The sequence below is a fragment of the Alkalimonas cellulosilytica genome, from assembly GCF_036325985.1.
GTDB classification, from domain to species: Bacteria; Pseudomonadota; Gammaproteobacteria; order Enterobacterales; family Alteromonadaceae; genus Alkalimonas; species Alkalimonas cellulosilytica.
In genome coordinates this window covers 114,588-163,026 of the sequence record NZ_JAUHLI010000012.1, presented here as the reverse complement: position 1 = coordinate 163,026, position 48,439 = coordinate 114,588, and the positions used below count along the sequence as shown (strand labels likewise).

Genomic DNA, 48,439 nt, shown 5'->3' with positions numbered 1-48,439 from the left:
TTTTTTAGCCGGGGTTTGTTTTTTCTGGGTAGCGATCCTGGTTGTACGCTCGTTTGCACCCTTGGTCGTTAAATTGCCAACTCACCACCATGGACAGGTTGAACTTGCCTAATCAGCCTCTTAAACATGAATACGGCGTTTTTATAGCCGTAAAAATGCGATAAAAAGGCCAGCAAGGCCATTTTCTTGATGTTCTGCGCGGCTGCCGCCAGCAGACATTGCATCTGCACCTTAAACAGGCCTCTAAAGCGTGCATAGCGATGGCCATGCTGCTGTTTTGCATCTGCGAAGCTGCGCTCTACCGTCTCTTTTCGTCGATGGTAAATCTTTTTACCCCAACTGGTCAGGCGTATCTCCTGCACGTGCTCCTTATCCTCTTCCCACACATGCCGCGTGATGATTTTAAGTGCCTTCTTACTGCTGGTGCATTGACTGCGTAGCGGGCAATGCAGGCAGATTTTCGGGTTGGAGTGATAATGCCGGTAGCCTTCCCGGTTGGTTGTCCGGTAGGTCAGGAGCTCTCCGTTTGGGCAACGGTACGTATCGCTTTGTTTGTCGTAGATGAAGTGCTTTTTCTTAAAATCATTTTTGCTGAAGTTCGGCCTACGATACGCGATGACCGGCGCGATTTGCCGCTCGCGAACAAGGTGGCACACCGGTGCGGTAAAGTATCCTGCATCCAACCCAACGGCTATCGGGTCGAGTTTGAATCGCTCAAGCTGCCGGTCGAGGCGTGCGATGTAAGGCTGACTATCATGCACATTGCCTGCGGTCACGAAGGTGTCGGTGATGAGGCCATGACGGCCATCGACAGTGCGATGGTCGAGGTAGAAGAAGCCTTGTGGTTTGCCTTCGCGTGTCATAAAGCCACTGTCCGGGTCTGTGGTGCTGACTTTCTGGTCTTTTGTGGTGGCTTTTGATTCGGCTGTTTTCAGTGGCTTTTTATCGTGGGCGAGCCGGTCTTCTTCAATGGCTTTGTTCAGTTCGTCGATGTAGGCCGAGGTACTGGCATGCACTTGCTTGTTGATGGATTTGCGCTTGTTAGCGCTGGCTTTTAAATGCGTGCTGTCGGTGTACAGGGTGGTGCCACCTATCAGGCGTTTCTCGATGGCCTGCTCCACAATACGGTCGAAGATACGTTGGAACACATCGGTACCATTAAAGCGATGGATCCGATTTTGGCTCAGGGTAGATGCGTCTGGTACCTTTTCAGTCAGGCCCATGCGTAAGAACCAGCGGTAGGCAACATTGACCTGAATTTCCTGCATCAAGCGGCGTTCACTGGGCACACCAAACAAATAGCCAAGGATCATGATTTTAAATAAGCGAACTGGGTCAATCGGCGGACGGCCGTTGTCTTTGCAGTACAGATGTTCGACTTCTTCACGAATGAATTCGAAATCAATGGCGGCATCGACTTTACGGACGAGGTGGTCTTTGGGGACAAGCTCTTCGAGCGTGACCATTTCTAATTGGTACTGTTGAGGTGAGGGAGTTTTGAGCATAGAAGGTAGCCTCTAAATCAACTACCCCTATTAGATCAAAGTCCTGGATCTACGTCCAGGACTTTGTCATCAGTCTGATGCAGCCTAATGGCTGCTTTTTTGCTTTAAACCTTTAGTTCAGAAGCTGAAAACCAACTCCACCAGCCAGTAGCAAAACAATGTAATTACGGCGATGGCCATGATGTTGAGCGCAAAGCCTGCTTTGACCATATCGATAATTTTGAGTTTGCCGGAGGCAAAGACAATGGCGTTGGGTGGGGTGGCCACCGGCATCATAAAGGCGCAGCTGGCAGCGAGAGCGGCCGGCACGACCAGCATGGCGACACTGGTATCCAGTGCCAGCGCGACCGGGCCGAGCAAGGGCAAAAAGCCCGCTGCGGTAGCGGTATTGCTGGTTACTTCAGTCAGAAACACGATAATGCTGGTGACCAAAAGCACCAACAGCAGAATACTGATGCCATCCAGGCCACCAACCTGCAGGGCGATAAAATCGGCCAGGCCGGATTTCTGAATTTGCCCGGCCAGCGCCAGGCCGCCGCCAAACAGCAGCAGAATGCCCCAGGGCAGTTTTTTCGTATCTTCCCATTGCAGAATACGTTGGCCGCTGCGCCAGTTCACCGGCACAATAAACAACAGGCAGGCTGCCATGATGGCGATAATGGTATCGTCCAGTGGCCAGCCGGTTTGGCCTTGTACAAACTCCCGCGAGATCCAGCCGACGGCTGCGAATAAAAAGATCGCCAGCACCCGCTTTTCGCCATCGCTCATTCGGCCCAACTGTTGCAGTTCATCGCGGTATAAATCTTTGGTATCGCTAAGCGTGACCTTATCCAGCTGAAAAGACAGCTTTGTGAGCCAAAACCAGCACAGCACCAGCAAGAGCGAAGCAATAGGTACACCTATCAGCATCCAGCGGGCAAAGCCAATCTGAATATCGTAATTGCTTTGCAGGTAAGCCGCGAGCAGCGCGTTGGGTGGAGTACCAATCAGGGTAGCGACACCACCAATGCTGGCAGAATAGGCGATGGCCAGCATCACAGCCGTATCAAACCCCTGATTCTCAGTGCTTTGGTTTTGCTGCAGCGCCAGAATGGACAAGGCAATCGGCAGCATCATCACCGAGGTGGCGGTATTGGACATCCACATGGATAAAAAGGCCGTGACAAACATCAGGCCCGCCACTTGCTGGCTGGGCTTGCTGCCGACAATCAACATCACATGCAGCGCAATACGTTTATGCAGCTGCCAGCGCTCCATGGCAATAGAAAGTAAAAAACCACCCAAAAATAAGAAGATCAGTGGGTGAGCGTAGGGGGCAGTAACAGCGCCTAAAGAGTCCAGTCCAAGCAAAGGCACCAGAATAATGGGCAACAAAGATGTAACCGGGATCGGAACAGCCTCACTGATCCACCAAATCGCCATCCAGAGTGTTAAAGCCGCCATCAGCCAGGCATGCTGGCTCATACCGCTAAAAGGGACATCCAGGCTGCTAAGCAGCAAAAAACTGAGTGGGCCTGCCAGCAAGGAAAACAGATAGGTTGGTTTTTTCGAGGTCATGCAATGTCTATGGTTGTTATATGCTTTTGCTTTAGTCTAAGTCTATGCCAGGGTTCCTGCAATAATGCTATAGTGGCAAACAAGTTTTCTGCTGCAGTAAGGTGCAATCTATGGACTTTCCTTTACAGGCGATTTTCCCAGCAGCCAGCAAGTTGGTGTATGGCTGTATGCAGTTGGGAGGGGATTGGGATAACCATGCCCTCAGCCGTGAACAACGTCAGCGTGCATTTGCGGCACTGGATGCTTCCATCGATGGTGGCATCACTTGCTTTGATCATGCCGATATCTATACGCTGGGTAAATCAGAGCAGGTGTTTGGTGAGTATTTACGTCAATCCAATACCCCGCGCGAGCAACTCTTTATTCAAAGCAAGTGCGGGATCCGGCTGGCAACCGGGACCCAGCCCGGTTACTACGATTTCTCGGCCGGGCATATCCGCCAAAGTGTCGAGGCGTCATTGCAGCGCCTTGGCTGCGAGTATCTGGACTTACTGCTGTTGCACCGGCCAGATCCCCTGATGCAACCTGCGGAAGTTGCGGCCATATTTTCTGAGTTACACCAACAAGGCAAAGTGCGGGCTTTTGGGGTTTCCAATATGGCCTGGCCACAGCTGAAGCTGCTGCAAAAAGCTCTGGATAGGCCGCTGGTTGCCAATCAACTCGAAATGAGCCTGGCCAACTACCATTGGCTTGAAGAAGGGATATTGACCGGTATGCCGGCAGGCAGCGAGTGTCATTTCTCGGCGGGCACTGTCGAGTACTGTCAACTGAACAACATTCAACTGCAAGCCTGGGGTAGTCTGGCGCAGGGTGTATTCAGCGGGGGGCGCTTTCCACGTAACGATGCTGAGCAAGCGACAGCCCGCCTGGTGCAGCAGCTGGCGGGTGAGTATCAAAAGCCGCCGGAGGCCATTGTACTGGCCTGGTTGATGCGTCATCCTGCAGCCATACAACCGGTGATCGGTTCATGCTCGGTCAGGCGGATCCAGGCTTGCCAGCAAGCCATGGCTGTTGAGCTAACGCGGGAGCATTGGTATTCACTCTATAGCTCGATTCGGGCTGCTGCATTGCCCTAGTGGTTTTATCCACCAATGCTACAGTGGTTTTGCTGGATGAAAGAGTGCTAATGACACCGGCTGGTTTTGGAAATTGTGCCATACTTGCACTAAAGACAACAACACCAACGAATGTTGATACCCGGATCTGTTGCTAAGGGAGAGCTGCCTAGATGCTGACACGCTGGTTGTTCGTGCTCCAGGGCTTGTTACTGCTGCCACAGATGGTGTTATTGGCTTATGCCTCGCCTCAGCAAACTGTTCAGACTCCCATTCTCTATAGTCAGTATCATCAACGACAGTGGAATACGGTGGATGGGATGCCACAGGTTTCAGCGCTAAGTATGGTCCAGGACGCAGATGGTTATCTCTGGGTTGCTACAGAAGGTGGCTTGGCCCGCTTTGATGGGTATCGCTTTACCGTGTTTGATGGTCAGAGTTCACCGCTGTTTTTAAACCCATTGTTGCGAACCTTGTATCACAGCAGTGATGGTACCTTGTGGGTTGGTAGTTCCAGTCGTCTTATCCAGCGAAAAGGTGATGAATTTCAGGAGTTTTTTCATCAGCAGCAATCAATTGGCAGCGTTGAAGCTATCGCAGAGTTTGATGGCATGCTGTATGTTGGTGGTGACTCGCTGCATCAAATTACTTTGCCTGAGCATCAGGCAACTGCAATCACCCATGAGTCCGGTCCAATCACGGCGATGTTAACTACCCCGGAGCGTTTGTGGGTTGCTCACACCGACTCACTGGCGTATATCGAACAGGGTGTGTACCACCATTATCCTGTCTCGGATCTGCTACCGCAGCAACAATTGTTGCATTTAGCCTGGCATGATGGTCGTCTGCTGATTGGCACCAGCAAAGGCCTGTATCAATTGGCGGCCACCGGGCGAATTAGTCCCTATCTGGTGAATGGCGAACCCATTACTGAGCCGGTACAGATGCTCTACCAGGATCGTCACCAGGTGCTCTGGTTGGCTATAACGCAGCAGTTGTGGCAAATCCAGCGTGGACAGTTGCTTGAACAGATTAGTCAGCTTGAGAACACTACCAGGCCCTGGTTTGTTGCAGCTTTTGAAGACAGGGTCGGCGATCTCTGGTTGGGGAGCCGAACTCATGGTTTGCAGCGACTGCGCTACGATGGTAGTCGAAATTATGGTGTGACAGCGGGTTTGAAAGAGCCTTATATCTGGGCGTTACTGGCTAGCGATTCAGGCTTGTTGGTGGGGGGGAACAGTGGTTTGTATCACTGGGATGGTCAAGTGTTTAGTCGTATGGATCTGGAGGATTTGCTACCAAACCCAGTGGTGTATACCCTGATGCAGGATGCTGAGCATAACCTGTGGCTTGGTACCCGACGAGGCATGGTGACGGTGGAGCCGCAGGGGCAGTTGCTTCGGCAGTATCCGTCACTGGATCATCTGCAAATCAATGGCATGTTGCAAGCTGCTAATGGTGATGTTTGGGTGGCAACCTTTGCCGGCCTGTTTCGTTGGGATGGTAAGCAGTTGCACGATGAAACCAGCACCTTAGGCATTCAGAGCCCCCGCATCCGGATGATTTTTATCGACCGGCAACAGCGACTGTGGATCGCCACTGCCGAGGGGCTCTATCGATACAGTGAGGGTCGCACTGAGAATTTTGCCGATGATGCACTACTTAGCAGCACTTACGTTTCTTATGTCGGGCAGTTAGACGATGATCGCATTGTTATCGGGACCTTCCAGACCGGGATTGCGGTAGAAGCTGCTGAGGGATGGCACTGGCTGAGCGCAGCTCAGTTGCCAGCACCCTCGGTATTATTTATTGGCCAGCAACAGCAGCAGCTTTATGTGTCAAGCTTTAACGGGGTTTATCAGTTGTCACTTGACTCCTTATTGCCAGGCAATGAAGTGCAGGCCAGGGTGTTGATTGATGATTTTGGCCTGGAGTCCAATGTGGATGGTGTGCGTTGTTGCAATGGGGCCGGTAATAATAAAGGTGTATTGCGGGGACAGCAGCTTTTCTTACCAAGCCTGAATGGCTTGGTGGTACTGGAGGTGCAGGCTGATGCTGAGGGTGTCAAGTTACCACTACCAAGGGTAGAAGGCATTGATATCGAGGGTCAGTGGTTCAGCCAGCCTCCGGCTAAATTACCGCTTGGTAGCCGTAATCTGCGTATTCAATACACGGCGCCCTGGTTTTACCGCAACAGTGCTTTGCGTTTTCGTTACCGCCTGCAGGGTTATGACAGCAGTTGGACTGAGGTGATTGAGCGACGGGAAGCCTTTTACACCAACCTGCCTGCGGGCCGTTATCATTTTGAGGTTCAAACCAGATTGAGTGACAGCAACCAATGGAGTGAGTCTGCGCGGCTTAGTCTGGAAGTTCCGGCTTTTTGGTACGAGCAGTGGTGGGCGCGTCTGTTGACCGGGCTGCTGTTGCTCAGCCTGGTATGGCTTATCTACCGCTATCGGTTACGTACTCTGGAGCATGCCAGGCTGGAGCTAAGACGAAAGGTCGCTGAACGAACTGCAGAGCTTAACCGGGCGAATGAGCAGCTCGCAGCAGCCAATCAGCGTTTGCAGCAAGTCAGTGTCACCGATGCACTGACCGGGCTGCATAACCGGCGTTATCTGAATGAGGTCATTGATCATTTACTGGCACGCAGTGTCCGAAAACAAGAGGGGTTTTATTGCCTGTTAGTGGATATTGACAACTTCAAGCTACTGAATGATCAGCTCGGCCATGCTGCTGGCGATGACATTCTGGTGGCTATGGGGCAGTTGTTAAGCCAGCAGGTGCGAAGCTCGGATCATTTGGTAAGGTGGGGCGGTGAGGAGTTTCTTATTGTGCTGGATTTGACCGATCCGGTGCACGACTTTATGCAGCGTTTAATGCAAGCTATTGCCGATCATTCCTGGCCGCATCAGGCAGAATTACCTGCAGCCATTAGTTGCTCTGTCGGTGTGTTTTTTCATCCACCAGAGGGTTTTCAATGGAATTGGAGTAGCAGCCTGATCTTAGCAGATAAAGCCATGTTCATAGTGAAACAGCATGGCAAGTCTGGCTGGTTGCAGCTTGAACCCAACCCGAAGGCTCCGGCTGAGCTTGCGGCTTTGGTTGTCAAACTTACCCCTGAGCAATTGCTGCAAAGTGGTTGGTTTGATTGCCAGGGATCAACCGATACCCTGGCACGTATTCAACCCGGTTTAAGCAGCAACACCATCGAAAGCTAATGAGGGTGTTCAGCTCAGGTTGAGTCTTTCTGCTTCTCTTTTTTTGTGCTTTGCTGGTTAAGTGAAATAACCCGGGTTTTGCTGATTTTATGCCGGTATATTTCCCGCAGGTATTTAATGGCTTTTTTCACACTATCACGTGATAAACGAATATCGTTGATGGAGATAAACTTATCCTTGCTGTGGATCAGCTCACGGTACTTTTTCTCATACATCGGCTTAATGGCGTACCAGTTGGTGTCGAGAATTTTTGCCGGGTTCTCAAACTCATTCAGCATGCTATCGACTTTGGCTTCATCGAAGTCCTCACTGCGGATAAATTCCAGCATGGCCTCATCCAGTTGCTCATCAAAGCGGTAGCTATCTTTGGCGAAGCAGCGCTTGATATAGGCCACAATCAGGGTCAGGAAATCATCGCTCAAACACGGGCTTTTCACAATCAGAGTGGTCAGTGAAATATTGGCCGAAGCTCCAATCACCAGGGCATAGCGTTTTAAGGTGGTGTTGGGGAATAGGTTGTTCAGATGCGACTTCAGCTTGTTCAAATCCATGTAAGACAATTTGTAGTCTTTAGGCAGCGATACGATAGAAACCACGGAGGAACAGTTTTTAAAAAAGTGCAGGTCTTTCAGCTCTGTCGCATCGTAGCCATTTTTCTGGTAGCTGGCCAGAGTCGCGCGGTAGCGATCCGACTCAATGGGCAGCAAGCTAATACCCTCAATGGCTTGCGTCACTTTATTAAAGTGCGGCAGGTCAATGGAGCGGAAGAATAAATCATCGATATTCAACCCACTGGCCTGCTGTTTGTCGAATAGCTTCAGTTTTTCCTGACCAGCGCCTTCGGTTGGGATCACCGACTCGGCATAAGCAACAGCAACCGGGCCTGCCAGGCTCATAAAGAGATCATTGGCATCCAGCCGGATGGTTTCACCGATATCGATGCCGGCCCGGCGGAAATAGTTTTCGTCGTAATCGGTGGTGACTGCCTGGGCGGTTAGAATATTAAAAATTTGCTGCGAAATGTATTGATTGGCGTACTTCTCCATGGCATTGACATCGATATGCTGGATATCGCCATCGTCAGTTTCCTCAGCATAGCGCATAATGTCGTTCGAAATCAGCATCATGGCATTCCAGGGGCGGATCCGGTGCATTACACTGGCATCGCTGCTGTCTTCCTGATCGAAGTTGTAGGAAAAATCCCATTCTTCAGCCAGGTATTTGCACAGCAGACGGCCGGCGTTGATGTGCAGTGCCTCGGACATTTCCACGCCATGGTCGGAGATATTCGGCAGGATACAAATACCGCTGGTAAAGATAGGCTCAAACACAAAAGAGTGACCGCGGTTTTCTTCGTTTTCCGGCAGGGTGCGGGTGTCGAAGGTTTTGCTCATGTAGGCGTATTGCTGGGCCAGACCAAATTCGGAGGCCATGCCGGAGCCGGTACCACCGCCTGCGCTGAAAATATAGAAATACAGCCTGGACTGATTGGCTTTGATGCCACAGGAGTCAATCAAATACGAGTGAATAAACTTCCAGTCGGCATTGGAAAAGCGCTGAGTATCTTTGTTCAGAATGATTTTCGCCAGGTATTGTCCGAGAATAGGAGCGTTACCGGCACCACCAGCATGCACTTCAGACAAGTCCATAATTTTCATTTTGGTGTAGTCGTGTAAAAAACCACTGGACTCGCCTTTATTGGAAAAACGAATGCGTCCTTCAATGTCTTTGTCCAGATCGCCCAGCATTACCAGGGGTTCAATCAAAAAAACCGGCTTCAAAGCATTGGATTGCTTTAAATGCAGGCTGCGCTTAATCCAGCGCATAGGCCGGTATTCCTGTTCCCGGTTTTGTTTTTCTTCGTTGTTAAATTCGCTCAGGTAAAAATTCCGGGCGTTGTAGACCAGTGAAGCCACATCCAATGCGATATTCGAACCACAGCGGCCCAAGCCTATCAGGCACACGGATGGAAAGTGTTGCTGCTTTGGGGCACTGATTTCATGTTCAACGCCGCTGGTTGGGAACACCGTTTGGCGTAATGCATCCAGATTGGCCAGGATACGATTCAGGTCGCGCTCGGTGAAGTACATGTATCGCTCACCGCCAAAGGCAACGCCAGGTGGCTGCACCTTGTTGCTTGGGGCTGGTCGTACTGCAATCACCTCATCATGCAGGTCGTCCTGGTTTTTTTCCGGTTGAGTGATCGGTGTTTTCGTGGCCATAGCGCATCTTCCTGCATCGGTTTTTTAATACAACTGTGCACTAAAAGTAGACGCTTTTTCAGTTGAATACAATGCTTAACCTGCCCTGAACTGGCTGAAAAAATAACATAAAACGGATCTGAGCGGTTTTGGTGAGTTTTGCTGCATCTGGTCTTTGGCGTGTTGGGATCGGGCCGCCTGAAACGGTTAGCAACAAAAAAGGGAGCGCAAGGCTCCCTCTGTAATGTGATCATTACATGTTGGGGTAGTTTGGGCCACCCGGGCCCTCTGGGGTCACCCAGGTGATGTTTTGTGCCGGATCTTTGATGTCGCAGGTTTTGCAGTGGATGCAATTTTGCGCATTGATTTGAAACCGCGCTTCGCCGTCGGCTTCCTCAATGACCTCGTAGACCCCTGCCGGGCAATAACGCTGCGCAGGTTCAGCAAAGCGGGGCAGGTTTTGGCTGATTGGGATGCTGGCATCTTTGAGCTTCAGATGACAGGGCTGCTTTTCCTCATGGTTGGTGTTGGATAAATACACCGACGATAAGCGATCAAAGCTCAGCATATTGTCCGGTTTAGGATAAGTGATCACCGGGCACTCACTGGCAGGCTTGAGCTGCGCATGATCCAGTGATTCATCTTTAAGGGTCCAGGGCAGCTTACCGGCAAACCAATTTTGCTCGATGGTGTTATAGGCACCACCCCAGAAAGTGCCAAACTTGTGCATAGCCGGGCCAAAGTTACGCGAGCGGTACAGCTCATCATAAAGCCAGCTTTGCTCAAAGCGTTGCTGATGGCTGGTTAAATCCTGCCCGCCTGCATCGCCGCTTTGCAGGGCTTCAAAAATGGTTTCAGCCGCCAGCATACCGGATTTCATGGCAGTATGGTTGCCTTTGATTTTGGCAAAATTCAGTGTGCCGGCCTCGCAACCCGCTAACAGACCACCTGGGAAACTCATTTTGGGTAAGCTGTTTAGGCCTCCTTTGGCGATGGCGCGGGCGCCATAACTGACCCGCTTACCGCCTTCGAGGTACTGCTTCATGATTGGATGTTGCTTAAAGCGCTGAAACTCTTCAAATGGGCTTAAGTGCGGGTTGCTGTAATTCAAATCAACAATCAGACCGACCAGGACTTGTTGATTCTCGGCATGGTACAAGTAACCACCACCACTGGTGTCTTTATCCAGCGGCCAGCCGGCGCTGTGAACCACCAGGCCAGGGTGGTGTTTGGATGCATCCACATCCCAGATTTCTTTAAAGCCAATGGCGTAATGCTGTGGCGAGCAGTCTTTATCCAGTGCGTAGTGTGCCAGCAATTGCTTACCCAAATGGCCGCGGCAACCCTCGGCAAAGATGGTGTACTTGGCGCGAAGCTCCATACCGGGTTCAAAACTGTCTTTTGGACTGCCATCCACATCCAGTCCCATATCGCCGGTGATAATGCCTTTAACTACACCTTCTTCAATGATGAGTTCTGCTGCCGGGAAGCCGGGAAATATCTCTACGCCCAATTGCTCGGCCTGTTCTGCCAGCCAGCGGCAGACATTACCCATAGAAACGATGTAATTGCCGCTGTTGTGCATGGTTCTTGGTACGGCAAAGCCCGGTAGTTTTTTGGCCTGTGTCTCAGATTGCAGCAGATAAATGTCGTCGTGGACCACCGGCGTATTCAGTGGTGCGCCTGAGGATTGCCAGTCTGGCAGTAACTCTTGCAAAGCTCTGGGTTCAAACACCGCGCCGGATAGAATATGTGCGCCCACTTCCGAGCCTTTTTCCACCACACAAACCATCAGCTCCTGATTGGCTTGCTGCGCCTGTTGCATCAATCGGATAGCGGCCGCTAAACCCGCCGGGCCTGCACCTACTATGACTACGTCAAATTCCATCGATTCTCTTTGCACGTCCACAGCTAACCTCTTTTGTCGTTGTCTTTGTTGTTGTCTTTGTCCTGCAGGGAAATAAAGGAATACCCTGTTGCTGGCAGTGTTACCCTGATCTTTATCAAATTCCCACTGGTTTCATGATGCCTGCTACTCGTCTGCAAGTGAAGTGGATGTTATTATTTACAGCGAATCCAGTACCAATCAACACGAAACAGACTGTAAAGCCTATTGCAGGTTGACGTTAACGTCAACAGGAAGTAGATTGTGAGCCTGTTCTGCTGGATAAGTTTACCTTCACGTCAACCAAGCTGCCAGTAGCAGTTGGCTGTTTCCCCTGTGTAATGTGAGGAATCTATGAAAATATTAGTGCCGGTCAAACGGGTTATCGATTACAACGTCAAAGTGCGGGTTAAAGCCGACCAGAGTGGTGTGGACTTAACCAACGTAAAAATGGCACTGAATCCGTTTTGTGAAATTGCCGTGGAAGAAGCTGTGCGGCTAAAAGAAGCGGGCAAAGCAACCGAAGTGGTGGTAGTTTCTATTGGCAGCAAAGCTGTACAAGAGCAACTACGAACTGCGCTGGCACTGGGCGCTGATCGCGCCATTCATCTGGAAACTGAAGTGGATTTGGACTCACTGCAAGTGGCCAAGCTGCTTCACAAGCTGATGGATAAAGAGCAGCCGGAATTGATTATTATCGGCAAGCAAGCGATTGACTCCGACAACAACCAGACCGGCCAGATGCTGGCGGCCTTAGCTGGCATTGGCCAGGGCACTTTCGCCTCCAAAGTAGAGCTTACTGCCGACAACAAAGTACAGGTCACCCGGGAGGTCGATGGCGGCTTGCAAACCGTGGAATTGAGCTTACCGGCTGTGGTCAGTACCGATTTGCGCCTGAATGAACCGCGTTATGCCTCTTTACCAAACATTATGAAAGCCAAGCGCAAGCCGTTGGATGTGATCCCGGCCGCCGAGCTGGGCGTGGATCTGGTTTCCAAGGTCAAAGTGCTGAAGGTTGCAGCACCGGCCGGTCGCAGTGGTGGCATCACGGTTGAATCGGTGGCGGAGCTGGTAGACAAATTAAAGAATGAAGCAAAGGTGATCCAATGAGCATCCTGATTATTGCAGAGCATAACAATCAACAGTTAAAGCCAGAAACCCATAAAACGGTGCAGGCTGCGCAGCAAATGGGCGGTGATATTCATCTGCTGGTGGGGGGTGCCGATTGTCAGGCGGTTGCTGAACAAGCTGCAAAACTGTCCGGTGTCAGCAAGGTGTTGGTGGCTGATCATCAAGCTTATGCTCATCAGTTGGCTGAAAATATGGCTGCGTTGGTGCTGGAGCTGGCTTCTGGCTATAGTCACATTCTGGCCGCCGCTACCACCACGGGTAAGAATTTCCTGCCGCGTGTGGCTGCTTTGCTGGATGTCGCGCAAATTTCCGACATCATTGCGGTTGAGTCGGCCGATACCTTTGTCCGGCCAATTTATGCTGGTAATGCTATTGCGACCGTGCAATCAGGCGATGCTATTAAAGTGATTACGGTGCGTAGTTCTGCCTTTGATGCCGTGGCAGAAGATGGTTCGGCCAGCATTGAGACGGTGAGCTTGGCGAAGGATCTGGCGGTTTCTGCTTTTGTCAAAGACGAACTGACCGTATCCGAGCGTCCTGAGCTGACCGCTGCTAAAGTGGTGATCTCCGGTGGCCGTGGCATGCAAAATGGCGAAAACTTCAAGTTGTTGGAAGGCATCGCCGACAAACTGGGTGCTGCGATCGGTGCATCCCGAGCGGCGGTTGATGCTGGCTTTGTGCCAAATGATATGCAGGTTGGCCAGACCGGTAAGATAGTAGCACCTGACTTGTATATTGCTGTTGGGATCTCCGGTGCGATTCAGCATTTGGCCGGGATGAAAGACTCCAAGGTCATTGTGGCCATCAACAAAGACGCCGAAGCCCCAATCTTCCAGATTGCGGATTATGGTTTGGTGGCAGATCTCTTTACCGTTCTCCCTGAGCTCGAAGCTCAACTCTAAGATCAATTCTAAGCTTAAACAGGCAGGTACAAATCCACTTGTACCTGCCGCTATACCTCTTTATTCTTAGCGTACTCACTGCTGCATGATGCCTGCTTGCATTTGTGCTGGCTCCCAGCCTGCTGCGCTGCATGCGAAATGATCATGTGTTAATACTCTGATACATTTTTTTACAGAAGGATGTGTTTATGCCGGTTATAATCCGACATGCTGAGCTGGCTGATGCCAAGGCTTTGCAGCAAATTTACCAACAGCCCAGTGTGTATGCCAATACACTGCAGCTGCCACTGCAAGCGGTTGAACACTGGCAGCAACTGTGTCAACGCCAGCCAGGTTTTTACAATCTGGTGGCAGAGTTGGATGGTGAGTTGGTTGGCCAACTGGGCTTGCAGCAGTTTCAGAACCAGCGCCGCCGGCATGCAGCCGACATCGGCATGGCCGTTTCTGAACCGTTTCAAGGGCAGGGCATAGGCTCTGCATTGCTGCGCACCGCTTTGGAAATGGCAGATAATTGGTTGGCTATTCGTCGACTTGAACTGCAGGTTTACAGTAGCAATGAGGCAGCTGTGGCTTTGTATGAGCGCTTTGGCTTTGAAGTGGAAGCCGAACTAACCGATTATGCCTTTCAGTACGGCCAGTATGTTTCAGTGCTGCAAATGGCGCGCATTATGACCAACCGATAATCCACTTTCCTGGAGTGTCGGTAGCACAACAGGAGTTGGGAATGGTACAGCTTAGATGGCAAGTATTCACAGTCGCTCTGGCGGTTTCGCTACTGGCTGGTTGTGTGCAGTTAAGCGAAGAGCAGCAGCGGGCAGCTCTGCTGAATGAATTGGATGGTTCGCTGGCACAGTTGCAGGTGAATCTGCGTCAGTTGGAACGGCGGATGGATCAGCTGACCGAAGACAAAAGCTGCCAGCAGGATAACCAGTGCAAAGTGCTGGCAAAAGGCGTGCGACCTTGCGGTGGGCCCGAACAGTTTCTGACGTATTCGGTGCTGACGACTGATGAAACCATGTTGTTGCATACCAGTGAGCAATTTAGTCAGCTGCGTCAGCGTCAGCATCAGCGCCTCGGCACTGTTGGCACTTGTGAACTGCTGCTGGTGCCGGTAGCCAGTTGCCAGCAGCAGATCTGTACCTTACAAAGCCAGGATTACGCCAGGCGCTAGCTTCATTTAAGGCCGGGGATCGTCCTTTAGGCGGGGAATTTTCCGGCCTAACTCCTGCCCCCGGAAGCGGGCATAGTAAGTGCAGCCAAAAAACATCAGTAAAGCCAGCATCAACTCCACTACCGACAGCCAGAAGTAAAGCCCGGATGCGACCCAGAGGTTGGTCAGGCTATGCACAAAATAGATCATCACAATAAAGTTGGCCCAGGCAAAAGTGTAGGGCTCGCCTTTTAAAATACCGGGCAGTGGAAACCACAGTGGCAGCCACAGCATCAGCAATAAAATGTATGGGTTGCCAAGGCTGGGTGGTGCCAGCCACAGCAGCCACAGTGGGATCAAGGCAAAGAGACCAAAGTAACCAATTCGCCCCATCAGCAGAAATTGTTTGGTTTTATCCGCCATCAACACGGTCTGGTGTGACTGGTTGTCTGCCAGTTGCTCCGGTTTACCTGCATTCATTTAATGGGATGCTCCTGTTGTAAGCTGTTGCGTGATCCGGGCGATGCGCTGGCCAAATGCCAGGCAAAGAGTCTGTTCATCCCGGCTAAAGGCTTTGTCTCCGGTCATGCCGCTGACATGACTGGGGCCATAAGGCGTGCCGCCCTGGTTGGTCTGGTTTAGTGCTGGCTCGCTGTAGGGCAGGCCGCATAGCAGCATACCGTGGTGAAGTAAAGGCAACATCATGCCAAGTAAGGTGCTTTCGTTGCCGCCGTGCATACTACCCGACGAAGTAAACACGCCGGCTGGTTTATCAATCAGACTGCCGCGGATCCAGGCCTGGCTGGTCTGATCCCAAAAGGCTTTCAGCGGTGCGGCCATCACGCCAAAGCGTACCGGGCTGCCAACAATCAAAGCGTCGCACTCGATTAGTTCTTGCTCGTTAATCACCGGATGTTGTGGTTGCTCGGCCGGATCCAGCGGTTGTACTGAACGCAGGATGGCTTCGGCACCGGCTTGCTGTACACCAATGGCAATTTTATCGGCCAACTTCGCCACCGAGCCATGCTTCGAGTAATACAAAATCAGTACTTTTACCTTCATGCCAGCAAGTCCAGTACCTGCTCGGGTGGGCGGCCAATCACAGCACGAGTGTTGTCAAATACCACCGGGCGTTCCATCAGCTTCGGATGGCTTAGCATCGCTTCCATCAGCACATCGTCGCTGAGCGTTGGGTTATCCAGCTGCAACTCCTTGTAGTCGTCTTCTTTAGTGCGAAGCAGGGCCCTGGCCGGGATCCCAAGCTTGGCCAATACACTGGCCAGCTCCGCTTTGCTTAGTGGGTGCTTTTGGTAGTCAATCACGGTAAGCTCAACCTGACGTTGCTGCAACAGCTCTAAGGCTTGCCGGCTTTTCGAACAGCGGGGGTTATGAAGAATAGTCAGCATAAATGCTCCGGTTCTGTAAATCCGGCTATTGTAGAGAAAGTCAGGCACAGGTGCAAAGTTCGGTGCACCATGGCCTGAGGTTAGCTTGGTATGTTTTACATCCGGCGTAAACGGTCAAACTCGGCTTGCATTTGTCGCCGCTTGGACTCCAGCCGTCGATTTTCCAGCTTGTCGCTGCTGGATAAATGATTCAAAGCTTCCTGCAAATCATCGATCGCTCTGGGATAGTTCGCCAGTTGATAATGAAAGTCTGCCCGCGCCTCGTAAAAGCGGGCGTAATCTTCCAGGTTCTGGTAAGCCTTGGCAATTAAATCATAGGCCAGAATATTGTCTTCTTTGTAGAATAACATATTTTTCAGTAAATGAATGGCCAGCCGGTTGCCACCGGCTTTGATGGCTGCATTAGCGTAGTTGAGAGTGACCACCTGATTGTTTGGCCGGATCCGGTAATGATGCTCCAACATTTCCAGGGCTTCATTGGCACGGTTTAAACCCAGCAGTACATCGGTATACACATCCAGGTAGTACAGGTTGTACTCGTCTTTTTCCAGCAACTCTACAATCAGTTTTTCAGCTTCGGCGTAGCGTTTGGCGTCCAGGTAGGCAATGGCAAGACCATATTGATTGGCACGGGTGTTGCCACCAGGTTGCTGCAAACGTTGTGTGAATATGGTAACCACATCCTCGTTTTTATGCTGATAACGGGCCAATACCCGGGCCTTGGCCAGGGTGTAATCCTGACTGTCTGGTACATAACGCTTTGGAAAGCGCTCGGCACGCAATCGGGTATCGGTGACCCGGGCTTGTGACAAGGGGTGGGTTTGTAAAAAGGCCAGTTGTTGGTTCATAAAACGGCTACGCTCACTGAGGCGGCGAAAAAAGTCTGGCACGGCATGGGGATCAAAACCGGCATCGGCTAAAATTTGCATACCAATACGATCAGCTTCCTGCTCATTGCTACGGGTAAAGTTGATGGATGCTTGTGCCTGAGCACCCTGAGTAGCCATCATCGCAGCCATACCGGCTTCCGGGTTGACGGTCGCCAGCACAATGGCACCTAACAGACCGGCCAGCGTGAGCGGTGCGCGCTGGCTTTGTGCCTCGACAAAGCGGGCAATATGGCGCTGGGTGACGTGGGCAATTTCGTGCGCCATCACCGAGGCAAACTCGCTTTCACTTTCAGAAATAGCCAGGGTGCCGGTATGGGATGCGACATGGCCACCCAAGGTCGCAAAGGCGTTGATGTTGCGATCATCTATCCAGTAAAAACGAAATGGAAAACGGACATCGTTGGCATTGGCTACCAGCCGGTTACCGAGGGCATTGATGTATTCATCCAACAAAGGGTCGAATACCATCGGCAGCGAGCCTTTGGCCTGGCGCATCAGCACATCACCGAGGATTTTTTCTTTTTCCGGGGTTAACGTCGAAAAGCCGCTCCCACCCAGATCAGGCAGGTTCGGGCTGGCATAAGCGCTGATATGAATACAACCAAGCAGTACCAGCAAACAACCGGTGACCAGGTGTTTACGCAAGCTTAGCAGCAGGGGAAAGCGGCAGGAGTTAAATATCATTGGTAATACAGCCCGTATCGTTGAGACAGCCAATCGCAGCATTAGGCAGCCAAACTGGTTTGAAGTTCAGCGCAAAATCAGCAATTATCTTGTCACGGATATCTGGTAATCTACCATACAAATCTGACAGGTACAGGGCTTTGCTGTATCTTCTGTGCTGAACTGGTTGATAAGGAGCCAAATGCGATGTTGTCCTGGCTGAAAAAGTGGTATCACCACAAGTTTTCTGATCCACAAGTTGTGGTGCTGTTTCTGATGTTACTGCTGGGGTTTTTATCCATTTACTGGCTGGGGCGCATTCTGGCGCCTTTACTGGTAGCCATTGCTTTTGCTTACTTACTGGAGTGGCCGGTTGCCAGATTAACCCGCTTAGGTTTATCCCGTACCATCAGTACCAGTCTGGTGGTGTCTACGTTTATTGGCCTGAGCACCATGGTCTTGATGTGGACCATGCCATTATTCTGGCATCAGGGCCGTACCTTGCTGCGGGATATGCCACAAATGATTGAGCAGGGCAGGCAGTACCTGCTCGAGCTGCCGGAAGCCTTTCCGGGGGTGATTAGTACCGAGCAGGTCAATATCTTTATGCAGTCGGTTGATGAACGGCTGATGGCATTTGGTCGCGATATGCTGTCATTGTCACTGGCCTCGATTGTCGATTTGGTGGCGCTGATGATTTATCTGATCCTGGTGCCGCTCTTAGTGTTTTTCATGTTAAAAGACAAAGAACTGCTGATGCAGCGCTTCGCCGCTTTGCTGCCAACCGAGCGTAAGCTGATTGGTCAGGTTTGGCAGGAAATGAACTTTCAAATCATGAACTATATTCGCGGTAAAATCCTGGAGATCCTGATTGTTGGCGCAGTGAGTTATGCGGTGTTTGCACTCTTTGGTCTGAACTATCCGTTGCTGTTGGGCGTGTTGGTGGGTTTCTCGGTATTGATCCCCTACATTGGCGCCGCTGTGGTGACTTTGCCGATTGCACTGGTTGCGTTGTTTCAGTGGGGCTTTAGCCCGCAATTTGGCTATCTGATGCTGGCTTATGCGGTGATCCAGGCACTGGATGGCAACCTGCTGGTGCCGTTGCTGTTTTCTGAAGTCATTGATTTGCATCCGGTCTACATCATTGTCGCCGTGCTGTTTTTCGGTGGCATGTTTGGTTTTTGGGGCATTTTCTTTGCGATCCCGTTGGCATCTCTGGTAAAAGCAACCATCAATGCCTGGTCAACCCGTGTGCAACCGGCGATGGAAGCGGCGGAGTAGTTGGCGACTCGCCAAGCGTCGGTATAATGGTTACAATGTACTCAAGTTTTGGCTCAATTAGCCGAAACAAAGCTATCCGCTTGATGAATGCCCGGATTGTATTCGCTTTCTTTGCATGGATGATGTTGTGACCCTAGCTGTTTTACCCTGCTTAAAGCAAACTTTGATAGCCCTTATGCTGCTGTGCTGCATTGCTTTTAGCGAAGCTTCACTGGCAGCAGAGAAAGCCGCATCCCAGCAGACCACCGAGCTGGCACCTATCTCCGAGCAAATTGCATTTTTAGTGCTTGGCATCATTCGATACAGCCGTTGGCCTGAGGCGCCTGAACAGGTTGATGTCTGTATTCTTGGTGATGTTCAGTATGCCGATATTCTTATGGAAGCCACACATTACATTGGTGAAGTGCCTGTAGTGAGCCAGGTGGTGACACTTGAGCAGGCGCTGACTGACCACAAATCTTGTCATGTCTACTATCTTGGTCAAACCTCCAGCCAGGTTTATCAACAGCTCTACCAGGCGGTTGGGACCAGCGCTGTGATCACCATGGAGGAAGAAAACGAGTATTGCAGCATTGGTGGGATGTTTTGTTTCAATGTCGAGAACAGCAAAGCCAGCTTTAAGATTAATCTGGATGCTATATCCCGTAGCAAGGTTAGGATTCACCCCAGTGTGTTGCGGCTGGGGCAGTACCGGAGTGATTTATGAAGGTACTGCAAAAAAGAAAACCATCGCGCCTGCCATCACTACGGCAGGTTTATCTGCGAACTACCATGATGGTGGTGGTCGTGAGTGTTGTTCTACTGGCCATTTTTATTGGTGCGTTGGGGATGAAAAAGCTGACGGCTTTTACTCAGCTGAACTTGCAGTTATTGGCCCGTTCGACAGCAGTGACTATTGAAGCCGCGGTGTACTTTGATGACAAAGACATCGTTACTGAACAATTGGAGCAACTGCTGCGTGATGCTGATGTATTCAAGGCCCGCATCACTCTGTCGGGTGGAGCGAATTATTTGGACTGGCAAGACAGTGCTGAGCAAGCTCCAACCGGGCCCGGTTATTATTTTATTCATTGGTTGCTTAGCCCGGAAAGTAGTCCAATCCTGATGCAGCAGCAAGAAATTGCGGTTATCACGCTTTGGCCAAAGGGGGAGCGGATTGCTCTTTACATGCTGCATGGCTTTATCGGGTTGTTGCTTTGCCTGGTTTTAACTTTGATATTACTACTCTGGGGCACCCGCCACTTGCATCACATTATGAGCCAACCACTGTTGGAGCTGGCTTCTGTGAGCTCGATGGTCCGATCCAAACGAGACTTCAGTCATCGTATTTCGCGCAGTGGTATTGCCGAGATTGATCAGCTGCGGATTGACTTCAATGCGCTGTTGGATGAGTTGAGTCAATGGCAGTCCAATGTAGAAGCAGCCCATACGGAGCTGCAACAGCATGCTTATTTTGATGCGCTGACCGGTGTTCGTAATCGAAATTTTTTCGAACAGTCGTTGCATCGCGCTATCGAACGGGCGCTGCGGCAATCAGGAGAGCTGGCAATTTTGTACATTGATGGTGATGGCTTTAAAGCGGTCAACGATACCTACGGCCATGCCGCAGGCGATGAGGTGCTGAAAGCTTTAGCCAGCCGTATTCAGCAACAGCTGCGTACCACGGATCTGATTGCCCGGCTTGGCGGTGATGAGTTTTGTGTACTGATTGATGGTCCTGAGTCCGACGTGGCTCTTCAACACCTGTGCCAGAAAATCATTGCCCAGGTCAGCCAGCCTATTATCCTGAGTAATCAGGAAACGGTTCAGGTGTCTATCAGTATTGGCGTGGCATGCTATCCCCAGCATGGGGATAGTGCTGAAGCATTGATGCAGGCAGCAGATGCCGCCATGTATCAGGTGAAAGGCAGTGGAAGAAATGGCTACCGGCTGCCGCTGGCTTGATTGGGTTTGGTTATTACCACCTTGGTTTTATACAGGGAATGAGAAAACAAAGAGGTACTCTCATGCGAAAACTTCGAGTTTTTAGCTTTACTTTATTGTTAGCTTTTTTGTTGGCGGCTTGTCAATCCACACAAGGGTTAACCAGCCAGCAAGTCCGGGTGTTGGTGCAAGAAGGCTTTGAACCTGTGGGGGATGAATGGGTCCTCAATTTATCGGTGCTATTGCTTTTCGGCTTTGATCAAGCTGAGTTGTCGACAGACAGTAAAGCCGAAGTACGGCGCTTAAGCGATACCTTGCGTAGTGTTGGGATCAATTCATTACGGATTGAAGGACATGCGGATGCAACTGGCGATGATGACTACAACCGTCAGCTTTCTGCACGAAGAGCCCAGAGAGTTGCGGAGGTTTTTATTAAGGCAGGGACGGCTGAGCACTTAATCAGTACCCGGGGGTTGGGCAGTGACTTTCCTATAGCCAGTAATCAAACCGAAGATGGGCGGGCCCAGAATCGCCGTGTATCCATTATTGTTGGGCCGAGCTTTTAATGACTAAAGGGATAAAGCTGGCTCATTGAATGGCTTTGCCTGAATTTAGCGACAAGGGCTGCTCAGGCAGCCCTTGTTAGTGTTTACTACTCGCTTTTAGCTGGTTTTAGTTGTAATACCTTGCCATTTGGCTCATCGGTCAGCAGGTAGACAGCACCATCCGGTCCCTGACGCACATCCCGCACCCGCATGCCAATATCAATACGCTCTTCGTGCGTTACTTCATTGCCATCCATCACCAGTCGCGCGACCAACTGATAACGTAAGGCGCCCACCAGGGCATTGCCTTGCCAGTCACTGAACAGCTCGCCGGTATAGAACACCATGCCACTCGGAGCAATGGACGGTGTCCATTGATGCACTGGTTGCTCCATGCCTTCTTTTTCGGTTGGGCCTATATGGCCACCGCCATACTCTTCACCATACGTAATGGTTGGCCAGCCATAGTTCTTAGCAGCCTCGGTTAAGTTCAGTTCATCACCGCCCTGCGGGCCATGCTCGTGGGTCCAGAGCTCCCTGGTTTGTGGATGCAGATCGGCACCCTGAATATTGCGGTGACCAAACGACCAGATTTCATCCAGCCCTTCACGGCCAACAAAGGGGTTGGTTTGTGGGATAGTACCATCCGGATACAGACGAACTACTTTGCCGTGATGAGTATCCAGAGTCTGTGCATCGTGCCGGCGCGAGCCACGATCGCCCAGTGTAACAAAGAGGTAGCCATCATCGGTAAACACCAGCCGGCTGCCAAAATGATGGCGACTGCGCATCTTGGGTTGAGCACTGAAAATAACCTCCAGTTGCTCCAGTTGCATACCGTTCAGGCGTGCCCGGGCAACGGCGGTGCTACTGCCTTCCGGGGTGGGCTCGTTGTAGCTGATATACACCCATTGATTGCTGGCAAAGTCTGGATGCAGTGCTACATCAAGCAAGCCGCCCTGGCCATCGACCAGAATATCCGGCAGGCCGGCTATCGGCTCACTGATGCTGCCATCCATGCTGACATAACGTAAGTTGGCGGTACGCTCTGTCACCAGCATGCGACCATCCGGCAGAAACGTCATGCCCCATGGGTGCTGCAGCCCTTCGGCGATGGTGTTCATTTGGATCGGGCCATGCTCAGTGTCTATCGTCTGGGCCTGGGTTTGCGCCTGAATCAGGCCGGTCAGCAACAAAGTTGCGGCTGTGAGAGAGAGTTTTTGGAACGAATGCATAAAACCTCCAGAGAAAACGAGTGTGTCATTAAGTATGCACAAAGCTTCAACTCTTGCATGCCGGATCCGACCAAAGCAAGAGTTGGCAGGGCAAATGACTTAGTGGCTCAGATAATCCAGTACCACTTGGTGGTGATCTTTGGTTTTGAAGGTATCGAACACATGGGCAATGGTGCCTTGTTCATCAATCAGGAAGCTGGTGCGGTGAATGCCATCGCTAACCCGGCCCATGAATTTTTTCGGTCCCCAGACGCCAAAGGCATCGGCCACACTGTGATCTTCATCGGCCAGCAGGGTGAAGTTAAGCTGCTGCTTATCGGCAAAGTTTAGTAGTTTTTTCGGGGTATCCGGGCTTAAACCCAGCACCACAACCCCTAGCTTATCCAACTCAGCTTTGCTATCACGTAAACCGCAAGCCTGTACGGTGCAGCCAGGTGTTGAAGCGCGTGGGTAAAAATACACCAGCACTTTTTTGCCGCGAAAATCAGCCAGGCTGACCTGCTGGCCGTTTTGGTCTTGCAGCGTAAAATCAGGAGCGGTTTGTCCGGCAGTTAAGGTTTGCATAGAATATCCTTGAATGGCGACTTATCAATAGGTCAGAGTGTAACAGTCTGAGAGGAAGTCTCAAGCCGATACAGACGAAAGCTGTTATGATACAACGAGTTTTAATGATTGGATCAGGCCAGGCAGCCTGCGGAGTTTACCAGCATGCAAAATAAGGGAACAGTTCCAGTAGCTGTGGTCACGGGGGGCAGTGCCGGCATCGGGGCAGCCGTGGTGGCAAAATTGCTGCAGCAAGGCTATCAGGTGATTAATCTGGATATTCAGCCTGGCCCGGAAGGTGTCTATCAGGCTTGCGATGTCAGTAATGTTGCAGCGGTGCAGCAGGTGATCGCTCAGATAATAGCTGCGTATGGCCGCATTGATGTGCTGGTGTCCAATGCCGGTCGCCATCTGTCGGCCGATATTGAGCAGACAACTGAAGCGATGCTGGATGAGCTGTTTGCGCTCAATGTGAAAGGAGCTTTTGCCGCGGTGCAGGCGGTGTTGCCGGTGATGAAGCAGCAGCGCAATGGCGTTATTCTGCTGATGGCCTCGGATCAAGCGGTCATTGGTAAACGCAACTCTTTTGCTTACAACCTGACCAAAGCCGCCCTGGCTTCCATGGCGCGCACCACCGCGCTCGATTACGCCAACTTTAATATTCGCTGCAATGCCGTTTGTCCCGGTACCATCGATACACCTTTGTACCAGCAGGCCATAGCCCGCTATTGCGCTCAAAGTGGCCGTGATGCCAATGAGGTGCACCGCGAAGAAGCGGCTGAGCAGCCTCTGGGGCGTTTAGGGAAACCAGAAGAAGTGGCAGCACTGGTGGCGTTTCTGGCCAGCCCGGAGGCTGCCTTTATCACTGGCAGTTTGCAGCTGATTGACGGTGGCTATACCGCCCAATGAATGAGCAATGCATCGACATCGTCGATCCTCACCTGCATGTTTGGCAATTAAATACTGGTAAATACTACTGGCTGCGGCCGCATAACCCACCACACTGGCCTGAAAAATCTATGTTGCAGCAGGTTTTTTTGCCAGCTGACTTAGCGCTACAGCCGCCGTTTCGCTTGCTGGGAGCCGTGCATATTGAGGCGGGCTTTGATAACCAGCAGCCAGAGCAGGAGCTTGCCTGGTTAAGCAAGCAGGACTGGCCCTGTGCTTATCGCAGTGTGGCATTTTTGGATTGCTCTGCACCCCTTCACCAGGCAGAGCATAAGCTGCAGGCGCTACTGCCTTATCGTCCTGCCGGGGTGCGCCATATCTTTGAAGGTGAAGATGAATGGGTGTTGCAGCGCCCCGAACTTGATACTATTGCCGGTTGGCTGGAACAGCATCAGCTGCTATTGGAAGTGCAGTGCGATCTTAGTAAACCCGCCAACTGGCAGCGTATTGCCGAACTGGCACAGCAACAGCCAAAGCTGCAACTGGTGCTGAATCATGCCGGGCTGGTAACACCAGAGCGGTTCAGTGGCTGGCAACAGGCACTGCGGCAGCTTGGGCAATACCCGACTATTGCGATGAAACTCTCCGGCTGGGAAATGCAGCAAGCCGGGGTGGCGAGCTCCTTCGATAGCCGTTGGTTCCAGCGGGTGCTGTCTGCTGCTCTGGAGCTACTACCGACAGATCGCCTGATGCTGGCCAGTAACTTTCCGCTGTGTTTATGGCAGGGTAGTTACCAGCAGTTGTGGCAGCGTTATTTTGATCATTGTTTGGCGCTTGGGCTAAGTGCTGAAGACTGGCAGCAGTTAAGTCAGCATAGTGCCAGTCGCTGCTATGGTTTGTCTGGGGCTGCTATCTAGCTAGTTGAGCGCTTATTTTTTGTGCTGTATACCACAGGCCTCTTGCTCTGCTTGTTCCAGGATCACCGGGCCGCTACCGCTTTCACCAAGCGTATCGTCCGGGTTATACAGCGGGCATTGGCTCATACTTAGACAGCCACAGCCAATGCAGCCGGTTAAGTTATCGCGCAGTTTTTGCAAATAGGCGATGCGACCATCGAGTTGGCGCTGCCAGTTTTTGGAAAGCTGTTGCCAGTCTGTAATGGTTGGCGTGCGGTTATTGGGCAGGGCCTGAAAGGCCTGTTTAATCTCCTCGAGGCTGACACCTACTTTTTGAGCGGCTTTAATCACCGAAATCCGTCGCAGCACTTCTGGCTTAAAGCGGCGTTGATTGCCTTCATTACGCCAGCTTTGGATCAAGCCCTGCTGTTCGTAAAAATGCAGGGTACTGACTTTTACCCCACACCGTTTTGCTACCACGCCAACGCTGAACACAGCCTCTGTCATCGGTTGCTCCTGAATCGATTTAAAATTTTTTGCAGAAAAAGCTTTACCTCAACTATTGTTGAGGTTTTACCCTGTTGGTCGACTTAATGCAAGGAGACTTTTATGCACTTAGAGCACGTGAATCTGGTAGTGAATGATATGGATGCCATGCTGAAATTTTACCGCGCGGCTTTTCCGCACTGGCGCATTCGCGATCAGGGTGATGGTGATTGGTATGGTAAGCCGCGTAAATGGTTGCACTTTGGTGATGATTATCATTATCTGGCGTTCAATGATAACGGTGAAGGGACCAACCGAGAGTTGACAGGGCATAGTGTGGGTTTAGCGCACTTTGCTTATGTCACTAATGATTTAACTGCGGTTATAGCCAGATTAACGGCTGCAGGTTTTGCCATTGCTAAAGCTGGTGCCGAGGAGCCGTTTCGTAAGAACGTCTACTTTATCGATCCGGCTGGTTTTGAAGTTGAGTTTGTCGAGTACCTGAGTGATCTTCCGGCCGAGCGCAATTTAAACCAGGCTAAGTCCAAGGAGGTACTGTGATGAAGTTAGGTGTGGTGTTTCACTCCGCATCAGGTACTACCCGGCAGCTGGCGCAGGCTGTTGCGGCAGGGGCGGCTGAGGTGGCTGGCGTTGATGTTGTGATGGCAGAAATTGTGGGAGCCGATATTGTACAAGGGCGTTTTCGCAATAGCGCTCTGTTGCAGCAATTGAGCCGTGTCGATGCCATTGTTTTTGGTTCACCGACCTATATGGGCTGCGTATCCGCGCAGTTTAAGGCATTTGCCGATGCCACCGGTGAGCTTTGGGCTGAACAAGCCTGGGCGAATAAGCTGGCCGCAGGTTTTACCATAGGTGCAAACCTGAGTGGCGATCAGCTTAGCACGCTGCAATATCTTCAAGTATTCTCAGGGCAGCATGGCATGCTGTGGGCTGGCCTGGATATTGCGGGGAATGGTTCAGCAAAGAGTGGTGATGCCACACGACAGAACCGGCTTGGTGCTCAATCAGGCCTGATTGCGCATTCAGCGGATGGCACCGTCCATAAAACTGATCTGATCACAGCGCAGTATTTGGGGCAACGTGTGGCGCGGCTTGCTAGGTTTTCGGCCTCGTATGGTAAATTATGTAATTACGCAAGTATTTCATCTACGTATCCAGTATGGTGCGCTTTTAACCGTGGCGGCTTGTGATTATCTGATCTGCAATTAATCGCTCAGCCGTCTGATAGGCGGCTGTAAAAAGGAGAGAGTGATGTACCAGGGTAGTTGTCTGTGTGGGGAAGTCACCTTAGAAGTGCTGGGGCCTATTGAGTCCATTATTCATTGTCATTGCAGCAAATGCCGTAAAAACAGTGGCACCGCTTATGCCACCAATGGCTTTGTCGCGACCAAGGATTTAGTCATTCACAGCGGGCAAGCGCATATTCGCTATTATGAAACCTCGCCGGGTAAAAAACGCCATTTTTACGGCATCTGTGCCTCGCCCATCTACAGCAGCAACGACCAGGCACCCGACAAAGTACGGCTTCGGCTGGGTATTCTGGACTCGGATATTACCGAGCGGCCCGGCTCGCACAACTTTGTGTCCTCCCGCGCCAATTGGGATGACTTGGATGATGACTTACCACGTTACGATGGTCATGAGCCGGGGCGCTAAACGTGGAATTAATCCCGATAAAACGCTTCCACCGTGCCTTTGATTTTCATCAGCAGTGGCTGGCCGCGGCGGTCGACGGCTTTGCCGGCTGCGACTTTCACCCAGCCTTCGCTGATGCAGTATTCTTCTACATCAAAACGCTCTTTGCCGTTAACGCGGATGCCAATGTCGTGCTCGAATATTTCTTTCACATAATGCGGGCTGCGCGGGTTGACGGAAAGGCAATCGGGTAATTCTGGGCGTGCTGGGGTATCGGACATGGTTTGGCTCTGCTGCAAATTGAAAGTGCGTTATTGTAGGTAAATCAGCTGTGTTGCTCAAGCACTTCGACAGAGCAGTTGTATCAGCAATAGCTGAATCATTCGCCCTTGGTCGAATACTTGCCATCTGCTGGCTGCTGTATCATGCTTGGTTGAACTTAACGCCCTGAAACAAGAGGTGGTTGCATGAATGCCGTCTATTTAATGCTGATGGGGCTTGGCGCTATGGCGCTGGGCTACTTCATTTACTCGAAGTTTATCTGCGAAAAGATTTTTCAGGTCGACCCAAACTTTCGCACCCCGGCGCACGAGCTGCAGGATGGGGTCGATTATGTGCCCACCAACAAATACATTTTGTGGGGCCATCATTTCACCTCGGTGGCTGGCGCTGCGCCAATTTTGGGCCCGGCTATAGCAGTGATCTGGGGCTGGGTGCCGGCTTTTCTCTGGGTGGTATTCGGCACCATTTTCTTTGCCGGTGTGCACGATGCCGGCGCCATCTGGGCCAGCAGCCGCAACAAAGCCCGCTCCATTGGTGCTTTAACCGGCGACATTGTTGGTAACCGCGCCCGCAGTATTTTTATGATTGTGATTTTCCTGGTGCTGCTGATGGTCAACGCCGTTTTTGCGGTGGTGATTGCCAACCAGCTGATCAACTTTCCCAGTGCCACCTTGCCAGTGTGGGGCGCTATTGTGGTAGCGCTGATCATTGGCCAACTGATTTACCGGAAAATCATTGGTCTGTTGCTGGTGACTGTGATTGGGGTAGTGGCGCTGTACGGCATGATTTATGTCGGGCCTATGCTGCCATTCTCCTTGCCTGAAGAAACCTTGTTTGGTTTATCCGATCGCCAAAGCTGGATTGTGCTGCTGTTTGTCTACGCCGCCATCGCGTCTTTATTGCCGGTCTGGGCCTTGCTGCAGCCGCGTGATTACATCAATGGCATGCAGCTCTTTATTGGCCTGGGCTTGTTGTACGGCGCTGTGCTGCTCGCCAGCCCTGAGGTGGTGGCACCGGCCTTTAATACCGAAGTGCCGGAAGGCACGCCATCGCTGATACCGCTGCTCTTTGTCACCATCGCCTGTGGCGCGATTTCAGGCTTTCATGGTCTGGTGGCCAGTGGCACCACCTCGAAGCAGCTGGATAAAGAGCCGGATGTGCGTTTTGTCGGTTACTTCGGTGCCATTGGCGAAGGTGCGCTGGCACTGGCGGCCATTATTGCCGTCAGCGCCGGCTTTGCTACCCTGGCCGACTGGCAGGCCATTTACCACAACTTTGGTCAGGGCGGGGTGGCCGCCTTTACCCGTGGCGGTGCCACCATTCTGGAACAGGGGTTGGGGCTCGATACTGTGATGGCGCAAACCCTGCTTACCGTGATGGTGGTGCTGTTTGCCGGTACCACCATGGATACCGGTCTGCGCCTGCAGCGCTACATCTTTCAGGAGTGGGGCAGTATTTACCGCATCGGTTGGATGCAAAAAACGCTGCCGGCCACCTTGCTGGCGGTAGGCTGCTGCTTGCTGCTGGCCTTTGGTGCCGGCGGTGATGGCGCCGGTGGCATGCTGATTTGGCCGTTATTCGGCACCACCAATCAGCTGCTGGCAGGCTTAACCTTGCTGGTGATCACCGTGATGCTGGTCAAACTGGGGCGGCCAATGTGGTATACGCTGGCGCCGCTGTTGTTTTTGCTCTGCATGACCACCTTGGGACTGTTGATCCAACTGAAAGCCTTTTACGATCAAGGCGACTGGTTCCTGTTTACACTGGACTTGGTGATCCTGGCTGCTGCCATTTTGGTGATTTTGGAAGCCAGCTCAACCTTAACCAAGCAAATCAAAGCCAACAAAGCGGTGGTCAGCAAATCATGAAACTGGATGCCATCAAAGCCTGGTTTCGCCAGGCCAGTTTTTATGCTGAAGAAGCCTACAACGCGCCGTATCGCTCGGCCATTGCCCGCGCTAAGCGCGAGCAGGACGATCTTTTTATGCTATTGGTGTTCTCGGAAATGATGGGCGTGCCGAATCCGGCCAGTTATTACACGCTGGAGCTGCAACCACTACTACTGGAGCGCTTTCATGATTGGCATCAGCGCATGGGCATGGAGCACTCACCACTGGATCAATTCCGATGCTGTTAACAGGCCAGCGCGTATTGCTGGTTGGCGGCAAAGGCGGGGTGGGTAAAACCACGGTTTCGTCGGCCTTGGCGGTGCTGGCCAGCCAACGTGGCCAGAAGGTATTGTTGGTCTCGACCGATCCGGCGCACAGTCTGGCCGATGCTTTTGGCCGGGCGCCGATAGGTGATCGCATTACCCGGCTGGCACCCAACCTGGATGGGCTGGAGTTGGATCCGGATCGTGAAGTCGAACAGCATCTGGCCAACGTCAGCGCCCAGTTAAAGCGCTTTACCCGCCCTGAGATGTTCGCCGAAATTGAGCGGCAAATGCGCCTGACCCGCCACTCACCCGGTGCCCAGGAAGCAGCTATGCTGGAGCGGATTGCTAACACCATTGAGCTTGGTTTAAGCGATTACGATCTGCTGATTTTGGATACCGCCCCAACCGGTCATACGCTGCGGCTGCTTAGCCTGCCCGAAGCCATGGCAGCCTGGACGCAGGGACTATTGCAGGCAAATCAACGCTCCAAAAAGCTGGGCGATGTGCTGGATCACCTCACCCCAAAAGCCGGCCGCGATCTGGATAACCCCATGGGCGATCCGAACCAGCATGCCACCGCCGGGATGGATGAGCGCAATAAAGCCATCACCGAAACCTTGCTGGCACGCCAGCGCTTGCTGCAACGTACCCGCGAGATCTTACTGGATCATCAGCAAACGGCGCTGCTGTTTGTGCTGACACCGGAAAAACTGCCCATCTTAGAAACCATGCGGGCGGTGACCAGCTTGCAGCAAGAACAGCTACCTCTGGCTGGCCTGGTGGTGAACCGGGTACTGCCAGCAAGCGCCGATGGTGCTTTTTTAGCCAAGCGGCGCGAGCAGGAGCAACAGCATCTGGCTCAGATCAACACCGAATTTGCCAAGCTGCCGCGTTACCAGTTGCCGCTGCAAGCTACCGATATTCAGGGGCTTGAGGCATTGCAGCAGCTGTCTGCGTTGCTGGCAGACGCGGGGTTTTGAGCTGTTGAATTTCTGGTATATCATGGCCTTACTTACCTGAAGTTTATAAGGATCCCCATGGAATACTATGCTCCGATAAAACACCTGCATATGCTGTTTGCCTACCTGACGGCCTTGCTGTTTACTCTGCGCCTGGTGTTGGATGCCATTGGCAAGCCGGGCTGGCGGCAAACACCACTGCGCTTTATCCCCCATATCAACGATAGCCTACTGCTGCTCTTTGCACTCACGCTCTGGTTTATCGGCCCCTGGCAGTTGATGACGCACGGTTGGCTGGGGCTAAAAATTGTGCTGCTGGTGGGTTACATCGGTGCCGGTATGGTAGCGCTTAAGCCAGGTAAACCCAAAGGCGTGCGCATTGGCTTTGCGGTGCTGGCACTTGCGCTGTTGGGGGCTATTTTCCATCTGGCCAAAGCCAAGCCATTGTTGTTTGGCTAAGTATTTGTTTGGTTTGGTAATCACAAGCCGTGTTTAGGCGGTGAGCACTTTGTCCAGCCATTGACTAGCTTGCGCTCACCACCTGATTGCGACCATTCTGCTTGGCCTGATACAGCGCTTTATCTGCCCTGGCAAAGACTTCATCAAAGTACTCGGTTTGCGCCGGGTTCAGGCTGGTGACACCTATACTGACACTGGTAGCAACCCCTTCCGGTTTTAACTGGTGCAGCCGCTCACACAACTGCTGTGCTTGGGTGGTCGCAACGGCCAGGCTGCATTGATGTAGCAGCACCACGAACTCCTCGCCACCAAAACGGGCGATGCAATCCTGCTCGCTGAATTGTTCGCGTAAGGCTTCAGCAAGACGTTTTAATACTTTGTCACCCACATGATGGCCATGTTGATCATTCACTTGCTTAAAGTGGTCGATATCAATCACCAGCAGCGATAGTGGCAACTGCTGCTTGCTGGCTTCGGCAAACCGGCGTTTGGCGACTTCGCCCATAAAGTGGCGGTTGTACAGGCCGGTTAAATGATCCTTGGTCGCCAGTTCCAATAAACGTTGGCGTTCACGGGTGAGCTGATCGACCAGACGGTTGGCTGAAATCAGGTTGTTGATGCGGGCAAACAGTTCTTCATCCAGCACCGGTTTGGAGATGTAATCGTTGGCGCCGGATTGCAGCGCAAGAATACGGCGATTGATACTTTCCAGGCTGGTAACCGCCAGAATAGGCGTCTGCTGGAAACGGGCCTCAGAGCGTAGCTGCTTAATAAAATCAATGCCGGTCTCATTATCCTGCAGTACGATATCGGTCATGATCAGTTCGTATTTGTTGTGCTGCAGCAGTTCGAGTGCCTGCTTGATGGAAAAAGCATGATCCATCGAAAGACCCAATCGCTTTAGCTTGGCATCGGTAGCCTTGGCAACGGTTAAACTGTCTTCCAGGTACAGGGCCTTGCCACTGATGTTGTAGCGAAAAGGGCCTAGTGGAATTAAGCTATGCAAGGCTTCTTCCAGCCGGGGCAAGTCGTCCTTGCGAATAATGTCGGTGGCGCCAGCCGCTAACGCGGAGGACAGCAGCTCCGGGTTGGACTCGGAAGTGACAATGAATATCGGCAGGTCACTTGCCTGCTCGTCTGCCCGAACCTGTTGGCAGAATTCAATACCGGTCAGATCAGCCAGATACATGGCAACACAGACGAATTGAAAAGAATGTGCACGCATGGCCCGAAAACCTGCGGTAGCGGTATCCACAAAGCTAATATCAAAGTCATAGCTTTCCAGCATGCGGGACAAGATGCGCTGGTAAGTTGGACTGGGTTCTATAATCAAAGCGCGCATAACATTCCTTCGGCGGGTGGAGTGCTTTAAGTCTAACGCAGAATAGCCGGTGGTAAAAATAAAGTTGCCAGATTTTATACTATGGGAACAGAGGGCTTACCGCAGCCACTATCGAACAAAGGGTACAATGCTAGTGTGCAATTGAAAGCTATTCATTCGTAATTCGCTGAGGTATTGAGCCATGTATTGCAGCTTGTTTCTTACAGAAAAGCCGATTCTTTATTAGCGCTGTCGAATTCAGGCCAGCTCAGCCGACTAAGAAGTGCCATTTAGGGCAATAGCACAGACAGGAGAACGAAACATGACCACCCTTGTCAAGAATACCATCTGCCTTTGGTACGATAACGATGCTGAGGAAGCCGCACGTTTCTACGCCGAGACTTTCCCGGACTCGAGCATTAAAGCGGTGCACCGAGCGCCCGGTGATTACCCAGCGGGGAAAGAAGGGGATGTGCTCACCGTTGAGTTCACTGTACTCGGGGTTGCTTGCCTTGGGATGAATGGCGGGCCTGGCGTGAAGCACAGTGAAGCTTTTTCTTTTCAGCTTGCCACCGAGGATCAGCAAGAGACGGATCGTTACTGGAATGCCATAGTGGGCCATGGCGGCCAGGAGGTAGAGTGTGGTTGGTGCAAGGATAAATGGGGAATTTCCTGGCAAATTACGCCAGTCGCACTGACCAAAGCCTACACCAGCCCCGATCGCGCCGCCGCCAAGCGTGCTTTTAATGCGATGATGACGATGAAAAAAATCGACATTGCTGCCATAGAGGCTGCATTTCGCGGTTGATAGCAAGGACAAATCGGTCAACAATGGTCCAGATGCATTTGAATATGGGAGCTTGCTGTGACCACTACTCAAGAACATGACGAGCGCATGGCGCGGATGACTTTTAGTTCGGTCTATCCGCACTATGTCACCAAAGTTGAAAAGAAAGGGCGTACCCGGGAAGAGCTGCATCAGGTCATTGCCTGGCTGACCGGTTTTGATGACAAAGACCTGGAGCGCCTGATTGCGAGTGAGGCAACCTTTGAGCAATTCTTTGCTAAAGCCAAGCTCAACCCGAATGCCAGCCTAATCACTGGCACTATTTGCGGCTATCGCATTGAAGACATCGAGACCACCTTAACCAGGCAGGTCAGATACCTCGACAAACTGGTGGACGAACTTGCCAAAGGCCGTAAGATGGAAAAAATCTTACGAACGGCTTAGCTATATAGTCCAGGCCATCTTCCAACAGTCAAAGCCTGCAGGAGCAAGTATGAGCCACATCGCACCGACCCCAAAGCCGACTTATTATGCGGTGATTTTTACCTCAGTACGCACCGAGGGGGACCAAGACAACTATGCTGCGATGGCTGATAAAATGGTGCAACTTGCTGCAGAACAACCGGGCTTTCTCGGCATCGAGTCGGCCAGGGAGGGCATTGGTATTACTGTCTCCTACTGGCAAGACCTGGAATCCATCAAGCAATGGAAAGCAAATGCAGAGCACCTGCTTGCTCAAAAGCTTGGCCGCGAACAATGGTATCGCAGTTTTAAAACCAGAATTGCCAAAGTTGAGCGCGAATATGGGTTTTAAGCAAACTCATCACATTACTGCAATCAAATCGCAAATCAAGGGGAGTTTCCTTTTTGTCTTGGTTATCACAGAATCACTGCCATGCTATGCCAGGTGCTTTTGTGGCAGTTGTGGTTGCCCTAATACAGCCACGATCAGAATAAAACCGTCTTCTTTTGTGAAGTAGGCGGTATGTCTGCCAATCGGGAAATAGAATCCATTGGGGTAAATGTCGTTACAACTGCGCCCCAGTTGAGGATTATCGGCCAACATTTGAAAGCCAGACAGCAGACTTGCTTTGTATTTTAGCCACTGCGACTCAGAGAAATGCGTTAGGGTGTAATCTCTAATTGCACGCAAATGTGCCTGTGCCAGGCTGCTTAGCTGAAAGCTTTGCTGTTGCATCAATGGCTTTAGAGCGCGTTAAGAAAACTTTCGCCATCAACCACCTTGCCGTTGGCCAGGTCCTTCTTCGCAGCATCGAAGCATTGTTTCAAATACTCCGCCTTCATCGCCTCCAATGCTTCAAAATCATGAATAGACATCACCACCACAGCATCCTTACTGTTTTTGCTGATTTTAATCGGCTCCCGCTGCGCATTGAGTAGCAATTCGCCAAAATTCCGCTTTGCATCATTTGCGGTTAATGTTTGCATGGTAAAGCTCCATTGTTAACCACCCCTTGAAGTATAACGTATCGCACAAAGCGGTCAATACGCTTAAATCGTGCGATTGGTGCGGATGTCTGGCAGTGAGCATCTTTTAGTCTGTCTATCACATACTCTCCCAATAGCTACTTAGCACAAGCCCTATGCGTTTCAATTAGAGCTATGCAGCAAAGCAGTTGCTGAGAGGAGAATGGCACTATGAAAATTTTTCATACTGCACCTGAAATATCACCATTTTCCTTCCCCGGATTTTGCGCGTATAACACATCCATGGCTGCCGTTTAGATGTCCAGATGCCTAATTTGGCGTCGGATGTACTGGCAGCAAATGCATGCAACAGGCTTTGCCGTTCGTAAAGCAGCAGCCTAGGTAACAGACAACGGGGTAGCAAAGATTATGACTAACTTTACATTTAGCATTAAAAGCATCGCTTTTGACGAGCATTATCAGCCGGCCGACAATACCCGCATTACCACCAACTTTGCCAATTTGGCCAGAGGGGCCAGCCGTCAGCAGAATCTGCGCAAAACCCTGGCGATGATCGACCGCCGCTTTAATGCACTGGCACCCTGGGATAACCCCAATGCCGATCGCTATGCGGTGCAACTGGACATCATTTCCGTCGATATCCACATCGAAGGCAAAGCGCAGGGGTTTCCGGCCATAGAAGTGCTTAAAACCAGCATCATTGATCGCAAAACCAAGCAGCGGATTGAAGGCATTGTTGGCAACAACTTTTCGTCTTATGTGCGCGATTATGATTTCAGTGTGGTGTTACTGGAGCACAACAAAAACAGGCCCAATTTCAGCATTCCGGAAAACTTTGGCGATTTGCACGGCAAGCTGTTTCAGTGCTTTGTCAGCTCCAGCGAGTACCAGCAGCACTTTCGTAAGCCGCCGGTGATTTGCCTTAGCGTGTCCGACAACAAAACCTACCAGCGTACCAGGAATTGGCACCCTGTGTTGGGCGTGGAGTATCAGCCGGATGACAGCTCGCTGACCGAGCAGTACTTCAAAAAGATGGGCTTGCATGTGCGCTACTTTATGCCGGCTCAAAGCGCCGCGCCGCTGGCGTTTTATTTCTTTGGCGACTTGCTCAATGATTACAGCAATCTGGAGCTGATTGGCACCATCAGCACCATGGAAACCTTTCAAAAAATCTACCGGCCGGAAATTTACAGTGCCCATACTGCGGCAGGGGAGCGCTATCAGCCCAATCTGAAAAACCCAGACCATGCGCAAACCGACATCGTCTACGATCGGGAAGAGCGCAGCCGGCTGGCGGTGGAGCAGGGCCGGTTTGCCCAGGAGCACTTTATCAAACCGCACCAGCAGCTGCTGGAACAATGGGCTGCTCAGTACCCTTTGCTTGAAACGTTAACTGAAGAGCGGGCGATTGCATGATGAACAGACTACTTCCTACCTCCACCGCCGGCAGCTTGCCCAAACCATCCTGGCTGGCTGAGCCTGAAACCCTGTGGTCGCCCTGGAAATTGCAGGGCCAGGAGTTAACCGATGGCAAACAGGATGCGCTGCGCCTGGCGCTGCACGAGCAGCAACAGGCCGGGCTGGATATTGTCAGCGATGGCGAGCAATCTCGCCAACACTTTGTCACCACCTTTATTGAGCACCTGGATGGCGTGGACTTTGCCAAACGCGAAATCATGCGTATTCGCAATCGTTACGAAGCCAGCGTCCCCTCAGTGGTCGGCGCGGTCAGCCGGCAAAAACCGGTCTTTGTGGAGGATGCGCGTTTTTTACGCCAGCAAACCAAACAACCGATCAAATGGGCGCTGCCGGGCCCGATGACCATGATCGACACCCTGTACGATGGCCACTACAAAAGCCGCGAGCAACTGGCCTTTGAGTTTGCCAAAATTCTCAACCAGGAAGCCAAAGAGTTGGTGGCGGCCGGGGTGGATATTATTCAGTTCGACGAGCCGGCTTTTAATGTATTTTTCGACGAAGTGAATGACTGGGGCATTGCTGCCTTAGAGCAGGCGATAGCCGGTCTTGACTGCGAAACCGCTGTGCATATTTGCTATGGCTACGGCATCAAGGCCAATACCGACTGGAAGCAAACGCTGGGCTCGGAATGGCGCCAGTACGAGGCTGTGTTTCCAAAACTTCGGGATTCCTCCATCGATATCATCTCGCTGGAGTGCCACAACTCGCGGGTGCCGATGGACTTGCTGAAGCTTATTCGCGGCAAAAAAGTGATGGTAGGTGCCATCGATGTGGCAAACCACAGCATTGAAACCCCGGAGGAGGTCGCCGCCACGCTGCGCCAGGCGCTGCAGTTTGTTGATGCCGACAAGCTCTACCCATGCACCAACTGCGGCATGGCGCCACTGCCGCGCCCCATTGCACGGGGTAAGCTTCAGGCTTTAACGGCAGGGGCTGCTATGGTGCGTGGCGAGCTCGCGAGCAGCTAAGCGCGCGGTTTATGCAGTGAAAAGGATAAAGCTCAGCACTTTATCCTTTTTTTCTATCTCAAGGTTCCAGTGGAATACGCAATAAATACTGGCTGGCGGTAATGTACAGCCAGCTGTTATCGGCATTCAGAGCCACATTTGCCGCTGCTACCCCGGTTTGAATGGTCCCCAGGTGTTCACCCTCTGGCGAAAGCAGCCAAACCCCACCAGGCCCGGTCGCCAGTAACACACCGGATGGCAGCACCTTTAAACCATCTGGCAAGCCACTGGCTGTTTTGGTGTGTGCTGTGGCATCGAAAAACAGCTCCCCCTTGCCCAAACGGCCGTCCTGATGCACCGGGTAGCGCCACCACTGGGCGGCATCAGGATCTGAGTTGGCCAGATAGAGCCATTGTTCATCCGGCGAAAATGCCAGGCCATTAGGCCTGGTTAAATCTGTGATCAGCAAGGTCACCGAGCCGTCTGCATCAAGCCGGTAAACACCATTGACGCTTTGCTGCTTTTCAGCGGATGCATCGCCGCCTTTTAAGCCGTAGGGGGGATCGGTAAAGTAATAGGCACCACTGCTGTGCTGCACCAGATCATTCGGGCTGTTAAAGGCTTTGCCCTGATACTGGCTGACCAGGGTTTGATACTGCGGTGGCTGCGTGGTCGCATCCAGCAACACCGCCAGGCGGCGATCGCCATGCTGGGCCAACACCAGCTGATTATCGGCATTAAAAATCAGGCCGTTGGCACCTTCCTGCAGTTGATTGTCCGGGTACAGGCCAGTATAGCCGGAAGGCTGCAAATACACCGATAAACCATCGGTGTCACTCCAGCGGTACAGGGTATTTTGCGGTACGTCGGTAAAGAGCACATCGCCGCTATCCGGCTCCACCACAGGCCCCTCTGACCAGCGAAACCCTTCCGCCAACAATTGCAGCTGAGCATCTGCAGCAATGATCTGCTGCAACTGAGGTGTGTTGGCGACGACCGGCCGCTCTGGCCAGGGCAACGACTTGGCCAGGGCCGGGCCAGCAACTAACAGCAGCATCACAGCAAAAGTGCGCATAAAAAAATCCACCAAAGAGTAAGTGCTTTCAGGCTACCACTGCTGCTCAGCTAAATAAATGTTCAAATGGCTTGATTGGGCCGGTTGGTTATCTCAGTGCGCATGACCGGGCCTGGCAGAGTAGTCAGGCCCGGAAGGAAGTGTGCTATCACTTACTGACGCAGCAATTCAAACATCTGGTTCAGCTCCCCAGGTAAGCAGTCCCATTGCAGCAGGTTCGCGCCATTTTGTTGCTGGTTGCCATCGATATCCAGGCATTTGCTGCTGTTACGATTGACTAGACGCCAGCGGCCATTGCCTGCAACCTGAAAGCGGAACTGTTGGTTATGGCCACCATGATACTGCCAAAGCATAGCATTGGCGCCACTTGCGTTAGCTGCGGCATTGATATCGATGGCTTTATCAGGGGCATTCATTGGCGAAATGCGGTGGAAATCGCCATCCACGGGCGTAATGCGCCACTTTTGGCAGTTGTTGTTCAGCCAGTCCCATTGCTGAATATTGCTGCCATTGCTTTGCTGGCACTGATTGACATCCAGCGCCTTGCCACTGTGAACTGGTACGATACGGTAGATGCCATCGATAATGCTGTTGTTTTGCCCGCCACCTGACGGAGGAGTCCCAACCGGGGTGCAGCCGGTAACATGAATGCTGGAACCCTGAGTGCGGACCAACTGGCAATTTGGTCGTCCATTATTGACGGTCCCACTAAGCACATGGGTGCTGTGCGCATCTTCCAAAAAGATACCGTGTGAGTTGGTATTCGCAATATCCACGTAGTTGATCCTGGTATCATGGCTGCCGGTGACACTGAAAAAGCCCCGGCCGGAAAAGCGGGAGTACACGCTGTTTACCCGGATATTCGGGCCATTGTTATTGGCTACCCGAAAGGTTGCGTAACCGCCATGCTGATTGTTGTAGTAACCTACCACATTGCCAACAGTACCATCCCGGGAATTGTTCAGCAGCAGGCCACTGCCGCCATTATTGGTGACGGTTACATCACCAATGCTAAAGCCTTCCACCCCATAGGTTTCAATACCATGACCACGGGCACCATTGATATTAATGGTGCCAGCTATGGTCAGGTTGCGTGCAGGGCCTGTCGAGGCATCAACCCGGATCCCCAAACCAACCGGGGTGTCTTTTGTCAGATCCATGGTGATATTTTCCAAAGTGACATCAGAGCAGCCCCGAAACCAGATGCCGTAGCGCGGATTGCCGACAATGTGTACATTCCGGACGGTGATGCCATGGCGCCGATCACAATAAATAGGTACCACCAGTTCGCCACCATTGGCAGTGATGCGGTGGCCATGGAAATTTAATGTTTGATTGGCTTGCGGGCGAATCGAGTAAATGGCTCCACCATCCGGGCCACTGTCACCAGAGTTTCGAATGTTAATGGTACCAGCCCCCATGTTATTGGCTGCTGCATTCACGGCATCAAAAAAGCGGTTGCCCTGATAGACGGTTACACCATCTACTCTGGTCCACCAACTGCCATTGGTGCGGGTGACTTCGGCATCTGCAAAGGCCGCTTCACTTAACAGTAACAGCGCGGCTAGCATTAGCCCCGTAATAAAACTGGGTTGTCTATGTTTACACATCGGTTTTTTCCTATTTTGTGATGTTGAGTTAACTATAATGCCCCAAATAAATTACCTTAGAATGAGGTTGGCTTAAATCATCGTTTTCGGTAAATTTAGCCATTAATTTGTGTTTTTTGCGGATTTTAGCTGCTAAACGTAACCTATTCGATACGCGACTGTAGCCGTGAGCTAAGCTAAAGCGTGAGGTTTCTCTGAACCTGGTGGGGTATGTAACTGCCAGCGGGCTCATTGCTTTATGGTGGCAGAAAGGGCACCTGATGTTATCTAGCCAAATGCTTTGTTGTAGGCCCGGTTTTAACCCGTTCCAAGTTATGGCATGCAGCTGTTGCCGTGCAGTGGCTGTAATGTGCGGGCGCAATTGCGCGATTTAAGGATTTTCGCTTTGCCAGTTCTGTGTTTTGTTGCGTCGGCCTGGCCTGCCGCCAGCAATCAAGATACGGCCACAAACAACAGCATCACGGCAAAAGCGCGCATAAAAAGTTCCTTGGTTGTTTTTGTTGGTCTGATCCAGTGTTAACAGCATAAACCTTAGCATAATACGAAGGTCAGGCAGCAATTCAGATTAAACACATTGATCGATAAGACGCGTAAGCCGTAATTGTTGCAAGAGTCGTTAGCTAACAGCGAAATGGAGTCTTAGCGATGCAAAAACTGTTTTTTGATGGCAGCTGCGCTTTATGCCGGCGTGAAATTAACTGGCTGGCTCCCAAACTAAAGCCGCACCTAGAGCTTGTCGATATCAGCGCCGACGATTTTAGCGGCTTTGCCGGGGTGACTAAATCGGCCATGATGCAACAACTACATCTGTGGCGGCATGACCACTTTCTGATTGGCATCGATGCCAGCCTCTACTACTGGCAATTGGCCGGACATACCCGATTGGTGGCGCTGTTACGGCTGCCACCTTGCTATTGGCTGGCCAGCAAAGCCTATGCTTATTGGGCTTCCAAGCGCAGCCATTGCACTGGCGGCGATTGCGCGCTTTAAGGCAGTAAAGATGTCACCACCAAGAATGCGCCAGCGCAATGTCAGCAAAGCTTCAGCCGCTACCGATCAGCATATTTTGCGGTTACACAGTGCCATGGCCGAAAAGCTGCTGGCCGAGCCCTGGCGTATCAGCGGTATCCGTCAGACTCTGGAGCAGCGCTATCAGGCCGGGCAGATAAAGCACGGCGGCTACATTCACTGGCACAGTATTTTAGATTGCATTGACCAGCCGGATGTATTTCGCACCGCACTGCTGGATAATGGCGAGCGGATGATAAAACTGCGCCGCCGCACTGTGTTGGTGGGCATACTCACCGAGCAAGAGCGCATGGCGCTGCTTGGCTAATCTTTTTTGCTCATTGCATCTGATGGGTAGTTCAAGGGTTCAAGTTAAGGCCTGACCTCATGAGCTCTGATTTTCAAAATTGACTGTATCGCAAATGAGATACATGCTGTCAGGGATAAAGATAACCGGAGAATTGTGATGGCAGATACGTCGATGCTGCACGTCCGTGTAGATAGGCAATTGAAAACTGACGCGGCAGACTCAACTGCAGACGCTGTCTGGTTCGGGGCCAAGGTTCATGAGGCTTTGGCAGATACTCAGCCACCAGCTAACCACGAACAAGTGATGGATGAGGTGCAGGCGTTGATCGACAGGAAACGTCGTGCCTGAAGTTGTGTGGCTGCCTGGCCTTGACCTTGCTGGAACAGCGCACCGAAAAACACCTCACCCCAGCCGGGCGTGAACAGGCGTTTGGTTTATTTTCGTTTTGTTCGTAGTGGTTAGCAGTGTTGAGAAATTGGTACTTTAGGTGGGCTACTTTCACTGTGATATATTACTTAGTAATAAATGGTTAATTAAGTGATGAATGTCAAAAAATGGTGAATGCTAACTGATGGAAAGCAAAATGCCGAATTTACCACACAAAAATCAGATCACTTTTCGGTGGATATTAGATCATGTACCTTTGAGTTGGTGGATGATCGTTTTCACATCACTTATGGGAGTTTTTTCTGCTGGTTTTATGACCGCAAAGCTAACACTCAATACTCTCGATGGGGATATCCTTGATAAAATTTCTGCTAAAGAAAGATTACAATCGGATATTCAAAACCTTGAATCAAAAAAAGCATCACTTAACACGCAGATAATTATTTTAGAGGTCAAAAGAGATGGTCTGGAGATGACAACTGAAGAGAGAAAGGAAAGGTTAAGGTCAAGAATAAACTTGAGCCAAGATTAAATAATAACTTTCGCCTTATGCGCCTTTAATTGCGACTGCAACGATACTAAACAAACATCGCCGCAGGCACTCCAAAGCGCTTGGATAACGCGCGGATATGGCCAAGCGTAAGTGAGCGCTTGCCGCTGAGAATTTGTGATACCAACGATTTACCGCCTATCTCTTGCTGAAAATCACTTTGGGTCAGGCTGTGTTGGTCGATCAGCAGCCGAAGCATGGCGATGCCAGGGTCTAATTCCTCTATCCGTTGATTAAACGTTTTAAAGCGCTCGGCGGTTTCTTCGTACTCCTGCAGCACCGGAAACAGCAACTCAATCAGCACCTGATTCGCATCGTAGTCCTCAACCAGCTCATCCATTAACGCCAGCAGTTCATCGTACTGCTGATCAGAACGGATCCCTTGCACCCAAGGCATAACCTGAGTGATTTGCTGTGATAAGGATTTCATTGCCTGAACATCTAACATAATCGGCTCCTTAACTCTTGCTTCGGTACTGTGCTGTGATTCGGTCGTATTCTTTGTGGGTAACAATATGCTTGATAAAGCACTTGCCACCAACAAACTCCAAAAAAACTATCAACCGCAACTTATTGCCACCAATGTCAATCACGTACCACTTATCAACGTACTTAAAGTTATCCAGCGATGGAAACACCTGCCGTAACTCTTCTGGGGTCTTTGCATCGCTGCGCTTAAGCGCTTTAAAGGTGGCATCCAGTGCATCGGCACAATTCGGGTATAACAACTTGGCCGTTTCAAACGGTTCACGTTTCACTACGTGCATGCATCACATCCATTGTGCTCAATTGTATGGTTTACTAATTGTGAACTAAAGCTAGTATAGATCACGGTTCACAAATAGTAAACGGACATTAATCCAAGGCCATCACCTTAATCTGAGGATACACTAGCTGGAAAACTAAAGTGTTCAGTGCATTCGGATAGTGGAGTAAGACCGGAGCAAAGTGTAAACTTGCCAAAGAGATAATTCGCGAATGAGGTATTTATGTTGCCTGCTACTGAGCTGATTGAATCTGAGGCACTTTCGCTGCCGGTTTCAGAGCGTGCAGAATTGATAGTGCATCTGCTGGATAGTTTAGAGCCTCGCCCAAAGATTGCTCCTGCCCAAGTGGAAAAAGCCTGGGTGCATGAGGCCAATCGGCGATACCAGTCCTACCTGCAGGGAGAGGAGGAATCCTATTCTGCTGACGAGGTTTTTGCTGATTTACGGGCGGATGACGATTGAAGCCTATTCGGTTTTTGGCATCTGCCCGTGAAGATATTCGTCAGGAAAAGTCGCGTTACCGCTCTATCCATCCCGAGCTGGCCCGCAGGTTTCAAGCTGCAATCGAGGCCGCAACAGCACTTATCGCTGAGCAACCACTTGCCATGCAAGAGTTGGACTTTTCTGTCAGGCGTTGGCCTCTGGAAACTTTCCCTCATGGTGTACTGTATCGGGTTGAGGAAAAATATGTACTTGTTTTGGCAGTATTTCATCCGAGTCGGGAACCTGAAAAATGGCATCTGCGAGTCCGCACATAGCTTGTCGCTCTAAAGCTTCAGGCTTAGCCGTTTCTAGAAAGTCCCTTTAGGGAAAGGGCTAGTGGTGCTCAAAGCGACGCTGAGTAATTTGATGAGCTAAATGGTCAAAGTCAAGACTTGACCCCGTTGGCTTTTCGTTGGCTTTTGATAAGGAACTATAATGAGCGATGAACAAGGAAACTCAAGAATTCTAAATGCTGAAGAGTTAAGGGCTGATATGCTTTCAAACATTTTCGGTAATCAACCACTTTACGGGCTAGATGAAGAATACGCTTTTTTCTACGACGAGACCAACAATGTACGCAAATTTTGGATTAGAGATGATGGTTTCAATGAGAATCCGAAGAACTTTGTTTTAGGTGGAATTGTTCACAAAAAATCTAAGCCATTAGATGGGATCGAGGAGTTGGTATCATCGTTGTATATCCAGAAATCAGCCAAGGAAATTAAATTTAACCAACTTGCTACGGGAAGTTATCTAGGAGTACTAAACTCCAAGAAAATAATGACGCTTTTGGAATGGTTGATTGCAAAAGGGGTTTTCATTCATTATACCAACTTCAATATTCTTTACTGGTCATTGGTGGACATAGTTGATTCCTTATGGGAAGCTCCAGAGCTGCGCCAGTATATGCCATACGTGATGCACATTAAGGGAGAATTATTCAACCTTGCCAATACAGATTTAGATAGTTTAGCCACACTTCTAAAGAAGTACCGGTTTCCGAATGTTCAGCGAAGCGAAAGTTATTCTTTCATGATAGAGTTTTCTAATCTTCTTGAATCAGTAGTAAAAGTACCACAATCTGACATCAGCGAGCTAGTGATTAACATGATTCGTAGAGGAGCAAAACTGACTGAGTTGCCTTTCAGTTCAGATAATGAAGACGATGTGCTAGTTGATGGTTTTGATATTTTATTTCAGCGGCCTATTTATATTTACCCGAACAGCTCTCACACATTCGACAATGAAACTGAAGTTCAAGATGCTCTTGGAAATACGCAGTTCGAATTTAAAGGGAGACTCGTAGAATATAGCTTTGTTGATTCACTTGAATGCTTAGAGGTTCAACTATCAGACGGCATCTGTGGCTTACTAGGTAGCCACTTCAATTTCTTGGAAGATCATTCAGTAGAAGAGCTGATCGTTATCAAAGAAAATCTTAATCCAGCTCAGCGTAAAACCCTTTCCCTACTCAGAGAGCTGATTGATATCTCGGACGCACAAAGCAATGGTTTCTGCCACCGAATATCGCCAATGGATAGCGATTACAAGAATGATTTTTTTCTACATGACCGCCCGTTACCAGAACATCTGGTTTGATTACCGGGTCAGGCCGTGCTGATCGATCTGACATGAGGGGTCAGGGTCAAGTCTTGACTATTGCGAACTTGGTTTGATTAGACTGAATTTTAACCAGAGTTTGAGGAGCAAATAATAGTTAATCATTATTTCTGTCTGGCACCTTTACCGCCTTAACAGATCTAGTTGCCATCAATCCAAAGCCACAGCCTTAATCTGCGCATAAACCTGTTGTCCAACCTGCAACCCCAGCCGCTCAACCGATTGCTGTGTCAGCAGCGCCTGCAAAGGCTGGCCGGCGAGGTCGAGTTGTACCAGAGTTTCGGCTGGGTGGGGGGCTGGGTGAAAGCCGGTGATGGTAACTGTTAGTTGATTACTGACCGAGCTGTCCTGGATTGGTTTAGTGCTTAGCGCGACGTCGCGGGCCTGGATGCGTAGGCGGTAGTTGGGTTGGGTAAATTGCGGTGCTGGCAATTGCAGCTGCTGCTGGCCGATGCTAAGCGTTAGCAGATGCGCTTTGCTGGCACTATAGCTGGCGTGCAGCAGCGATAAAGCGCCGCTGGCGGCGAGTTCGGGGCGGAGCAATTGCTGCGGCAGCGGGCCCTGGCTGTGGATGCGGCCGTGTTGCATCAGCACCAGTTGATCGGCCAGTTTGACCACATCGTCCAGCTGATGGCTGACCAGCAGCATCGGTATGCCGGTTTCACAGGCGATGCGCTGCAAAAAGGGCAGAATGTCGTTGCGGCTTTGCTGATCCAAGGACGCCAGCGGCTCATCGAGCAGCAACAATTGCGGCTGGCTTAGCAGCGCCCGCCCAAGCGCCACCCGCTGGCGCTGACCGCCGGACAATTGCTCTGGCCTTTGGCTAAGCAGTGGCGTCAGTTCCAGCAGGGCGATGACTTGTTCTGGCTTGAGTGAAATGGGCTGCCTGGCGCTGAGACGCTGGTAGCCATACAGCAGATTTTGCTGCACCGATAAATGCGGCAGCAAGCTGCTTTCCTGAAACACCATGCCAATACGGCGCTGATGCACCGGTAAGAAATAGCTATCCTGCTGCCAGCTGGTGCTGCCAAAGCGAATATGGGCACTGGCATGGCGATCCAGCCCGGCAATAGCGCGCAGCAAGCTGGTTTTGCCACAGCCAGAGCGGCCAAACAGAGCGGTAATGCCTTTAAGTGGCAGAGTATCGTTTAGTTGCAGGCAAAAATCACCGCGCTTGACTGTGCAGTGAAGGCGAAGAGTGACCGCTTCAGGCTGATTTTGCCGATGGGTGCTGCACTGGCCTGTGCTAATGACAGTGCTAGCGGCTGCGCTATTGGCAGAGCTGGTGTTGCCAAAGCGCTGCCAGCGCCAGCTAAGCCTGTGCCAGAAGCTGAGTTTAACGTCTGTGCGGGAAAGGCTATGGTCGGTCATGTCAGTGGCCCCCGGTCCAAGCGCTTATTCAGGCCATAGACAATAAAGAGCACGACAAAGGCGGCAATCAGCAGGCCGAGCGACAGCTGATGCGCCTGGCTGTAGTTCATTGCTTCGGTGTGATCGTAAATCAGCACCGACAGCACCTGGGTTTCACCCGGTATGCTGCCACCCAGCATTAAAATCACGCCAAACTCGCCCAGCGTATGGGCAAAGGTCAGGGTGGCGGCGACGATAAAACCACCGCGGCACAGCGGCAGCACCACGCTAAACAACTGATCCAGTTTACCGGCCCCAAGCGTCTGCGCCACTTCCAGCGGCCTTGACCCCATGCGGCGAAAGCTCTCCAGCAGCGGCTGCACGGTAAAGGGCAGTGAGTAAATCACCGAGCCAATCAAAATGCCGGGAAAGCTAAACGCCAGATGCTGAAACCCAAGCCGCTCCAAAGTGCCGCCAACAGCGCCCTCTGGGCCAAGCAGCAGCAACAGATAAAAGCCCAGTACTGTGGGTGGCAGCACCAGCGGCAAGGCCACCAGCGCTTGAATGGCGGTGCGTAGCCGACACTGACCACGGCTCTGGCCCTGAGCCAGCCACCAGGCCAGCGGGGTGCCCAGCAACAATAAAATCAGCGTGGTGTACAAACACAGCTTCAGCGTCAGTTGGATGGCTTGCCAGTCGTGTGCAGTGAGTTCGATCATTACTCTTACTCCACGCGCCTGGTCGGCAGCTCGAAACCGTAGTGCGCAAGAATGGAACGTGCCTCGCTGCTTTGCATAAAGGCCGCAAAGCGATGCGCACTGGCGTTGTTGGCACCATGGCGGGTCACGCTGTAAGCCTGGGTCAGTGGCTGGTGCAAATCGCTTGGGATCAGCTGATAACCATGGCGGGCAAGCTGTGGAAAACGAGCCAGCGACAGCGCAATAATGGCCACTTCGGCCGCGCCGCTTTGCGCCATCTGGGCGGTTTGGGCAATGTTTTCGCCATACACCAGCTTAGGTTCCAGTGCATCCCACAAGCCAAGGGCCTGCAAAGCTTCTTTGGCGCGCAGGCCATAGGGTGCATGCGCCGGTTGGGCGATGGCGAGGCGGCGAAAGCTGAGTGCATTGAGCTGCGACAAGGTGACTTCAGTCAGATCCAGCCGCGGGCTCCACAGCACGATGCGGCCTATCGCATAGAGCTCTGGCGCTGTGCTGACATGGCCTTCGGCATAGAGCTGTTCAGGGAACTGAATGTCGGCCGAAAAAAACAAGTCAAAGGGCGCGCCATGGCGGATTTGGGTGCTGATTTTGCCCGACGAGCCGTAGCTGACGCGGATCCGCGCCTTGGGGTGTTCGCTTTGGTACAGCGCGATGATCTCATCCAGCGCATAGCGCAGATCGGAAGCGGCTGCGATGGTCACTGGCTCCGAGGCCCTGACCGGCAGCATACAGAGCAACAAACTGAAGACCCAAAGAATACGCATCGGTTACCCCCAGCGCTCGGCGGCATCCTGATCGCTTGTTTTGGCCGCGACCCAGGTATCACCCTGAGCGGTGCATTCTTTTTTCCAGAACGGCGCCCGGGTTTTCAGGTAGTCCATCACAAACTGCGCGGCGGCAAAGGCAGCGGCGCGGTGGGCACTGGCGACCCCAACAAAGACAATTTGCTCATTCGGTGTTAACGCGCCGATGCGGTGAATGATCCGTACTGCGCCCAGTTGCCAGCGCTGCTGCGCCTCCCTGGCGATAGCGTGCAGCGCCTGCTCGGTCATACCGGGGTAATGCTCCAGCGTCATCTGCTGCAAATCGCCGCTGCTTAGCTCCCGCACCAAACCGGTAAAGGTTACTACAGCGCCGCAACGGCAGTCCTTGCTCAGCAACTGGTACTGAGTGCCAACGCAAAAATCCTCGCTTTGTACCTGCACAAAAATGCTCATGCTTGCCTCCGCTTCTGCGTCATCAACCACCGGTGACCGGCGGGAAAAACGCCAGTTCATCACCGGGGTTAACCCTGGTGTGCAGTGGGCACAGCTGTTGGTTCACCGCGCACAGCAAGTCTTGCCGGCTTAGCTCCTGCTGCCAGTCGGCAGAGCGGCTTTGCAGATGTTGTAAGACCGCAGCGGCACTGGCATCGCGTTCAAAACTGCTGCTGTCGAGCTCCAGCGCCGCGGTATTTAACCGCTCGCGCAGTGCTGCAAAGAAAAGGACTTTGATCATAAGGCTGCTCCTTCAATGGGCCGTTGCCACAAGCCATGTTTGCCACCGGTTTTTTGCTGCAATTGGATCGGGCCAATCACCATGGCCGGATCGACCGCTTTGCACATATCGTAAATGTTCAGTGCTGCCACCGAAGCCGCGGTCAGGGCCTCCATTTCCACCCCGGTCTGGCTTTGCACCCGGCACAGGCTTTGGATAAAAATCTG

Annotated in this window: 56 protein-coding genes (1 of these 56 running past the window's edge); 31 read left to right on the top strand and 25 right to left on the bottom strand. The window is 51.6% G+C overall.

Annotation, left to right across the window (positions count from 1 at the left end; all coding sequences use genetic code 11):
* Positions 1-68: 68 nt before the first annotated feature.
* Entirely contained in the window at positions 69-1,505 is a 1,437-nt protein-coding gene (locus QWY20_RS13240) for an IS1182 family transposase (RefSeq protein WP_330129486.1), read from the bottom strand.
* 117 nt (positions 1,506-1,622) lie between these two features.
* Positions 1,623-3,062 (bottom strand): SLC13 family permease, encoded by a 1,440-nt coding sequence (locus QWY20_RS13235; RefSeq protein WP_330129485.1) that lies wholly within the window; start codon positions 3,060-3,062, stop codon positions 1,623-1,625.
* A gap of 110 nt (positions 3,063-3,172) precedes the next feature.
* Here QWY20_RS13235 and QWY20_RS13230 point away from each other — a divergent pair, with 110 nt between their 5' ends.
* Both QWY20_RS13230 and QWY20_RS13225 read left to right on the top strand, forming a co-directional pair.
* Positions 3,173-4,138 (top strand): aldo/keto reductase, encoded by a 966-nt coding sequence (locus QWY20_RS13230; RefSeq protein ID WP_330129484.1) that lies wholly within the window; start codon positions 3,173-3,175, stop codon positions 4,136-4,138.
* A gap of 152 nt (positions 4,139-4,290) precedes the next feature.
* The gene (locus QWY20_RS13225) at positions 4,291-7,338 is read left to right on the top strand and encodes a diguanylate cyclase (protein WP_330129483.1); all 3,048 of its coding nucleotides are present in this window, start codon (positions 4,291-4,293) and stop codon (positions 7,336-7,338) included.
* A 14-nt stretch (positions 7,339-7,352) separates the two neighbouring features.
* On the opposite strand, the gene QWY20_RS13220 is transcribed toward QWY20_RS13225, so the two are convergent.
* Positions 7,353-9,560 (bottom strand): hypothetical protein, encoded by a 2,208-nt coding sequence (locus QWY20_RS13220; RefSeq protein WP_330129482.1) that lies wholly within the window; start codon positions 9,558-9,560, stop codon positions 7,353-7,355.
* 232 nt (positions 9,561-9,792) lie between these two features.
* Positions 9,793-11,427, bottom strand: coding sequence for an electron transfer flavoprotein-ubiquinone oxidoreductase (locus tag QWY20_RS13215; protein WP_330129481.1), 1,635 nt, complete (start codon positions 11,425-11,427; stop codon positions 9,793-9,795).
* Positions 11,428-11,778: 351 nt separating this feature from the next.
* Between QWY20_RS13215 and QWY20_RS13210 the strand changes: the two genes are divergently transcribed.
* From QWY20_RS13210 to QWY20_RS13195, 4 genes are all read left to right on the top strand, one after another.
* Positions 11,779-12,534 carry an electron transfer flavoprotein subunit beta/FixA family protein gene (locus QWY20_RS13210; RefSeq protein ID WP_330129480.1) on the top strand — a complete coding sequence of 252 codons (756 nt, stop codon included), beginning with the start codon at positions 11,779-11,781 and terminating at the stop codon, positions 12,532-12,534.
* Positions 12,531-13,457, top strand: coding sequence for an electron transfer flavoprotein subunit alpha/FixB family protein (locus tag QWY20_RS13205; RefSeq protein ID WP_330129479.1), 927 nt, complete (start codon positions 12,531-12,533; stop codon positions 13,455-13,457). Before QWY20_RS13210 ends, QWY20_RS13205 begins: the two co-directional genes overlap by 4 nt.
* A 188-nt stretch (positions 13,458-13,645) precedes the next feature.
* Positions 13,646-14,140 (top strand): GNAT family N-acetyltransferase, encoded by a 495-nt coding sequence (locus tag QWY20_RS13200; protein WP_330129478.1) that lies wholly within the window; start codon positions 13,646-13,648, stop codon positions 14,138-14,140.
* Between the two features lie 41 nt (positions 14,141-14,181).
* Positions 14,182-14,628 (top strand): hypothetical protein, encoded by a 447-nt coding sequence (locus QWY20_RS13195; RefSeq protein WP_330129477.1) that lies wholly within the window; start codon positions 14,182-14,184, stop codon positions 14,626-14,628.
* A gap of 6 nt (positions 14,629-14,634) precedes the next feature.
* On the opposite strand, the gene QWY20_RS13190 is transcribed toward QWY20_RS13195, so the two are convergent.
* The 4 genes from QWY20_RS13190 to bepA all read right to left on the bottom strand — a co-directional run bounded on the left by QWY20_RS13190 (position 14,635) and on the right by bepA (position 17,548).
* A complete protein-coding gene (locus QWY20_RS13190; RefSeq protein WP_407935432.1) occupies positions 14,635-15,030 on the bottom strand; it encodes a DUF2069 domain-containing protein in 396 nt (131 codons plus the stop codon).
* A 57-nt stretch (positions 15,031-15,087) separates the two neighbouring features.
* Positions 15,088-15,669 (bottom strand): NAD(P)H:quinone oxidoreductase, encoded by a 582-nt coding sequence (wrbA, locus tag QWY20_RS13185; RefSeq protein ID WP_330129475.1) that lies wholly within the window; start codon positions 15,667-15,669, stop codon positions 15,088-15,090.
* Positions 15,666-16,013, bottom strand: coding sequence for an arsenate reductase (glutaredoxin) (gene arsC, locus QWY20_RS13180; RefSeq protein ID WP_330129474.1), 348 nt, complete (start codon positions 16,011-16,013; stop codon positions 15,666-15,668). Before arsC ends, wrbA begins: the two co-directional genes overlap by 4 nt.
* Positions 16,014-16,108: 95 nt before the next feature.
* Positions 16,109-17,548, bottom strand: coding sequence for a beta-barrel assembly-enhancing protease (gene bepA, locus QWY20_RS13175; RefSeq protein ID WP_330129473.1), 1,440 nt, complete (start codon positions 17,546-17,548; stop codon positions 16,109-16,111).
* A gap of 225 nt (positions 17,549-17,773) precedes the next feature.
* On the opposite strand from bepA, the gene QWY20_RS13170 reads away from it, so the two are divergent.
* The 4 genes from QWY20_RS13170 to QWY20_RS13155 all read left to right on the top strand — a co-directional run bounded on the left by QWY20_RS13170 (position 17,774) and on the right by QWY20_RS13155 (position 21,336).
* Complete coding sequence (locus tag QWY20_RS13170) at positions 17,774-18,847, top strand: AI-2E family transporter (RefSeq protein ID WP_330129472.1); 1,074 nt, start codon at positions 17,774-17,776, stop codon at positions 18,845-18,847.
* 127 nt (positions 18,848-18,974) lie between these two features.
* Positions 18,975-19,553 carry a YfiR family protein gene (locus QWY20_RS13165; RefSeq protein ID WP_330129471.1) on the top strand — a complete coding sequence of 193 codons (579 nt, stop codon included), beginning with the start codon at positions 18,975-18,977 and terminating at the stop codon, positions 19,551-19,553.
* The gene (locus QWY20_RS13160; RefSeq protein ID WP_330129470.1) at positions 19,550-20,791 is read left to right on the top strand and encodes a diguanylate cyclase; all 1,242 of its coding nucleotides are present in this window, start codon (positions 19,550-19,552) and stop codon (positions 20,789-20,791) included. The genes QWY20_RS13165 and QWY20_RS13160 overlap by 4 nt, the downstream gene beginning before the upstream one ends.
* Before the next feature lie 62 nt (positions 20,792-20,853).
* Positions 20,854-21,336, top strand: a complete 483-nt coding sequence (locus QWY20_RS13155) for an OmpA family protein (RefSeq protein WP_330129469.1) — start codon at positions 20,854-20,856, stop codon at positions 21,334-21,336.
* Positions 21,337-21,422: 86 nt separating this feature from the next.
* On the opposite strand, the gene QWY20_RS13150 is transcribed toward QWY20_RS13155, so the two are convergent.
* Positions 21,423-22,550 carry a PQQ-dependent sugar dehydrogenase gene (locus tag QWY20_RS13150; protein WP_330129468.1) on the bottom strand — a complete coding sequence of 376 codons (1,128 nt, stop codon included), beginning with the start codon at positions 22,548-22,550 and terminating at the stop codon, positions 21,423-21,425.
* A gap of 99 nt (positions 22,551-22,649) precedes the next feature.
* Entirely contained in the window at positions 22,650-23,114 is a 465-nt protein-coding gene (bcp, locus tag QWY20_RS13145; RefSeq protein WP_330129467.1) for a thioredoxin-dependent thiol peroxidase, read from the bottom strand.
* A gap of 144 nt (positions 23,115-23,258) precedes the next feature.
* Here bcp and QWY20_RS13140 point away from each other — a divergent pair, with 144 nt between their 5' ends.
* Both QWY20_RS13140 and QWY20_RS13135 read left to right on the top strand, forming a co-directional pair.
* Positions 23,259-24,002, top strand: coding sequence for an SDR family NAD(P)-dependent oxidoreductase (locus QWY20_RS13140; protein WP_330129466.1), 744 nt, complete (start codon positions 23,259-23,261; stop codon positions 24,000-24,002).
* On the top strand, positions 23,999-24,898 hold the full coding sequence (locus tag QWY20_RS13135) for an amidohydrolase family protein (protein ID WP_330129465.1): 900 nt from the start codon (positions 23,999-24,001) through the stop codon (positions 24,896-24,898). Before QWY20_RS13140 ends, QWY20_RS13135 begins: the two co-directional genes overlap by 4 nt.
* 12 nt (positions 24,899-24,910) lie before the next feature.
* Here the strand turns inward: QWY20_RS13135 and soxR are convergent, their stop codons facing one another.
* Entirely contained in the window at positions 24,911-25,384 is a 474-nt protein-coding gene (gene soxR / locus QWY20_RS13130) for a redox-sensitive transcriptional activator SoxR (RefSeq protein ID WP_330129464.1), read from the bottom strand.
* A 102-nt stretch (positions 25,385-25,486) separates the two neighbouring features.
* Here soxR and QWY20_RS13125 point away from each other — a divergent pair, with 102 nt between their 5' ends.
* The 3 genes from QWY20_RS13125 to QWY20_RS13115 all read left to right on the top strand — a co-directional run bounded on the left by QWY20_RS13125 (position 25,487) and on the right by QWY20_RS13115 (position 27,040).
* Positions 25,487-25,924 (top strand): VOC family protein, encoded by a 438-nt coding sequence (locus QWY20_RS13125; RefSeq protein WP_330129463.1) that lies wholly within the window; start codon positions 25,487-25,489, stop codon positions 25,922-25,924.
* The gene (locus QWY20_RS13120; RefSeq protein ID WP_330129462.1) at positions 25,921-26,574 is read left to right on the top strand and encodes a flavodoxin family protein; all 654 of its coding nucleotides are present in this window, start codon (positions 25,921-25,923) and stop codon (positions 26,572-26,574) included. Before QWY20_RS13125 ends, QWY20_RS13120 begins: the two co-directional genes overlap by 4 nt.
* 61 nt (positions 26,575-26,635) lie before the next feature.
* Positions 26,636-27,040, top strand: coding sequence for a GFA family protein (locus QWY20_RS13115; protein WP_330129461.1), 405 nt, complete (start codon positions 26,636-26,638; stop codon positions 27,038-27,040).
* Between the two features lie 8 nt (positions 27,041-27,048).
* Here the strand turns inward: QWY20_RS13115 and QWY20_RS13110 are convergent, their stop codons facing one another.
* A complete protein-coding gene (locus QWY20_RS13110) occupies positions 27,049-27,300 on the bottom strand; it encodes a DUF3297 family protein (protein WP_330129460.1) in 252 nt (83 codons plus the stop codon).
* 186 nt (positions 27,301-27,486) lie between these two features.
* Between QWY20_RS13110 and QWY20_RS13105 the strand changes: the two genes are divergently transcribed.
* The 4 genes from QWY20_RS13105 to QWY20_RS13090 are packed head-to-tail and all read left to right on the top strand — an operon-like array spanning position 27,487 to position 30,874.
* Positions 27,487-29,169: a carbon starvation CstA family protein gene (locus QWY20_RS13105; RefSeq protein ID WP_330129459.1), complete on the top strand. Its 1,683-nt coding sequence runs from the start codon at positions 27,487-27,489 to the stop codon at positions 29,167-29,169.
* Complete coding sequence (locus tag QWY20_RS13100) at positions 29,166-29,438, top strand: cory-CC-star protein (RefSeq protein WP_305944576.1); 273 nt, start codon at positions 29,166-29,168, stop codon at positions 29,436-29,438. The genes QWY20_RS13105 and QWY20_RS13100 overlap by 4 nt, the downstream gene beginning before the upstream one ends.
* Positions 29,429-30,436: an ArsA family ATPase gene (locus QWY20_RS13095; RefSeq protein WP_330129458.1), complete on the top strand. Its 1,008-nt coding sequence runs from the start codon at positions 29,429-29,431 to the stop codon at positions 30,434-30,436. The genes QWY20_RS13100 and QWY20_RS13095 overlap by 10 nt, the downstream gene beginning before the upstream one ends.
* Before the next feature lie 57 nt (positions 30,437-30,493).
* Positions 30,494-30,874: a SirB2 family protein gene (locus tag QWY20_RS13090; RefSeq protein ID WP_330129457.1), complete on the top strand. Its 381-nt coding sequence runs from the start codon at positions 30,494-30,496 to the stop codon at positions 30,872-30,874.
* A 64-nt stretch (positions 30,875-30,938) separates the two neighbouring features.
* Here the strand turns inward: QWY20_RS13090 and QWY20_RS13085 are convergent, their stop codons facing one another.
* A complete protein-coding gene (locus tag QWY20_RS13085) occupies positions 30,939-32,216 on the bottom strand; it encodes a diguanylate cyclase (RefSeq protein WP_330129456.1) in 1,278 nt (425 codons plus the stop codon).
* A 301-nt stretch (positions 32,217-32,517) separates the two neighbouring features.
* On the opposite strand from QWY20_RS13085, the gene QWY20_RS13080 reads away from it, so the two are divergent.
* Genes QWY20_RS13080 through QWY20_RS13070 form a run of 3 tightly spaced genes read left to right on the top strand, consistent with a single transcriptional unit; the run spans position 32,518 to position 33,796 of the window.
* Entirely contained in the window at positions 32,518-33,003 is a 486-nt protein-coding gene (locus QWY20_RS13080) for a VOC family protein (protein ID WP_330129455.1), read from the top strand.
* A gap of 57 nt (positions 33,004-33,060) precedes the next feature.
* A complete protein-coding gene (locus QWY20_RS13075) occupies positions 33,061-33,426 on the top strand; it encodes a DUF2200 domain-containing protein (protein ID WP_330129454.1) in 366 nt (121 codons plus the stop codon).
* A gap of 49 nt (positions 33,427-33,475) precedes the next feature.
* Entirely contained in the window at positions 33,476-33,796 is a 321-nt protein-coding gene (locus QWY20_RS13070; protein ID WP_330129453.1) for an antibiotic biosynthesis monooxygenase family protein, read from the top strand.
* 84 nt (positions 33,797-33,880) lie between these two features.
* Here QWY20_RS13070 and QWY20_RS13065 read toward each other — a convergent pair whose 3' ends face one another.
* Together QWY20_RS13065 and QWY20_RS13060 are read right to left on the bottom strand one after the other, a co-directional pair.
* Positions 33,881-34,180 (bottom strand): type II toxin-antitoxin system RelE/ParE family toxin, encoded by a 300-nt coding sequence (locus tag QWY20_RS13065; protein ID WP_330129452.1) that lies wholly within the window; start codon positions 34,178-34,180, stop codon positions 33,881-33,883.
* 8 nt (positions 34,181-34,188) lie between these two features.
* The gene (locus QWY20_RS13060) at positions 34,189-34,431 is read right to left on the bottom strand and encodes a type II toxin-antitoxin system Phd/YefM family antitoxin (RefSeq protein ID WP_305944605.1); all 243 of its coding nucleotides are present in this window, start codon (positions 34,429-34,431) and stop codon (positions 34,189-34,191) included.
* Between the two features lie 405 nt (positions 34,432-34,836).
* On the opposite strand from QWY20_RS13060, the gene QWY20_RS13055 reads away from it, so the two are divergent.
* Entirely contained in the window at positions 34,837-35,847 is a 1,011-nt protein-coding gene (locus tag QWY20_RS13055; protein WP_330129490.1) for a DUF1852 domain-containing protein, read from the top strand.
* Positions 35,844-36,878 (top strand): methionine synthase, encoded by a 1,035-nt coding sequence (locus QWY20_RS13050; RefSeq protein WP_330129451.1) that lies wholly within the window; start codon positions 35,844-35,846, stop codon positions 36,876-36,878. Before QWY20_RS13055 ends, QWY20_RS13050 begins: the two co-directional genes overlap by 4 nt.
* A gap of 58 nt (positions 36,879-36,936) precedes the next feature.
* Here the strand turns inward: QWY20_RS13050 and QWY20_RS13045 are convergent, their stop codons facing one another.
* Complete coding sequence (locus QWY20_RS13045) at positions 36,937-37,932, bottom strand: SMP-30/gluconolactonase/LRE family protein (RefSeq protein WP_330129450.1); 996 nt, start codon at positions 37,930-37,932, stop codon at positions 36,937-36,939.
* A gap of 152 nt (positions 37,933-38,084) precedes the next feature.
* A complete protein-coding gene (locus QWY20_RS13040) occupies positions 38,085-39,542 on the bottom strand; it encodes an RICIN domain-containing protein (protein WP_330129449.1) in 1,458 nt (485 codons plus the stop codon).
* 645 nt (positions 39,543-40,187) lie between these two features.
* On the opposite strand from QWY20_RS13040, the gene QWY20_RS13035 reads away from it, so the two are divergent.
* The 4 genes from QWY20_RS13035 to QWY20_RS13020 all read left to right on the top strand — a co-directional run bounded on the left by QWY20_RS13035 (position 40,188) and on the right by QWY20_RS13020 (position 41,779).
* The gene (locus QWY20_RS13035; protein ID WP_330129448.1) at positions 40,188-40,532 is read left to right on the top strand and encodes a thiol-disulfide oxidoreductase DCC family protein; all 345 of its coding nucleotides are present in this window, start codon (positions 40,188-40,190) and stop codon (positions 40,530-40,532) included.
* Positions 40,533-40,542: 10 nt separating this feature from the next.
* Entirely contained in the window at positions 40,543-40,878 is a 336-nt protein-coding gene (locus QWY20_RS13030) for a hypothetical protein (RefSeq protein ID WP_330129447.1), read from the top strand.
* A gap of 138 nt (positions 40,879-41,016) precedes the next feature.
* The gene (locus QWY20_RS13025; protein WP_407935431.1) at positions 41,017-41,208 is read left to right on the top strand and encodes a hypothetical protein; all 192 of its coding nucleotides are present in this window, start codon (positions 41,017-41,019) and stop codon (positions 41,206-41,208) included.
* Between the two features lie 223 nt (positions 41,209-41,431).
* The gene (locus tag QWY20_RS13020; RefSeq protein ID WP_330129445.1) at positions 41,432-41,779 is read left to right on the top strand and encodes a hypothetical protein; all 348 of its coding nucleotides are present in this window, start codon (positions 41,432-41,434) and stop codon (positions 41,777-41,779) included.
* Between the two features lie 46 nt (positions 41,780-41,825).
* Here QWY20_RS13020 and QWY20_RS13015 read toward each other — a convergent pair whose 3' ends face one another.
* Both QWY20_RS13015 and QWY20_RS13010 read right to left on the bottom strand, forming a co-directional pair.
* Positions 41,826-42,245: a helix-turn-helix domain-containing protein gene (locus tag QWY20_RS13015; RefSeq protein ID WP_330129444.1), complete on the bottom strand. Its 420-nt coding sequence runs from the start codon at positions 42,243-42,245 to the stop codon at positions 41,826-41,828.
* Between the two features lie 10 nt (positions 42,246-42,255).
* Positions 42,256-42,564, bottom strand: coding sequence for a type II toxin-antitoxin system HigB family toxin (locus QWY20_RS13010; RefSeq protein ID WP_330129443.1), 309 nt, complete (start codon positions 42,562-42,564; stop codon positions 42,256-42,258).
* A 222-nt stretch (positions 42,565-42,786) separates the two neighbouring features.
* Between QWY20_RS13010 and QWY20_RS13005 the strand changes: the two genes are divergently transcribed.
* From QWY20_RS13005 to QWY20_RS12995, 3 genes are all read left to right on the top strand, one after another.
* Complete coding sequence (locus tag QWY20_RS13005; protein ID WP_305944610.1) at positions 42,787-43,026, top strand: addiction module protein; 240 nt, start codon at positions 42,787-42,789, stop codon at positions 43,024-43,026.
* On the top strand, positions 43,023-43,322 hold the full coding sequence (locus tag QWY20_RS13000) for a type II toxin-antitoxin system RelE/ParE family toxin (RefSeq protein WP_330129442.1): 300 nt from the start codon (positions 43,023-43,025) through the stop codon (positions 43,320-43,322). Before QWY20_RS13005 ends, QWY20_RS13000 begins: the two co-directional genes overlap by 4 nt.
* Positions 43,323-43,482: 160 nt before the next feature.
* The gene (locus QWY20_RS12995) at positions 43,483-44,646 is read left to right on the top strand and encodes a hypothetical protein (RefSeq protein WP_330129441.1); all 1,164 of its coding nucleotides are present in this window, start codon (positions 43,483-43,485) and stop codon (positions 44,644-44,646) included.
* 171 nt (positions 44,647-44,817) lie between these two features.
* Here the strand turns inward: QWY20_RS12995 and modC are convergent, their stop codons facing one another.
* The 6 genes in view from modC to moaC are tightly spaced (at most 22 nt apart) and all read right to left on the bottom strand, a layout consistent with a single transcriptional unit that may run on beyond the window.
* Entirely contained in the window at positions 44,818-46,038 is a 1,221-nt protein-coding gene (modC, locus tag QWY20_RS12990; RefSeq protein WP_330129440.1) for a molybdenum ABC transporter ATP-binding protein, read from the bottom strand.
* Entirely contained in the window at positions 46,035-46,736 is a 702-nt protein-coding gene (gene modB / locus QWY20_RS12985) for a molybdate ABC transporter permease subunit (RefSeq protein ID WP_330129439.1), read from the bottom strand. The genes modC and modB overlap by 4 nt, the downstream gene beginning before the upstream one ends.
* A 5-nt stretch (positions 46,737-46,741) precedes the next feature.
* Positions 46,742-47,500 (bottom strand): molybdate ABC transporter substrate-binding protein, encoded by a 759-nt coding sequence (modA, locus tag QWY20_RS12980; RefSeq protein ID WP_330129438.1) that lies wholly within the window; start codon positions 47,498-47,500, stop codon positions 46,742-46,744.
* A 3-nt stretch (positions 47,501-47,503) separates the two neighbouring features.
* A complete protein-coding gene (moaE, locus tag QWY20_RS12975) occupies positions 47,504-47,953 on the bottom strand; it encodes a molybdopterin synthase catalytic subunit MoaE (RefSeq protein ID WP_330129437.1) in 450 nt (149 codons plus the stop codon).
* A gap of 22 nt (positions 47,954-47,975) precedes the next feature.
* On the bottom strand, positions 47,976-48,233 hold the full coding sequence (locus tag QWY20_RS12970; RefSeq protein ID WP_330129436.1) for a MoaD/ThiS family protein: 258 nt from the start codon (positions 48,231-48,233) through the stop codon (positions 47,976-47,978).
* Positions 48,230-48,439, bottom strand: the 3' portion of a protein-coding gene (moaC, locus tag QWY20_RS12965) for a cyclic pyranopterin monophosphate synthase MoaC (RefSeq protein WP_330129435.1). 324 nt of this gene lie beyond the right edge of the window; the window shows 210 of its 534 coding nt (coding positions 325-534); its start codon lies beyond the right edge, outside the window; the stop codon is at positions 48,230-48,232. Before moaC ends, QWY20_RS12970 begins: the two co-directional genes overlap by 4 nt.

Excerpts from the sequence above, each read along its gene's own strand:
- QWY20_RS13240 (WP_330129486.1), bottom strand. The coding sequence starts at position 1,505 with ATGCTCAAAACTCCCTCACCTCAACAGTACCAATTAGAAATGGTCACG.
- QWY20_RS13235 (WP_330129485.1), bottom strand. The coding sequence starts at position 3,062 with ATGACCTCGAAAAAACCAACCTATCTGTTTTCCTTGCTGGCAGGCCCA.
- QWY20_RS13230 (WP_330129484.1), top strand. The coding sequence starts at position 3,173 with ATGGACTTTCCTTTACAGGCGATTTTCCCAGCAGCCAGCAAGTTGGTG.
- QWY20_RS13225 (WP_330129483.1), top strand. The coding sequence starts at position 4,291 with ATGCTGACACGCTGGTTGTTCGTGCTCCAGGGCTTGTTACTGCTGCCA.
- QWY20_RS13220 (WP_330129482.1), bottom strand. The coding sequence starts at position 9,560 with ATGGCCACGAAAACACCGATCACTCAACCGGAAAAAAACCAGGACGAC.
- QWY20_RS13215 (WP_330129481.1), bottom strand. The coding sequence starts at position 11,427 with ATGGAATTTGACGTAGTCATAGTAGGTGCAGGCCCGGCGGGTTTAGCG.
- QWY20_RS13210 (WP_330129480.1), top strand. The coding sequence starts at position 11,779 with ATGAAAATATTAGTGCCGGTCAAACGGGTTATCGATTACAACGTCAAA.
- QWY20_RS13205 (WP_330129479.1), top strand. The coding sequence starts at position 12,531 with ATGAGCATCCTGATTATTGCAGAGCATAACAATCAACAGTTAAAGCCA.
- QWY20_RS13200 (WP_330129478.1), top strand. The coding sequence starts at position 13,646 with ATGCCGGTTATAATCCGACATGCTGAGCTGGCTGATGCCAAGGCTTTG.
- QWY20_RS13195 (WP_330129477.1), top strand. The coding sequence starts at position 14,182 with ATGGTACAGCTTAGATGGCAAGTATTCACAGTCGCTCTGGCGGTTTCG.
- QWY20_RS13190 (WP_407935432.1), bottom strand. The coding sequence starts at position 15,030 with ATGGCGGATAAAACCAAACAATTTCTGCTGATGGGGCGAATTGGTTAC.
- wrbA (WP_330129475.1), bottom strand. The coding sequence starts at position 15,669 with ATGAAGGTAAAAGTACTGATTTTGTATTACTCGAAGCATGGCTCGGTG.
- arsC (WP_330129474.1), bottom strand. The coding sequence starts at position 16,013 with ATGCTGACTATTCTTCATAACCCCCGCTGTTCGAAAAGCCGGCAAGCC.
- QWY20_RS13170 (WP_330129472.1), top strand. The coding sequence starts at position 17,774 with ATGTTGTCCTGGCTGAAAAAGTGGTATCACCACAAGTTTTCTGATCCA.
- QWY20_RS13160 (WP_330129470.1), top strand. The coding sequence starts at position 19,550 with ATGAAGGTACTGCAAAAAAGAAAACCATCGCGCCTGCCATCACTACGG.
- QWY20_RS13155 (WP_330129469.1), top strand. The coding sequence starts at position 20,854 with ATGCGAAAACTTCGAGTTTTTAGCTTTACTTTATTGTTAGCTTTTTTG.
- QWY20_RS13150 (WP_330129468.1), bottom strand. The coding sequence starts at position 22,550 with ATGCATTCGTTCCAAAAACTCTCTCTCACAGCCGCAACTTTGTTGCTG.
- bcp (WP_330129467.1), bottom strand. The coding sequence starts at position 23,114 with ATGCAAACCTTAACTGCCGGACAAACCGCTCCTGATTTTACGCTGCAA.
- QWY20_RS13140 (WP_330129466.1), top strand. The coding sequence starts at position 23,259 with ATGCAAAATAAGGGAACAGTTCCAGTAGCTGTGGTCACGGGGGGCAGT.
- QWY20_RS13135 (WP_330129465.1), top strand. The coding sequence starts at position 23,999 with ATGAATGAGCAATGCATCGACATCGTCGATCCTCACCTGCATGTTTGG.
- soxR (WP_330129464.1), bottom strand. The coding sequence starts at position 25,384 with ATGACAGAGGCTGTGTTCAGCGTTGGCGTGGTAGCAAAACGGTGTGGG.
- QWY20_RS13125 (WP_330129463.1), top strand. The coding sequence starts at position 25,487 with ATGCACTTAGAGCACGTGAATCTGGTAGTGAATGATATGGATGCCATG.
- QWY20_RS13115 (WP_330129461.1), top strand. The coding sequence starts at position 26,636 with ATGTACCAGGGTAGTTGTCTGTGTGGGGAAGTCACCTTAGAAGTGCTG.
- QWY20_RS13110 (WP_330129460.1), bottom strand. The coding sequence starts at position 27,300 with ATGTCCGATACCCCAGCACGCCCAGAATTACCCGATTGCCTTTCCGTC.
- QWY20_RS13105 (WP_330129459.1), top strand. The coding sequence starts at position 27,487 with ATGAATGCCGTCTATTTAATGCTGATGGGGCTTGGCGCTATGGCGCTG.
- QWY20_RS13100 (WP_305944576.1), top strand. The coding sequence starts at position 29,166 with ATGAAACTGGATGCCATCAAAGCCTGGTTTCGCCAGGCCAGTTTTTAT.
- QWY20_RS13095 (WP_330129458.1), top strand. The coding sequence starts at position 29,429 with ATGCTGTTAACAGGCCAGCGCGTATTGCTGGTTGGCGGCAAAGGCGGG.
- QWY20_RS13090 (WP_330129457.1), top strand. The coding sequence starts at position 30,494 with ATGGAATACTATGCTCCGATAAAACACCTGCATATGCTGTTTGCCTAC.
- QWY20_RS13085 (WP_330129456.1), bottom strand. The coding sequence starts at position 32,216 with ATGCGCGCTTTGATTATAGAACCCAGTCCAACTTACCAGCGCATCTTG.
- QWY20_RS13080 (WP_330129455.1), top strand. The coding sequence starts at position 32,518 with ATGACCACCCTTGTCAAGAATACCATCTGCCTTTGGTACGATAACGAT.
- QWY20_RS13070 (WP_330129453.1), top strand. The coding sequence starts at position 33,476 with ATGAGCCACATCGCACCGACCCCAAAGCCGACTTATTATGCGGTGATT.
- QWY20_RS13065 (WP_330129452.1), bottom strand. The coding sequence starts at position 34,180 with ATGCAACAGCAAAGCTTTCAGCTAAGCAGCCTGGCACAGGCACATTTG.
- QWY20_RS13060 (WP_305944605.1), bottom strand. The coding sequence starts at position 34,431 with ATGCAAACATTAACCGCAAATGATGCAAAGCGGAATTTTGGCGAATTG.
- QWY20_RS13050 (WP_330129451.1), top strand. The coding sequence starts at position 35,844 with ATGATGAACAGACTACTTCCTACCTCCACCGCCGGCAGCTTGCCCAAA.
- QWY20_RS13045 (WP_330129450.1), bottom strand. The coding sequence starts at position 37,932 with ATGCGCACTTTTGCTGTGATGCTGCTGTTAGTTGCTGGCCCGGCCCTG.
- QWY20_RS13040 (WP_330129449.1), bottom strand. The coding sequence starts at position 39,542 with ATGTGTAAACATAGACAACCCAGTTTTATTACGGGGCTAATGCTAGCC.
- QWY20_RS13035 (WP_330129448.1), top strand. The coding sequence starts at position 40,188 with ATGCAAAAACTGTTTTTTGATGGCAGCTGCGCTTTATGCCGGCGTGAA.
- QWY20_RS13030 (WP_330129447.1), top strand. The coding sequence starts at position 40,543 with ATGTCACCACCAAGAATGCGCCAGCGCAATGTCAGCAAAGCTTCAGCC.
- QWY20_RS13025 (WP_407935431.1), top strand. The coding sequence starts at position 41,017 with ATGGCAGATACGTCGATGCTGCACGTCCGTGTAGATAGGCAATTGAAA.
- QWY20_RS13020 (WP_330129445.1), top strand. The coding sequence starts at position 41,432 with ATGGAAAGCAAAATGCCGAATTTACCACACAAAAATCAGATCACTTTT.
- QWY20_RS13015 (WP_330129444.1), bottom strand. The coding sequence starts at position 42,245 with ATGTTAGATGTTCAGGCAATGAAATCCTTATCACAGCAAATCACTCAG.
- QWY20_RS13010 (WP_330129443.1), bottom strand. The coding sequence starts at position 42,564 with ATGCACGTAGTGAAACGTGAACCGTTTGAAACGGCCAAGTTGTTATAC.
- QWY20_RS13005 (WP_305944610.1), top strand. The coding sequence starts at position 42,787 with ATGTTGCCTGCTACTGAGCTGATTGAATCTGAGGCACTTTCGCTGCCG.
- QWY20_RS12995 (WP_330129441.1), top strand. The coding sequence starts at position 43,483 with ATGAGCGATGAACAAGGAAACTCAAGAATTCTAAATGCTGAAGAGTTA.
- modC (WP_330129440.1), bottom strand. The coding sequence starts at position 46,038 with ATGACCGACCATAGCCTTTCCCGCACAGACGTTAAACTCAGCTTCTGG.
- modB (WP_330129439.1), bottom strand. The coding sequence starts at position 46,736 with ATGATCGAACTCACTGCACACGACTGGCAAGCCATCCAACTGACGCTG.
- modA (WP_330129438.1), bottom strand. The coding sequence starts at position 47,500 with ATGCGTATTCTTTGGGTCTTCAGTTTGTTGCTCTGTATGCTGCCGGTC.
- moaE (WP_330129437.1), bottom strand. The coding sequence starts at position 47,953 with ATGAGCATTTTTGTGCAGGTACAAAGCGAGGATTTTTGCGTTGGCACT.
- QWY20_RS12970 (WP_330129436.1), bottom strand. The coding sequence starts at position 48,233 with ATGATCAAAGTCCTTTTCTTTGCAGCACTGCGCGAGCGGTTAAATACC.